Origin of the sequence: Nocardioides sp. CER19 (assembly GCF_029846275.1) — a bacterium.
GTDB lineage: Bacteria > Actinomycetota > Actinomycetes > Propionibacteriales > Nocardioidaceae > Nocardioides.
Window position 1 is genome coordinate 1,010,952 of sequence record NZ_JARVWS010000001.1, and the last position, 53,735, is coordinate 1,064,686.

At 69.9% G+C, this 53,735-nt stretch carries 67 protein-coding genes (2 of these 67 cut by a window edge); 54 read left to right on the forward strand and 13 right to left on the reverse strand.

Annotated elements, in window-relative coordinates; genetic code table 11:
• On the forward strand, positions 1–1,130 hold the 3' portion of the coding sequence (locus QDS12_RS04915; protein WP_279877350.1) for an FHA domain-containing protein. 55 nt of this gene lie to the left of the window's left edge; the window shows 1,130 of its 1,185 coding nt (coding positions 56–1,185); its start codon lies off the left edge, out of view; its stop codon occupies positions 1,128–1,130.
• A 23-nt stretch (positions 1,131–1,153) separates the two neighbouring features.
• Here the strand turns inward: QDS12_RS04915 and lepB are convergent, their stop codons facing one another.
• Positions 1,154–1,888 carry a signal peptidase I gene (lepB, locus tag QDS12_RS04920; RefSeq protein WP_279877351.1) on the reverse strand — a complete coding sequence of 245 codons (735 nt, stop codon included), beginning with the start codon at positions 1,886–1,888 and terminating at the stop codon, positions 1,154–1,156.
• 111 nt (positions 1,889–1,999) lie between these two features.
• Here lepB and QDS12_RS04925 point away from each other — a divergent pair, with 111 nt between their 5' ends.
• Entirely contained in the window at positions 2,000–2,650 is a 651-nt protein-coding gene (locus QDS12_RS04925) for an HAD family hydrolase (RefSeq protein ID WP_279877352.1), read from the forward strand.
• Positions 2,651–2,717: 67 nt separating this feature from the next.
• Positions 2,718–3,116, forward strand: a complete 399-nt coding sequence (locus QDS12_RS04930; protein ID WP_279877354.1) for a cold shock domain-containing protein — start codon at positions 2,718–2,720, stop codon at positions 3,114–3,116.
• 72 nt (positions 3,117–3,188) lie between these two features.
• Here QDS12_RS04930 and QDS12_RS04935 read toward each other — a convergent pair whose 3' ends face one another.
• Positions 3,189–4,595 carry an MFS transporter gene (locus QDS12_RS04935; RefSeq protein ID WP_279877356.1) on the reverse strand — a complete coding sequence of 469 codons (1,407 nt, stop codon included), beginning with the start codon at positions 4,593–4,595 and terminating at the stop codon, positions 3,189–3,191.
• Between the two features lie 59 nt (positions 4,596–4,654).
• Here QDS12_RS04935 and QDS12_RS04940 point away from each other — a divergent pair, with 59 nt between their 5' ends.
• A complete protein-coding gene (locus QDS12_RS04940) occupies positions 4,655–5,449 on the forward strand; it encodes a DUF3027 domain-containing protein (RefSeq protein WP_279877358.1) in 795 nt (264 codons plus the stop codon).
• A 4-nt stretch (positions 5,450–5,453) separates the two neighbouring features.
• Here QDS12_RS04940 and QDS12_RS04945 read toward each other — a convergent pair whose 3' ends face one another.
• The gene (locus QDS12_RS04945) at positions 5,454–5,726 is read right to left on the reverse strand and encodes a DUF2530 domain-containing protein (protein WP_279877361.1); all 273 of its coding nucleotides are present in this window, start codon (positions 5,724–5,726) and stop codon (positions 5,454–5,456) included.
• Between the two features lie 66 nt (positions 5,727–5,792).
• On the opposite strand from QDS12_RS04945, the gene QDS12_RS04950 reads away from it, so the two are divergent.
• The 11 genes from QDS12_RS04950 (at position 5,793) to trmB (ending at position 15,676) form a co-directional block, all read left to right on the forward strand.
• A complete protein-coding gene (locus QDS12_RS04950; RefSeq protein WP_279877363.1) occupies positions 5,793–6,326 on the forward strand; it encodes a PadR family transcriptional regulator in 534 nt (177 codons plus the stop codon).
• Positions 6,323–6,985 (forward strand): ABC transporter ATP-binding protein, encoded by a 663-nt coding sequence (locus QDS12_RS04955; RefSeq protein ID WP_279877365.1) that lies wholly within the window; start codon positions 6,323–6,325, stop codon positions 6,983–6,985. The genes QDS12_RS04950 and QDS12_RS04955 overlap by 4 nt, the downstream gene beginning before the upstream one ends.
• On the forward strand, positions 6,982–7,968 hold the full coding sequence (locus QDS12_RS04960; protein WP_279877366.1) for an FtsX-like permease family protein: 987 nt from the start codon (positions 6,982–6,984) through the stop codon (positions 7,966–7,968). Before QDS12_RS04955 ends, QDS12_RS04960 begins: the two co-directional genes overlap by 4 nt.
• 12 nt (positions 7,969–7,980) lie before the next feature.
• Positions 7,981–8,388 carry a hypothetical protein gene (locus QDS12_RS04965; RefSeq protein ID WP_279877368.1) on the forward strand — a complete coding sequence of 136 codons (408 nt, stop codon included), beginning with the start codon at positions 7,981–7,983 and terminating at the stop codon, positions 8,386–8,388.
• A gap of 50 nt (positions 8,389–8,438) precedes the next feature.
• Positions 8,439–8,882: a MarR family transcriptional regulator gene (locus QDS12_RS04970; RefSeq protein WP_279877370.1), complete on the forward strand. Its 444-nt coding sequence runs from the start codon at positions 8,439–8,441 to the stop codon at positions 8,880–8,882.
• The gene (locus tag QDS12_RS04975; RefSeq protein WP_279877371.1) at positions 8,879–10,183 is read left to right on the forward strand and encodes an MFS transporter; all 1,305 of its coding nucleotides are present in this window, start codon (positions 8,879–8,881) and stop codon (positions 10,181–10,183) included. The genes QDS12_RS04970 and QDS12_RS04975 overlap by 4 nt, the downstream gene beginning before the upstream one ends.
• Before the next feature lie 158 nt (positions 10,184–10,341).
• Entirely contained in the window at positions 10,342–10,713 is a 372-nt protein-coding gene (gene rpsL / locus QDS12_RS04980; RefSeq protein ID WP_028660598.1) for a 30S ribosomal protein S12, read from the forward strand.
• A 1-nt stretch (position 10,714) separates the two neighbouring features.
• Positions 10,715–11,185 carry a 30S ribosomal protein S7 gene (rpsG, locus tag QDS12_RS04985; RefSeq protein ID WP_279877372.1) on the forward strand — a complete coding sequence of 157 codons (471 nt, stop codon included), beginning with the start codon at positions 10,715–10,717 and terminating at the stop codon, positions 11,183–11,185.
• An 89-nt stretch (positions 11,186–11,274) separates the two neighbouring features.
• Positions 11,275–13,389, forward strand: a complete 2,115-nt coding sequence (fusA, locus tag QDS12_RS04990; protein WP_279877375.1) for an elongation factor G — start codon at positions 11,275–11,277, stop codon at positions 13,387–13,389.
• Positions 13,390–13,458: 69 nt separating this feature from the next.
• Positions 13,459–14,652, forward strand: a complete 1,194-nt coding sequence (tuf, locus tag QDS12_RS04995) for an elongation factor Tu (protein WP_279877377.1) — start codon at positions 13,459–13,461, stop codon at positions 14,650–14,652.
• 262 nt (positions 14,653–14,914) lie between these two features.
• Positions 14,915–15,676 carry a tRNA (guanosine(46)-N7)-methyltransferase TrmB gene (gene trmB / locus QDS12_RS05000; RefSeq protein ID WP_279877379.1) on the forward strand — a complete coding sequence of 254 codons (762 nt, stop codon included), beginning with the start codon at positions 14,915–14,917 and terminating at the stop codon, positions 15,674–15,676.
• Positions 15,677–15,766: 90 nt separating this feature from the next.
• Here the strand turns inward: trmB and QDS12_RS05005 are convergent, their stop codons facing one another.
• Together QDS12_RS05005 and QDS12_RS05010 are read right to left on the reverse strand one after the other, a co-directional pair.
• Positions 15,767–16,591, reverse strand: coding sequence for a family 16 glycosylhydrolase (locus QDS12_RS05005; protein WP_279877380.1), 825 nt, complete (start codon positions 16,589–16,591; stop codon positions 15,767–15,769).
• Positions 16,592–16,640: 49 nt separating this feature from the next.
• Positions 16,641–17,453, reverse strand: coding sequence for a family 16 glycosylhydrolase (locus QDS12_RS05010; RefSeq protein WP_279877381.1), 813 nt, complete (start codon positions 17,451–17,453; stop codon positions 16,641–16,643).
• A gap of 83 nt (positions 17,454–17,536) precedes the next feature.
• Between QDS12_RS05010 and QDS12_RS05015 the strand changes: the two genes are divergently transcribed.
• Positions 17,537–18,841, forward strand: a complete 1,305-nt coding sequence (locus tag QDS12_RS05015) for an MFS transporter (RefSeq protein WP_279877383.1) — start codon at positions 17,537–17,539, stop codon at positions 18,839–18,841.
• A gap of 94 nt (positions 18,842–18,935) precedes the next feature.
• Here the strand turns inward: QDS12_RS05015 and QDS12_RS05020 are convergent, their stop codons facing one another.
• Complete coding sequence (locus QDS12_RS05020) at positions 18,936–19,943, reverse strand: LacI family DNA-binding transcriptional regulator (RefSeq protein WP_279877385.1); 1,008 nt, start codon at positions 19,941–19,943, stop codon at positions 18,936–18,938.
• A 59-nt stretch (positions 19,944–20,002) separates the two neighbouring features.
• Between QDS12_RS05020 and QDS12_RS05025 the strand changes: the two genes are divergently transcribed.
• On the forward strand, positions 20,003–21,364 hold the full coding sequence (locus QDS12_RS05025) for a GH1 family beta-glucosidase (RefSeq protein ID WP_279877387.1): 1,362 nt from the start codon (positions 20,003–20,005) through the stop codon (positions 21,362–21,364).
• A 104-nt stretch (positions 21,365–21,468) separates the two neighbouring features.
• On the opposite strand, the gene QDS12_RS05030 is transcribed toward QDS12_RS05025, so the two are convergent.
• The 3 genes from QDS12_RS05030 to QDS12_RS05040 all read right to left on the reverse strand — a co-directional run bounded on the left by QDS12_RS05030 (position 21,469) and on the right by QDS12_RS05040 (position 24,886).
• Positions 21,469–22,413 carry a carbohydrate ABC transporter permease gene (locus tag QDS12_RS05030; protein WP_279877390.1) on the reverse strand — a complete coding sequence of 315 codons (945 nt, stop codon included), beginning with the start codon at positions 22,411–22,413 and terminating at the stop codon, positions 21,469–21,471.
• Entirely contained in the window at positions 22,410–23,366 is a 957-nt protein-coding gene (locus QDS12_RS05035; protein WP_279877392.1) for a sugar ABC transporter permease, read from the reverse strand. The genes QDS12_RS05030 and QDS12_RS05035 overlap by 4 nt, the downstream gene beginning before the upstream one ends.
• Positions 23,367–23,494: 128 nt before the next feature.
• Positions 23,495–24,886, reverse strand: coding sequence for an ABC transporter substrate-binding protein (locus QDS12_RS05040; protein ID WP_279877393.1), 1,392 nt, complete (start codon positions 24,884–24,886; stop codon positions 23,495–23,497).
• A gap of 569 nt (positions 24,887–25,455) precedes the next feature.
• Between QDS12_RS05040 and rpsJ the strand changes: the two genes are divergently transcribed.
• From rpsJ to rplQ, 33 genes are all read left to right on the forward strand, one after another.
• Entirely contained in the window at positions 25,456–25,764 is a 309-nt protein-coding gene (rpsJ, locus tag QDS12_RS05045) for a 30S ribosomal protein S10 (protein ID WP_008360994.1), read from the forward strand.
• A gap of 10 nt (positions 25,765–25,774) precedes the next feature.
• Positions 25,775–26,431, forward strand: a complete 657-nt coding sequence (gene rplC, locus QDS12_RS05050) for a 50S ribosomal protein L3 (protein ID WP_279877395.1) — start codon at positions 25,775–25,777, stop codon at positions 26,429–26,431.
• 2 nt (positions 26,432–26,433) lie between these two features.
• A complete protein-coding gene (gene rplD, locus QDS12_RS05055) occupies positions 26,434–27,054 on the forward strand; it encodes a 50S ribosomal protein L4 (RefSeq protein ID WP_279877396.1) in 621 nt (206 codons plus the stop codon).
• Positions 27,051–27,356: a 50S ribosomal protein L23 gene (rplW, locus tag QDS12_RS05060; RefSeq protein ID WP_192679452.1), complete on the forward strand. Its 306-nt coding sequence runs from the start codon at positions 27,051–27,053 to the stop codon at positions 27,354–27,356. Before rplD ends, rplW begins: the two co-directional genes overlap by 4 nt.
• A 27-nt stretch (positions 27,357–27,383) precedes the next feature.
• Positions 27,384–28,220 (forward strand): 50S ribosomal protein L2, encoded by an 837-nt coding sequence (gene rplB, locus QDS12_RS05065; RefSeq protein ID WP_279877402.1) that lies wholly within the window; start codon positions 27,384–27,386, stop codon positions 28,218–28,220.
• Between the two features lie 17 nt (positions 28,221–28,237).
• A complete protein-coding gene (gene rpsS, locus QDS12_RS05070) occupies positions 28,238–28,519 on the forward strand; it encodes a 30S ribosomal protein S19 (RefSeq protein WP_192679450.1) in 282 nt (93 codons plus the stop codon).
• Between the two features lie 44 nt (positions 28,520–28,563).
• On the forward strand, positions 28,564–28,995 hold the full coding sequence (gene rplV, locus QDS12_RS05075; protein ID WP_279877405.1) for a 50S ribosomal protein L22: 432 nt from the start codon (positions 28,564–28,566) through the stop codon (positions 28,993–28,995).
• A complete protein-coding gene (gene rpsC / locus QDS12_RS05080; RefSeq protein WP_279877407.1) occupies positions 28,995–29,825 on the forward strand; it encodes a 30S ribosomal protein S3 in 831 nt (276 codons plus the stop codon). Before rplV ends, rpsC begins: the two co-directional genes overlap by 1 nt.
• Before the next feature lie 3 nt (positions 29,826–29,828).
• Positions 29,829–30,248, forward strand: coding sequence for a 50S ribosomal protein L16 (gene rplP / locus QDS12_RS05085; RefSeq protein ID WP_279877409.1), 420 nt, complete (start codon positions 29,829–29,831; stop codon positions 30,246–30,248).
• Positions 30,248–30,490, forward strand: a complete 243-nt coding sequence (gene rpmC / locus QDS12_RS05090; RefSeq protein WP_279877410.1) for a 50S ribosomal protein L29 — start codon at positions 30,248–30,250, stop codon at positions 30,488–30,490. The genes rplP and rpmC overlap by 1 nt, the downstream gene beginning before the upstream one ends.
• 2 nt (positions 30,491–30,492) lie before the next feature.
• Entirely contained in the window at positions 30,493–30,777 is a 285-nt protein-coding gene (rpsQ, locus tag QDS12_RS05095; RefSeq protein ID WP_279877411.1) for a 30S ribosomal protein S17, read from the forward strand.
• A 200-nt stretch (positions 30,778–30,977) separates the two neighbouring features.
• Complete coding sequence (gene rplN / locus QDS12_RS05100) at positions 30,978–31,346, forward strand: 50S ribosomal protein L14 (RefSeq protein ID WP_279877412.1); 369 nt, start codon at positions 30,978–30,980, stop codon at positions 31,344–31,346.
• Positions 31,346–31,708, forward strand: a complete 363-nt coding sequence (gene rplX / locus QDS12_RS05105) for a 50S ribosomal protein L24 (protein WP_279877413.1) — start codon at positions 31,346–31,348, stop codon at positions 31,706–31,708. The genes rplN and rplX overlap by 1 nt, the downstream gene beginning before the upstream one ends.
• A 1-nt stretch (position 31,709) precedes the next feature.
• Positions 31,710–32,276 (forward strand): 50S ribosomal protein L5, encoded by a 567-nt coding sequence (rplE, locus tag QDS12_RS05110; RefSeq protein ID WP_279877414.1) that lies wholly within the window; start codon positions 31,710–31,712, stop codon positions 32,274–32,276.
• A 1-nt stretch (position 32,277) separates the two neighbouring features.
• The gene (locus QDS12_RS05115; protein WP_008361020.1) at positions 32,278–32,463 is read left to right on the forward strand and encodes a type Z 30S ribosomal protein S14; all 186 of its coding nucleotides are present in this window, start codon (positions 32,278–32,280) and stop codon (positions 32,461–32,463) included.
• A gap of 84 nt (positions 32,464–32,547) precedes the next feature.
• Positions 32,548–32,967, forward strand: a complete 420-nt coding sequence (rpsH, locus tag QDS12_RS05120; RefSeq protein WP_279877416.1) for a 30S ribosomal protein S8 — start codon at positions 32,548–32,550, stop codon at positions 32,965–32,967.
• Positions 32,968–32,987: 20 nt separating this feature from the next.
• A complete protein-coding gene (rplF, locus tag QDS12_RS05125) occupies positions 32,988–33,527 on the forward strand; it encodes a 50S ribosomal protein L6 (protein WP_279877419.1) in 540 nt (179 codons plus the stop codon).
• A gap of 2 nt (positions 33,528–33,529) precedes the next feature.
• Complete coding sequence (rplR, locus tag QDS12_RS05130; RefSeq protein ID WP_279878466.1) at positions 33,530–33,913, forward strand: 50S ribosomal protein L18; 384 nt, start codon at positions 33,530–33,532, stop codon at positions 33,911–33,913.
• A 35-nt stretch (positions 33,914–33,948) separates the two neighbouring features.
• The gene (gene rpsE / locus QDS12_RS05135; protein WP_279877420.1) at positions 33,949–34,569 is read left to right on the forward strand and encodes a 30S ribosomal protein S5; all 621 of its coding nucleotides are present in this window, start codon (positions 33,949–33,951) and stop codon (positions 34,567–34,569) included.
• Positions 34,569–34,751: a 50S ribosomal protein L30 gene (gene rpmD / locus QDS12_RS05140; RefSeq protein ID WP_091125777.1), complete on the forward strand. Its 183-nt coding sequence runs from the start codon at positions 34,569–34,571 to the stop codon at positions 34,749–34,751. Before rpsE ends, rpmD begins: the two co-directional genes overlap by 1 nt.
• A gap of 1 nt (position 34,752) precedes the next feature.
• Positions 34,753–35,193: a 50S ribosomal protein L15 gene (rplO, locus tag QDS12_RS05145; protein WP_279877423.1), complete on the forward strand. Its 441-nt coding sequence runs from the start codon at positions 34,753–34,755 to the stop codon at positions 35,191–35,193.
• A 158-nt stretch (positions 35,194–35,351) separates the two neighbouring features.
• Positions 35,352–36,653, forward strand: a complete 1,302-nt coding sequence (secY, locus tag QDS12_RS05150) for a preprotein translocase subunit SecY (protein WP_279877425.1) — start codon at positions 35,352–35,354, stop codon at positions 36,651–36,653.
• Entirely contained in the window at positions 36,650–37,225 is a 576-nt protein-coding gene (locus tag QDS12_RS05155) for an adenylate kinase (RefSeq protein ID WP_279877427.1), read from the forward strand. The genes secY and QDS12_RS05155 overlap by 4 nt, the downstream gene beginning before the upstream one ends.
• 12 nt (positions 37,226–37,237) lie before the next feature.
• Positions 37,238–38,056, forward strand: coding sequence for a type I methionyl aminopeptidase (map, locus tag QDS12_RS05160; protein WP_279877429.1), 819 nt, complete (start codon positions 37,238–37,240; stop codon positions 38,054–38,056).
• A complete protein-coding gene (locus tag QDS12_RS05165; protein WP_279877432.1) occupies positions 38,053–39,921 on the forward strand; it encodes a hypothetical protein in 1,869 nt (622 codons plus the stop codon). Before map ends, QDS12_RS05165 begins: the two co-directional genes overlap by 4 nt.
• 46 nt (positions 39,922–39,967) lie before the next feature.
• Positions 39,968–41,008: an LLM class flavin-dependent oxidoreductase gene (locus tag QDS12_RS05170; protein WP_279877435.1), complete on the forward strand. Its 1,041-nt coding sequence runs from the start codon at positions 39,968–39,970 to the stop codon at positions 41,006–41,008.
• 222 nt (positions 41,009–41,230) lie between these two features.
• On the forward strand, positions 41,231–41,452 hold the full coding sequence (gene infA / locus QDS12_RS05175; protein ID WP_011757309.1) for a translation initiation factor IF-1: 222 nt from the start codon (positions 41,231–41,233) through the stop codon (positions 41,450–41,452).
• Between the two features lie 29 nt (positions 41,453–41,481).
• Positions 41,482–41,595, forward strand: coding sequence for a 50S ribosomal protein L36 (gene rpmJ, locus QDS12_RS05180; RefSeq protein WP_004008316.1), 114 nt, complete (start codon positions 41,482–41,484; stop codon positions 41,593–41,595).
• Positions 41,596–41,735: 140 nt separating this feature from the next.
• Positions 41,736–42,113 (forward strand): 30S ribosomal protein S13, encoded by a 378-nt coding sequence (rpsM, locus tag QDS12_RS05185; RefSeq protein WP_279877453.1) that lies wholly within the window; start codon positions 41,736–41,738, stop codon positions 42,111–42,113.
• Positions 42,114–42,216: 103 nt separating this feature from the next.
• A complete protein-coding gene (gene rpsK, locus QDS12_RS05190) occupies positions 42,217–42,624 on the forward strand; it encodes a 30S ribosomal protein S11 (RefSeq protein ID WP_091125760.1) in 408 nt (135 codons plus the stop codon).
• A gap of 35 nt (positions 42,625–42,659) precedes the next feature.
• Entirely contained in the window at positions 42,660–43,268 is a 609-nt protein-coding gene (gene rpsD / locus QDS12_RS05195; protein ID WP_279877456.1) for a 30S ribosomal protein S4, read from the forward strand.
• Positions 43,269–43,384: 116 nt separating this feature from the next.
• Positions 43,385–44,401, forward strand: a complete 1,017-nt coding sequence (locus QDS12_RS05200) for a DNA-directed RNA polymerase subunit alpha (RefSeq protein WP_192679432.1) — start codon at positions 43,385–43,387, stop codon at positions 44,399–44,401.
• Between the two features lie 129 nt (positions 44,402–44,530).
• The gene (rplQ, locus tag QDS12_RS05205; RefSeq protein WP_279877457.1) at positions 44,531–45,115 is read left to right on the forward strand and encodes a 50S ribosomal protein L17; all 585 of its coding nucleotides are present in this window, start codon (positions 44,531–44,533) and stop codon (positions 45,113–45,115) included.
• Positions 45,116–45,183: 68 nt separating this feature from the next.
• On the opposite strand, the gene QDS12_RS05210 is transcribed toward rplQ, so the two are convergent.
• Positions 45,184–45,915 (reverse strand): DUF72 domain-containing protein, encoded by a 732-nt coding sequence (locus tag QDS12_RS05210; protein ID WP_279877459.1) that lies wholly within the window; start codon positions 45,913–45,915, stop codon positions 45,184–45,186.
• 170 nt (positions 45,916–46,085) lie between these two features.
• Here QDS12_RS05210 and truA point away from each other — a divergent pair, with 170 nt between their 5' ends.
• Positions 46,086–46,931, forward strand: a complete 846-nt coding sequence (gene truA / locus QDS12_RS05215) for a tRNA pseudouridine(38-40) synthase TruA (RefSeq protein WP_279877460.1) — start codon at positions 46,086–46,088, stop codon at positions 46,929–46,931.
• Positions 46,924–47,550: a methyltransferase gene (locus QDS12_RS05220; RefSeq protein ID WP_279877461.1), complete on the forward strand. Its 627-nt coding sequence runs from the start codon at positions 46,924–46,926 to the stop codon at positions 47,548–47,550. Before truA ends, QDS12_RS05220 begins: the two co-directional genes overlap by 8 nt.
• Here the strand turns inward: QDS12_RS05220 and QDS12_RS05225 are convergent.
• Positions 47,540–48,826, reverse strand: coding sequence for a cytochrome P450 (locus QDS12_RS05225; RefSeq protein ID WP_279877462.1), 1,287 nt, complete (start codon positions 48,824–48,826; stop codon positions 47,540–47,542). The two genes, QDS12_RS05220 and QDS12_RS05225, sit on opposite strands and share 11 nt — an antisense overlap.
• 71 nt (positions 48,827–48,897) lie before the next feature.
• A complete protein-coding gene (locus QDS12_RS05230) occupies positions 48,898–49,863 on the reverse strand; it encodes an alpha/beta hydrolase (RefSeq protein WP_279877463.1) in 966 nt (321 codons plus the stop codon).
• Positions 49,864–49,957: 94 nt separating this feature from the next.
• Here QDS12_RS05230 and QDS12_RS05235 point away from each other — a divergent pair, with 94 nt between their 5' ends.
• Together QDS12_RS05235 and QDS12_RS05240 are read left to right on the forward strand one after the other, a co-directional pair.
• The gene (locus QDS12_RS05235; protein ID WP_279877464.1) at positions 49,958–51,634 is read left to right on the forward strand and encodes an ATP-binding cassette domain-containing protein; all 1,677 of its coding nucleotides are present in this window, start codon (positions 49,958–49,960) and stop codon (positions 51,632–51,634) included.
• Positions 51,634–52,623 (forward strand): GNAT family N-acetyltransferase, encoded by a 990-nt coding sequence (locus tag QDS12_RS05240; protein ID WP_279877466.1) that lies wholly within the window; start codon positions 51,634–51,636, stop codon positions 52,621–52,623. The genes QDS12_RS05235 and QDS12_RS05240 overlap by 1 nt, the downstream gene beginning before the upstream one ends.
• 75 nt (positions 52,624–52,698) lie before the next feature.
• Here the strand turns inward: QDS12_RS05240 and QDS12_RS05245 are convergent, their stop codons facing one another.
• Positions 52,699–53,735: the 3' portion of a trypsin-like peptidase domain-containing protein gene (locus tag QDS12_RS05245; protein ID WP_279877467.1), read on the reverse strand. It continues 355 nt past the right edge of the window; only the last 1,037 of its 1,392 coding nucleotides appear in the window; its start codon lies off the right edge, out of view — the gene reads right to left on this strand; its stop codon occupies positions 52,699–52,701.

The following is a 53,735-nucleotide window of genomic DNA, read 5'->3' on the forward strand; positions in this document are numbered from 1 at the left end:
AGCACGCCACCGTGCTGCTGCCCGGCACCGAGAAGGCGCGCGCCGGCGCGCTCTGGGTGCTGGTTGACGACGGGGCCGGTTTCGACGCGGTCCTCGACGCCTTGGTGGCCGACGGATTGTCGTCGCTGCCGGGCTTCCTGCTGCTCGGGACCGACGGCGAGACGACCAGGGTCGTCATCCGTGGCGACGCCGAGGCGACGTTCGAGGCCGCCGAGGGCACGGTGCACGTCGCCGGCTCCGGCGGCTCGATGTGGGTCGAGCGGGTGCTCCACGAGGTCAGCCACCTCTCGGTGACGCTCCCGGACGAGGTCCCGGACGGTCCGGAGCTGACCGTCACCGCCGGTCTCGTCCGCCTCGCCTCGCTCGAGTCGCCCAGTCACGCCGCCGCTCCGGCGCCGCGGCCCCCCGCACCGCCGGTCCCCTCGGCACCGCCGGCCCCGCCAGCCCCCAGGCTCGAGCTGGTCCCGGATCCGCTCACCGACGACCTGGACCTGCCCCCGCACCACGACGAGGCGCCGACCGACGAGAACGTGCTCGGCGAGCCGCCGGCGTGGACGCCGCCGACGGCGGTGCCCCCGCCGCCGCCGCCCATCGTGCCGGTGATGCCGCCGCCTCCGCCGCCGACCATCCCCCCGCCGCCCCCGCCGCCCGCGCCGCCGGCGCCGCCGGCCTGGGCCGACGAGCTCACGGAGCAGATCCCGGCGACCCCGCCCGCGCCGGAGTTCGAGTCCGAGCCGGAGCCGGAACCTGAGGACGAGCCGTCCTGGGAGCGTCCGGGCGCGGTGGCGCACCTGTCGTTCTCCAGCGGTGCCGAGATCGACGTGGAGCGCCTGGTCGTCATCGGCCGGGCGCCCGACGCCGGGCGGTTCCCGGCCCACGAGGAGCCGATGCTCGTGACGGTGCCGAGTCCCCACTCGGAGATCTCCTCGACCCACGTCGAGGTGCGCCCCGGCACGGGCGACGACCACGGCACGGCCGTCGTCACCGACCTCGGCTCGACCAACGGCACGCTGCTCGTGCAGCCGGGTCAGCGGCCGGAGGAGCTGCGGGCCGGCGTACCCGTCGTCCTGCAGATCGGCGCCATGATCGACCTCGGCGACGGACTCACGATCCGGGTCACCGAGGCCTGAGCGCCAGCCCCGGGTGCGGGGGGTCAGTCCTTCTTCGCCGGCTCCGCGATGTCGTCGAAGACAGCGGGCCGGTGGATGATCCGCGCGTGGCCGAGCGGCCACACCAGGGCGACGACCTTGCCGACCACGAGGTCGGTCGAGACGTAGGCGTCGTTCTTGTCGCAGTCGGGGCCGTCATCGGCGGTGCACAGGTGGAACGAGCTGTCCGCCGACTCGTCCCGGTTGTCGCCCATCACGAAGAGCTTGCCCTTCGGGACGGTCGCCGACCAGCCGGAGCAGCCCGCCATCGGCCCGTCGCAGTCCTGCTGCGGGTCGATGAAGGAGTCCTCGGCGAGCGGCGTGCCGTTGACCGTGATCCGCCCCTCCTTGTCGCAGCAGACGACGGTGTCGCCGCCGACTCCGATCACCCGCTTCACGAGGTGACCGCCTGAGGGGTAGAGGCCGATCTTGGCGAGGGTCTTCGCGAAGACCCCGGACGGGCCGGCGTCCTCGTTCTCGTCGAGCCAGTCACCCGGGTCCTCGAAGACGATGATGTCGCCGCGCTGCGGGCCGCCGCGCCAGTACGACGGCTTCTCGACGAGGATCCGGTCGTTGACCTTCAGCCCCGGCTCCATCGAGCCGGACGGGATGTAGAACGCCTGGACGAAGAACGTCTTGACGATGACCGCGAGCCCGACCGCGACGACCAGGAGGATGACCGTCTCCCGGATGACCTTCCAGGAGCCGCTGGTCGCGCCGGTGCGCTCGTCAGTTGTCACAGCGGGACCCTAGAGGATGCGCCCAAGGCTGTCGCTGACCCGCGTCGTCGCCGGCGCGGGCGTCGTGCTCCTGATGTGGCTGCGCCGGAGGCGGCGTCTAGCATCGTCGCCGTGAACGAGTCGGGGCAGCTGGTGGTGGGGTTCGACCTCGACATGACCCTCATCGACACGGTGCCGGGCTTCCGTGACGTCCTCGTGGCGCTGGGCGACGAGCTCGGCGTCGAGTTCCCGGTCGAGGAGATGACCTCCAAGCTCGGGCCGCCGCTCGACATCCTGCTGGCGCCCTACCTGCCGGCGGACCAGATCGCGGCGGCCGGCGAGCGCTTCCGCTCGCTCTATCCCGACCACGCGATCACGAACGTGCCGGCGTTCGCCGGTGCGCACGACGCGCTCGCGGCGGTCCGCAAGCACGCGGGTCGGGTGGTGGTCGTGACCGGTAAGTACGCCGCCAACGCCCAGCTCCACGTCGACCACGTCGGCTTCGAGATCGACCACCTCGAGGGCTGGGTGTGGGGCGTCGGCAAGGCCGACGTACTCATGCGTGAGGGCGCCAGCATCTACGTCGGCGACCACGTCCACGACGTCGAGGGCGCCCTCGCGGCCGGTGTCGTCAGCGTCTCGGTCCTGACCGGCGGTTGCACCCGAGCCGAGCTCGAGGACGCGGGTACCCACGTCATCCTCGACGACCTCTCGCAGTTCCCGGCATGGCTCGACGGCCACCTCGCTGGAACGAGCGAGCGCCGCCCGCAGTCGCTCGGCTAGGCTCTGTCGACCCGGACGTGGTCGATCGCCGGGAGCAACGTCACGCGAGCAAGAAGAGGTCAGTCCGGTGCCCACTGGCAAGGTGAAGTGGTTCGACGCGGAGAAGGGTTTCGGCTTCCTGTCCCAGGAAGACGGTCCTGACGTCTACGTCCACGCCGACGCCCTCCCGGCCGGCGTTGCCAAGACGCTCAAGGCCGGAACCCGCGTCGAGTTCGGCATCGCCCAGGGCCGTCGCGGTGACCAGGCGCTCCAGGTGCACATCCTCGACAAGCAGCCCTCGGTGTCGCGCAACGTCGCGGCCGCCAAGCGGCGCAAGCCCGAGGAGATGACCCTCATCGTCGAGAACGTCATCAAGCTGCTCGAGGACATCCGCGAGGGCTACGAGCACGGGCGCCCGCCGAGCCGCGACCTCGCGAAGAAGGTCAGCCCCGCTCTGCGCGTGCTCGCGGACGAGTTCGAGCTCTGACCGCTCGCTGCATGCCCATCGAGGTATGCAGCCGAAGGTGCACTTCCCGCGCGGAGCTCCGCACGGGAGGTGTCAGCTCGTCTGCATACCTCGATGGGCATCCACGCCCCGCGGCCGCGACGCCAGCACGTAGAGCGCCCACGCGCTGAGTACGGCGCCCGCGACCCCGAGCCCCAAGTGCGCGTGGAGCGGCAGCGCGATGCCCACGAACCCGCCGACGACCCACGCCAGCTGCAGCGTGGTGTCCGACCGCGCGAACGCCGAGGCCTGGACCGAGCTCGGGATGTGCTCCTGGATCGAGGAGTCGAGCGAGAACTTCGCCAGCGCCTGACCCAGGCCCGTGACCAGGCCGAGGACCGCGAGCAGCGGCACCGAGTAGAGCAGGGCCGCCGCCAGGGCGACGAGCGCGTCGGCGACCATCACGGCGGAGACGGCGACCGCGGGCCGGATGCGTCTCACCAGCGAGGCGGCCACGACACCGAGGAAGTTGCCGACGCCGGCCGAGCCGGCGACGATCGCGAGCAGCACCGTCGACGACCAGCCCTCGATCGGGTGCTCCTGGAGCAGGAACGCCATGAACATCAGCAGGAAGCCGTAGAGCCACTTGGGCGCGCAGTTGGCCCGCAGTGCGTAGGACACGGTGGCGGGCATCCGCATGCGCAGCCCGCCCCCGGCGGTGTCGCCCTCCCCGCGGAAGCTGAGCCGGCCCTCGCCCGCGCTCGAGTCGACCTTCGACGGCAGCCGGATCGCCGCGATGGTGGCCACGACGAAGAGCAGGAAGGCGTAGCGCAGGTCCCAGTCCGGCCCGGCGAGCGAGGCCAGACCGGCCAGCGGCGCCGAGACCGCGACGCCGACGATGCCGGCCATCGAGACCCGCCCGTTGGCCTTGACGAGGGTGAAGTCGCGGGGGAGCAGCCGGGGTACGGCGGCCGCCCGTGTGACGCCGTAGGCCTTCGAGGCGACGAGGACGCCGAGCGCCGCCGGGAACATCACCGGCGACTGGTCGGGGAGCGCCCCGGCGAGCACCCAGCACAGGAACGCGCGGACGGCCATCGTCGCGCCGATCGCCCACCGGCGGCCGTAGGCGAACCTGTCCAGGAAGGGGCCGATCAGCGGCGCCACGATCGCGAACGGCAGCATCGTGAGGCCGAGGAAGAGCGCCACGCTCTCGCGGGAGGAGTGGCCGTCGCCGCTCGGTACCTGGAAGAACAGCGAGCCGGCGAGCGAGATCGCCACCGCGGCGTCGCCGGCGGTGTTGAACGCGTGCATCTCGAGGAGCCGGTTGAGACCCGAGTCGGCGGCCCCCTGGGCGTCGGCCGCCCGCCGGGCCTGCCGGAACAAGTAGCGGCCGAACCGGCCCACGCCGCGCGCCGACGCTCCGAGCCCGTGGGCGACGCTGCGGCCCGCCGAGCGACCCGGCTCCGCCTGCTCACCCGGGTCCGGGTGCCAGTGCTGGTCCTGGTCGTGCTGAGCCGTCACGGCTCCATCCTGCCCGTTCTCACCCCCCGAACTGACACCAGACCGCCAGATGCGTGAAGATGTCGCTCGTGAGCAGCCAGGTGAGCCAGACCGACGAGCCGACCGGGGTCGGCGCGGTCGATGCCGCGCGGACCGCCCTCATCGAGGAGGTCGGCAGCGCCGACGTCGGCGCACACCTCGGCCACGTCGTCGAGGGACCGGCCGGGGACGACGCCGTCGTCACCCACCTCTTCGCCTGCGAGCGGGCCGGGTACGTCGGCTGGCACTGGTCGGTCACGCTCGTCCAGCTCCCGGGTGAGACGCCGACGATCGACGAGCTCGTGCTCATCCCGGGCGACCGGGCGATCGTCGCGCCCGCCTGGGTCCCCTACCGCGACCGCATCCAGCCCGGCGACCTGTCGCCCGGCGACCTGCTGCCGGTCGCCGACGACGACCCGCGGCTCGTGCCGACGTACGCCTTCGGCGACGACCCGCTCGACGCCGACGCCAAGGCCCAGGTCCGCCAGGTCGCCCAGGAGCTCGGCCTCGGCCGGGTCCGCACGCTCTCGATCGAGGGCCTCGACGGCGCCGCGCAGCGTTGGTACGCCGGCCAGGCCGGCCCGGCGGCGCCCGTCGCCCAGTCGGCGCCGCACCACTGCTACTCCTGCGGCTTCCTCGTCCGGATCTCCGGCTCGCTCGGCGCCAGCTTCGGCGTGTGCGCCAACGGGGACGCCAACGACGACGGCCGCGTCGTCAGCATGGACCACGGCTGCGGTGCCCACTCCGAGGTACGCCTGGCGAAGAAGCACGAGCCCAAGCCGCTCCCGGAGCCGGTCGTCGACGAGCTGACGCTCGACCTGCTCGAGACCTTCTGAGCCGTCAGCGCCGTCCCTGGCGCAGCGCCCGGCGGCGGCAGATCTCGATGCCGATGAGCCCGAGGCCGAAGCCGGCCATGCAGGTCCAGAGCCACCACACGCGCCCGGCGTCGGCCAGCCGGTCGTAGAACGGGAGCAGGCCGACGAAGGCCACGGCCCACAGCGCCGTCCCCACGATGAGGGTCCGGACGCCGTCCACGTCGAGCGGCGCGACGTCGGCGATCAGGTAGGTCTTCTTGCCGATGCGGTGCGCGGCGGGCTCGTCGTACTCCTCCACGGGGCTCAACCTACCGGCACGGCCAACTACTCACTGAGTGTATTCATCGTGTGTATAGTCGCCGCCATGAGTGTCGCCCACGTCCTCCTGGGCGTGCTCGCCGACGGTCCGGCCCACGGCTACGACCTGAAGCGCGAGCACGACGCGCGCTTCCCCGGTGCCAAGGAGCTGCCGTACGGGCAGGTGTACGCCGCGCTCCAGCGGCTCGAGCGCGACGGGTTCGTCGAGGTGGCCGAGACGACCCGCGACGGCGGGCCCGAGCGCACGGTCTACGCGGTCACGGCCGAGGGCCGCGGCGAGCTGGCCGGCTGGCTGGAGCAGACCGAGCCGGCCGGCCCGTACGCCGCCGACGAGCTGGTCCGCAAGACCGTGACCGCCCTGCGGCTCGGCGCCGACGCGGCCGGTTTCCTCCGACGCCAGCGCAGCGTCCACCTCGCGCGGATGAAGGTCCTGCTCGCCGAGCTCGACGCGACGACCGACGCGGCCGGGCGGATCGCTGTCGACCACACGATCTCCCACCTCGACGCAGATCTGAGGTGGTTGGAAGCCGCGGCGGCGCGGATCGCCGACGGCAGGGCCGAGCGAAGGGCGGGGGCATGAGCGAGGTACTCATCGAGGCGCGGGGCGTGCGCAAGGCGTACGGCCGCACCGAGGCGCTGCGGGGCGTGAACGTCACCGTCGAGGCGGGGGAGACGGTGGCGATCACGGGGCCGTCGGGCAGCGGCAAGTCCTCGCTCCTGCTCACGCTGGCCGGCGTCCTGCGGCCCGAGGCCGGCGAGGTGCTCTATGACGGCACCCGCCTCGACGACCTCGACGAGCGCACCCGCACGCGGCTGCGGCGACGCCACTTCGGCGTCGTGCTGCAGTTCGGCCAGCTCGTTCCGGAGCTGACCGCCGTGCAGAACGTCGCGCTGCCGCTCCTCCTCGAGCGCCACGACCGGCGGGCGTCCGAGCGGATCGCGCTCGGCTGGCTCGAGCGCCTCGGCGCCGAGGCTCTCGCCGATGCGCTGCCGGGTGAGCTGTCCGGCGGCGAGGCGCAGCGGGTGGCCGCCGCCCGGGCGCTGGTGACCGGACCCCGGGTCGTCTTCGCGGACGAGCCGACCGGGGCGCTCGACACCGTTGGCGGCGAGCACCTGCTCGACGAGCTGATGGGTGCGGTGAAGGAGACCCAGGCGACGTTCCTCCTGGTCACTCATGACAACCGCGTGGCCGCCCGCGCCGACCGTGAGATCGTGCTCCGCGACGGAGCGGTGGAGTGATCCGGCTCGGGGTGCGCCTGGCGTTCTCGGGAGGCTGGGGTCGCCCGGCGCTGCTCGCGGCCTGCACGGCGGTCGTCTCCGGGCTGCTGCTGGTCGCCGTCGCTCTGCTGCGGGTCCGGGGCTACGCCCAGGAGCCGCTGTGGACGGTGGCGGCGGAGCCCGGCACGCGTGGCGGCATGGTGTTCGCGGTCGTCATGCTCGGGCTCCCGCCCCTGCTCCTGCTCTACCAGGCGGTCCGACTGGGGACCGCGCGGCGGGAGCGTCGGCTGGCCGCGCTCCGGCTCGCGGGCGCCACCCCCGGAGAGGTCCGGGCGGTCGGGGCGGTGGAGGTCGGCGTACCCGCCCTCCTCGGCAGCCTGCTCGGCATCGGCGTCTACCTGCTGCTGCGCCAGCTCCTCGGCACGGGTGAGCAGGCCGCCACGGGCTGGTTCGTCTATGCCGACCCCGGCGACACGGGGTCGGCGGACTTCCTCGCCTACTCCGGCACCGGACCCGGCCTGGTGCCGACCCTGACGATGCCGTTGTGGTGGCAGTACGTCGCCGTGGTCGGCGGCGTCACGATGCTCGGCGTGGCCGTCGGCCTGATGGCGGGTCGCGGCGTCCGCGTGACGCCGCTCGGGGTCGTCAGGCGGGCGCCGAAGGGCGCGCCGCGGCCGTGGGGTCTCCTGCTGGTCGTGGCCGGCCTCGCGGTCGGGGCCGGGCTGATCGGGATGAGCTCGGGCGGCTCGCAGGTCCTCGGCGTCACCTGCGTCGCGCTGCTCCTCCTGGGCGTGGTCAGCCTGTCGTCGTGGTCGGCCGCCCTCGTCGGCCGTCGGGTCGCGGCGCGGGCGTCTCGCGCGCACGTGCTGCTGGCCGCACGTCGGCTCGCGACCGACCCGCGGTCGTCCGCGAGAGCGGGCGCCGCGGTCGGCGGCATCGCGCTCGTGGCCGGTGGATCGGCCGGCTTCCTGGCTGACGTGCGCTACAGCAACGGCGGTGACTAAGACACCCAGGCCGTGTCGGCCGACCTCCTGGTCCTCGCCCTCCTCGCGGCCGCCCTCCTGGCGGTCGTCGGCTCGCTCGCCGTCCACGCGGTGGAGTCGCTCCTCGACGGGCGGCCATCGGTCGCCGCGCTCGGCGCGCTCGGAACGACGCGCGAGGTCCTGGTCCGGGCGCAGCGCTGGGAGGCGGGGCTCGTCACGCTGCCCGTCACGGTGGTGGGGGTGCTGGGCGGTGCGACGCTCTACTACGCGGCGCTCGACGGAGGCGGCGACGTGCCGAACGGCGGTCTGTGGCTGGCCCTCACGCTCGGCATGCTGGTCGGGACGGTCGCGCTGGTCTGCCTCGCCATCGTCGTGTCGACCTGGCTGACCCGCCCGTGGCTGCGGCGGGCGGCGTCGCCCCTGAACCTCCGCACGGAGTGACCTTCGCCCATCCGGAATAGTTAGCGCAACTAATGAGTTACGCTAACGACATGACGATGACCACCGTGAGCAGGACCGACGCCGGGCTGGCGTCCCAGCTCCGTGTCTCCGTGATGCGCCTGCGGCGCCGGCTGGTGGCGGAGCGCGACCCCGGCAACGACCTCAGCATCGGCCAGATGGCCGTGCTCGGGGCGCTCCACGCCAAGGGCGAGCTCACCGTCGGCGAGCTCGCCGCCCACGAGCGGGTGCAGCCGCCGAGCATGACCCGGACGGTCGGCTGCCTGGTCGACGGCGGGTACGTCGAGCGTCGCCCGAGCGACGCCGACCGCCGTCAGGTCATCGTCGCCATCACCGACAAGGGCCGCGGGACCGTCAAGGCCGACCGCGCCCGCCGTGACGAGTGGCTCGCGCAGCAGCTCGCCGGCCTCACCGCAGCCGAACGCGCCGTCCTCCGCGAGGCGGCCCCCATCCTGGAGAAGATCAGCAGCTCTTGAGCCCCACCTTCCGTGCACTGAGCAACCCCAACTACCGGCTGTACCTGGCCGGTAGCGTCGTCTCGAACACCGGCACGTGGATGATGCGCGTCGCCCAGGACTGGCTCGTGCTCAAGCCGCTCGGCGCCGGTGGTGCGGCCGTCGGCATCACGACGGGACTCCAGTTCCTGCCCGTCCTCCTGCTCACCCCGTACGCCGGGGTGGTGGCCGACCGCATGTCCAAGCGGCGGCTCCTCCAGGTCACCCAGGCGACGATGGGCGTCGTCTCGCTCCTCGGCGCCGTGGTCGCCATCACCGGCCACAGCCACCTCTGGTTCGTCTACCTGTGCGCGCTCGCTCTCGGCGTCGGCTCGGCGTTCGACGCGCCGGCCCGCCAGTCGTTCGTCAGCGAGATGGTCGGCCCCGAGCACCTCACCAACGCTGTCGGGCTCAACTCGGCCAGCTTCAACGCGGCCCGCATCCTCGGTCCGGCCCTCGCGGGCCTGATGATCGGCGCGTTCGGGTCGGGGCAGGAGGCCACCGGTTGGGTCTTCCTGGTCAACGCGGTCTCCTACCTGGCCGTCATCGCCCAGCTGGAGCGGATGAACCCCGCGCTCCTGCACACAGCCAAGCTGCGGGGCCGCGGACCGGGAGCCCTGCGCGAGGGCGTCGCCTACATGCGCAGCCAGCCGAAGATGCTCTTCGTCCTGGTGCTGGTGTTCTTCGCCGGCACGTTCGGCATGAACTTCCAGATCACCAGCGCCCTGATGGCCACCGAGGTGTTCGGCAAGGGCGCCGGCGAGTTCGGCATCCTCGGCTCGACGATCGCGGTCGGCTCGCTGGCAGGTGCCCTGATGGCGGCCCGCCGCACCCGGATCCGGATGCGGCTGCTCGTCGTCGCGGCCGTCGGCTTCAGCATCGCCGAGATCGTCGCGGGATCCCTGCCGTCGTACGTGCTCTTCGCGGTGTTCAGCCCCGCCATCGGGTTCTGCACGCTGACCCTGCTCAACTCCGCCAACGCGACGATGCAGCTCGAGTCCGACCCGCTGATGCGGGGCCGGGTGATGGCCCTCTACATGACCGTCGTCCAGGGCGGTACGCCGATCGGCGCCCCCGTCATCGGGTGGATCGGCGAGCAGTTCGGCGCCCGCTGGTCGCTGTGGCTGGGTGGCGGGCTGACGGCCCTCGGGGTGGTCCTGGCCGTCGCGGTCTTCGCCCGGCTCAACGGTGGCCTCGCCAGCGTTTTGACCCCCTATCGGGCGCCCGGTAACCTTTTTCCTCGTGTCTGGGACGACCAGGCCGTCGCGCGTGCCCGCGACTAGTCCACGGAAAGCCGAGGACGCTGGCACGCCCATGACGAGGGCGACACGCCCGACCTCGGGGGCGGCGGCTGGACGGTAGCACCAAACCGGATACCGCAACACCACCCTCCACGGCAGAGCGCTGTGGAGAGAGAGTCGAAAAGAAGGGGAACCACCCGGTGCCCACCATTCAGCAGCTGGTCCGCAAGGGCCGCCAGGACAAGGTGTCCAAGAACAAGACGCCTGCCCTGAAGGGGTCTCCGCAGCGCCGTGGCGTCTGCACCCGCGTCTACACCACCACGCCGAAGAAGCCGAACTCCGCCCTCCGCAAGGTCGCTCGTGTGCGCCTCAGCTCGGGCGTCGAGGTCACCGCTTACATCCCCGGCGTCGGCCACAACCTTCAGGAGCACTCCATCGTGCTCGTCCGCGGCGGTCGTGTGAAGGACCTGCCCGGTGTCCGTTACAAGATCATTCGCGGCACGCTCGACACCCAGGGTGTGAAGAACCGCAAGCAGGCCCGGAGCCGTTACGGCGCCAAGAAGGAGAAGTGAGATGCCTCGTAAGGGTCCCGCTCCCAAGCGTCCGATCGACGTCGACCCGGTCTACGGCTCGCAGCTGGTCACCCAGCTCGTGTCCAAGGTCCTGAAGGACGGCAAGAAGCAGGTCGCCCAGCGCATCGTCTACACCGCGCTCGAGGGCTGCCGCGAGAAGACCGGCACCGACCCCGTCCTCACGCTCAAGCGTGCGATGGACAACGTCAAGCCGGCCATCGAGGTCAAGTCCCGCCGAGTCGGTGGCGCGACCTACCAGGTTCCGGTCGAGGTCAAGGGCAACCGCGGCACCACGCTCGCGCTGCGCTGGCTCGTCGGCTACTCCGCGGAGCGTCGCGAGAAGACCATGGCCGAGCGCCTCCAGAACGAGATCCTCGACGCGAGCAACGGCCTGGGCGCCGCTGTGAAGAAGCGCGAGGACACCCACAAGATGGCCGAGTCCAACAAGGCCTTCGCGCACTACCGCTGGTGACCTGAAGGGCGGTACGCCGGCCGAGCGATCGGGCACGGCGTACCGCCCCACACCGCACCTACTCCAACTCCCTAAGGAACACGCAGACAGTGGCTGTCGACATCACCACGGACCTGAAGACCGTCCGCAACATCGGCATCATGGCGCACATCGATGCCGGTAAGACCACCACCACCGAGCGCATCCTGTTCTACACCGGCATCACCTACAAGATCGGTGAGGTCCACGAGGGCGCGGCCACGATGGACTGGATGGAGCAGGAGCAGGAGCGCGGCATCACCATCACGTCGGCCGCGACGACCTGCTGGTGGAAGAACCACCAGATCAACATCATCGACACCCCCGGCCACGTGGACTTCACGGTCGAGGTCGAGCGCGCGCTGCGCGTCCTCGACGGTGCCGTCGCCGTCTTCGACGGTGTCGCCGGCGTCGAGCCGCAGTCGCAGACGGTGTGGCGCCAGGCCAACAAGTACGCCGTCCCGCGGATGTGCTTCGTCAACAAGCTCGACCGCACGGGTGCCGACTTCTACCGCGTCGTCGACTCCATCGTCGAGCGCCTGAACTCCACCCCGCTGGTCCTGCAGATCCCGATCGGCGCGGAGTCCGACTTCATCGGCGTCGTCGACCTGGTCGAGATGCACGCCAAGGTGTGGCGCGGCGAGACCCAGATGGGTGAGGACTACGCGGTCGAGGAGATCCCGGCCGACCTCGCCGACAAGGCCGCCGAGTACCGCGAGAAGCTCGTCGAGACCCTCGCCGAGGCCGACGACGAGATCATGGAGACCTACCTCGAGGACGGCGACGTCTTCGACGTGCCCACCCTCAAGGCCGCCATCCGTCGCGCGACTCTCGCCGACAAGGTGAACCCGGTCCTGACCGGCACCGCCTTCAAGAACAAGGGCGTCCAGCCCCTGCTCGACGCGGTCATCGACTACCTGCCGTCGCCCGTCGACGTCGACGCCATCGTCGGCCACAAGCCGAACGACGAGACCGTCGAGATCACCCGCAAGCCCAGCGACGACGAGCCGTTCTCCGGCCTGGCCTTCAAGATCGCCTCCGACCCGCACCTGGGCAAGCTGATCTACGTCCGCGTCTACTCCGGGAAGCTGGAGGCCGGTGCGACCGTGGTCAACTCGGTCAACGGCAAGAAGGAGCGGATCGGCAAGGTCTACCAGATGCACGCCAACAAGCGTGAGGAGATCGCGTCGGTCGGCGCCGGCCAGATCGTCGCCGTCATGGGCCTGAAGGACACCAAGACGGGCCACACCCTGTCCGACCCCTCCAACCAGGTCGTGCTGGAGTCGATGACGTTCCCGGCCCCGGTGATCGAGGTCGCGATCGAGCCCAAGACCAAGAGCGACCAGGAGAAGCTCGGCGTCGCCATCCAGCGTCTCGCCGAGGAGGACCCGACCTTCGTCGTCAAGACCGACGAGGAGACCGGCCAGACCATCATCGCGGGCATGGGTGAGCTCCACCTGGAGATCCTCGTCGACCGCATGAAGCGCGAGTTCAAGGTCGAGGCCACCGTCGGCAAGCCGCAGGTCGCCTACCGCGAGACGATCCGTCAGAAGGTCGCGAACCACAGCTACACCCACAAGAAGCAGACCGGTGGTTCGGGTCAGTTCGCGAAGGTCGTCATCTCGATCGAGCCCAACATCGACGCCGAGACCGGCACCGGTGCGGGCTACGAGTTCGCGAACAACGTCACCGGTGGTCGCGTCCCGCGCGAGTACATCCCCTCGGTGGACCAGGGTGCCCAGGAGGCCATGGAGTTCGGTGTCCTCGCCGGCTACCCGATGGTCGACGTCAAGGTCTCGCTCGAGGACGGCGCCTACCACGACGTCGACTCGTCCGAGCTCGCGTTCAAGATCGCCGGCATCCAGGCCTTCAAGGAGGCCGCCCGCCAGGCCAAGCCGGTCCTGCTGGAGCCCGTGTTCGCCGTGGAGGTGACCACCCCGGAGAGCTTCCTGGGTACCGTCATCGGCGACATCAACTCCCGCCGGGGCCAGATCCGCGCGCAGGAGGAGCGGTTCGGCGACATCGCCGTCCAGGCCCTCGTGCCGCTGTCAGAGATGTTCGGGTACGTTGGCGACCTGAGGTCCAAGACCTCGGGCCAGGCTTCGTACTCGATGGAGTTCGACTCGTACGCCGAGGTTCCCACGAACATCGCCGACGAGATCATCAAGAAGGCTCGCGGCGAGTAATCGCCGTACGGCCCTCGGCATCACCCAACTCAGTACGAGTCACGTAACAACACACCAGGAGGAGCCCCAGTGGCTAAGGCGAAGTTCGAGCGGACCAAGCCGCACGTCAACATCGGTACGATCGGTCACATCGACCACGGCAAGACCACGCTGACCGCGGCGATCACGAAGGTCCTGCACGACAAGTACCCGGACCTGAACCCGTTCACCCCGTTCGACGAGATCGACAAGGCTCCCGAGGAGCGTCAGCGCGGTATCACCATCTCGATCGCGCACGTCGAGTACCAGACGGAGTCGCGTCACTACGCGCACGTCGACTGCCCGGGTCACGCGGACTACATCAAGAACATGATCACGGGTGCCGCCCAGATGGACGGCGCGATCCTCGTGGTGGCCGCCACCGACGGCCCGATGCCGCAGACCCGTGAGCACGTCCTGCTCGCCCGCCAGGTCGGCGTCCCCGCCCTGGTCGTCGCGCTCAACAAGTGCGACATGGTCGACGACGAGGAGCTCATCGAGCTCGTCGAGATGGAGGTGCGCGAGCTCCTCAACGAGTACGAGTTCCCGGGCGACGACATCCCGGTCGTGCGCGTTGCGGCCTTCCCGGCCCTCAACGGCGACGCCAAGTGGGGCGAGTCGGTCGCGGAGCTCATGCAGGCCGTCGACGACTACATCCCGACCCCGGAGCGCGACACCGACAAGCCGTTCCTGATGCCCGTTGAGGACGTCTTCACGATCACCGGTCGTGGCACCGTCATCACCGGTCGTATCGAGCGCGGCATCGTCAAGGTCGGCGAGGAGGTCGAGATCGTCGGCATCCGCGAGGGCTCGCAGAAGACCACCGTCACCGGTGTCGAGATGTTCCGCAAGCTGCTCGACGAGGGCCAGGCCGGTGAGAACGTCGGTCTGCTTCTTCGTGGCACCAAGCGCGAGGACGTCGAGCGCGGCATGGTCGTCATCAAGCCGGGCACCACGACCCCGCACACCAACTTCGAGGCCTCGGTCTACATCCTCTCGAAGGAGGAGGGCGGCCGTCACACGCCGTTCTTCAACAACTACCGTCCGCAGTTCTACTTCCGTACGACGGACGTGACCGGCGTCGTGACCCTCCCCGAGGGCACCGAGATGGTCATGCCGGGTGACAACACCGAGATGTCGGTCGAGCTCATCCAGCCCATCGCCATGGACGAGGGCCTGCGGTTCGCGATCCGTGAGGGTGGCCGTACCGTCGGCGCCGGCCGGGTCACCAAGATCACCAAGTGATCCCCGCGGGCTGAGCCCGCACCTGCTTCATCGGAACGCCCCGGGCTTCGGCCCGGGGCGTTCTGCGTTGCCAGCGATCGTCTCCGTCGGTCGAGTGCGAGCGCATCGAGCGTATCGAGACCCGCCGACCTGTTCGCTGGTCGAGTATCGAGACCCCCGCCGGCCTGTTCGGTCGTCGAGTATCGCGACCCCCGACCTGTTCGCTGGTCGAGTAGCGAGCGCCAGCGAGCGTATCGAGACCCCTGCCGAGAGAATGGAACCCATGTCCGACGACAAGCACGGCAAGCTCGCGCGGTCGCGCAACACCTCCCCGGAGAGCCGCCCGCACGTCAGGCTGACCGAGGACGGCCGGCCGCTGCGGGAGGTCCTGTCCTACGCCCGGCGCGGCAGCCGCTTCACGGCGAAGCAGTCCGGCGCCTGGGACCGGCTGGCCGGCGACTGGGTGTTCGGTGCCGACGCGGTCGAGGACCTGGACGGGCCGCTGGACCTCTCGGCGTGGTTCGGCCGGCAGGCGCCGCTCTACGTCGAGATCGGCTCCGGGGTCGGCGAGACCACCGCGTCGTACGCCGCGGCGCACCCGGACGTCAACGTGCTGGCCTTCGAGGTGTGGCTGCCGGGCGTCGCCGACACCCTGGCCCGGCTCGAGGCGGCCGGCGCGACCAACGCCCGGCTCTGCACCGTCGACGCCGCGTGGTCGCTGGGCGAGCTCTTCGCGCCCGGCTCGATCACCGAGCTGTGGACGCTGTTCCCCGACCCCTGGCACAAGAAGCGCCATCACAAGCGCCGCCTGATCAACCAGCCGTTCGTCGGCACCGCCGCGTCCCGGCTGGTCGAGGGCGGCGTCTGGCGGCTCGCGACCGACTGGGCCGACTACGCCGAGCACATCGCCGAGGTGATGGCGACCGAGCCGGCGCTGGCCGGCGGGCCGGTGGCGCGCTGGGAGGACCGGCCGCTGACGAAGTTCGAGCGCCGCGGCCTGGCGGAGGGGCGCGAGATCGCCGACTTCGCCTACCGGCGCCGTTGACCTGAGACGACCTGGGGGCCCGGAGACGACGAAGGTGGCGCGGGAGAACCCGCGCCACCTTCGTCGTCGAGAGGGTGCTGATCGAGGAGGTCAGCAGGCCTGCCGGTAGTGCTTGGCTGTCGTGGCCGGCGCCTTGATGGACTTCTTGCTCTTCTTCTTCATGGTCCAGTAGCGCGCCCAGTCGAGCTGGAGGCGGGTCTTGTTCATCCGGTGACCCGCCACGGGGACGAGCGCGGCCTGCATCGTGTACTTCTTGCCGGACAGGGCCGCGGGCCGCCGCTCGGTGCGGACCACGTGCGCGTCGATGAACCACGAGATGTGGTTCTTGGTGACCTCGACGGCGAACTCGTGCCACTCGTCGTGGCCCACCTTGCGCGACAGCGCCTCGCTCGCCGCGAACCGGCGGTTGGGCAGCGTCTTGATGTTGAAGTTCGCGGTGTGCGCCTTCGACGGGGAGTAGTCGAGGAAGTCGATGTCCTGGGCGCCGCAGTGCCGCTGCCGCTTGCTCTCCGGGACGAGGGACATGACGACGCGGTAGTCGGTGTTGCCCTTCGACTCGCGGTCGGTGCGCATGCGCACCTCCCAGCGGCCCTCGCGGTAGCCGACGCCGGTCCACACGGTGCGGACACCCGCGGACCGCCCCTTCGGGGCGACGAGCGTGAGCATGCCGTTCTGCTGGTAGAGCTTCCCGCGGCCGGCCCGGTGCCAGGTCTTCGGCGCCTTGCGGCCGCCGATGAACTCGTAGCGATGCTTGACCGGATACCAGCCATAGCTGGAGCCCGCGTGGATCAGCTCGAACTTCGTGCAACCGCTCGGGCGCCCACAGGAGGCCTCGGCGCTGGGGATGGCCGAGGTGAACAGGCCGAGGACGACCCCGAGAGCGGTCAGCGGAATGACCAGGTGCTTCGACAACATCCGGGCACCCTAACCCGATCGCCGCGAGCGATCGAGTCCGCGCGCACGATCAGCAGGCGCCGGCGTACGTGCTCGCGGTCGGTGCGGGCGCGTCGACCGGGAGCTTTCCGGGCTTGCGCAGGGTCCAGTAGCGGGCCCAGTCCAGCTGCACGCGCGTCGGCTGCATCGAGGCTCCCGGAGTCGACACGAGGCTGACCTGCATCCGCAGGGGGACCGCGAAGAGGGCCGCCGGCGTCGGCTGGGTCGCGACCACCCGGGCGTCGACGAACCAGGAGACGTGGTCGGGCGCGACCTCGACCGCGAACTCGTGCCACTGGTCGCCGCCGACGGTGCGTGCGGTCGTGGTCGAGGCGTCGAAGGCGAGGTCCGGGAGGGCGCGGACGGAGAACGCAGCCGACCTGGGAGACGTGGGGGAGTAGTCGAGCAGGGCGACCTGCTGCGCGCCACAGTGCTCGTCCTGAGGACGGGTCGGCACGAGTGCGACCCGCACCCTGTAGTCGGTGAGGTCGGTGCGGGCCGCCTGGAGCCGGTGGGTGCGCATCCGCACCTCCCAGCGGCCCTGCCTGCGGGGGTTGCCGGTCCAGACGGTGCTGATGTCGCCGCGCCGGCCCTGCAGGGTCAGCATGCCGTGCGTCGTGGTCAGAGTGCCGCGGCCGAGGTGCTGCCACTGCGCCGGGACACCGCCCTTGAACTCGAAGCGCTGCGCGACCGGGTACCAGCCGTAGGTCGACCCCGCGTGGATCAGCTCGAACGCCGTACATCCGGATGCGCGCCCGCAGGCACCGGGCGTGCCCGCGGTCGCAGGCGCGAGGGGCAGCAGCGCGGCCAGCAGGAGGCCCAGGACGATGAGGCGACGACGCACGCCCGCACAGTAGGCGGCTTTTCGCCGTCTCGCGGCAGAATCGCAGCGGAATCCGACCATTCGCCTGTGAGAGCGTTGCGCCCGTGAGCCGGTTGGAGACGTCCCCGCGACAGCGCGCGGGCCTGCACCGCGCCTGGCCGATCGCCGCGGTGACGATGGCGGCGCTCGTCGCGGCCGCCGGCTTCCGGTCCTCGACCGGTGCGCTCCTCGAGCCGCTCGAGCAGGACTTCGGCTGGTCCCGCGCGACGACATCGGGTGCCGTCTCGCTCAACCTGATCGTCTACGGGCTGACCGCTCCCTTCGCGGCGGCACTGATGGAGCGCTTCGGGGTACGTCGGGTGGTGGCCGCGTCGCTGACCCTGGTCGCCGTCGGGTCGGGGCTCACGCTCGTCATGACGCAGGCGTGGCAGCTGTGGGTGCTGTGGGGGTTCGCGGTCGGCATCGGGACCGGCGCGCTCGCCCTGGTCTTCGGCGCGATCGTCGCCAACCGGTGGTTCGTCGCGCATCGCGGTGTCGTCGTCGGCGTCTTCTCGGCCGCGTCGTCCACCGGGCAGCTGGTCTTCCTGCCGCTCATCGCGCACCTGGCCGACGGGCCGGGCTGGCGGTGGGCGGCCGGTCTGGTCGCGCTCTTCGCGCTGCTGCTCGCCCCGTTGGTCTGGCTGGTGATGCGGGACTCTCCGCGCGACATCGGTGTGACGCCCTACGGCGCCCCGGCCGACTGGACGCTCCCGCCGGCCCCGGCCCACCACGTCGGCGCGGCCCGACTCGCGCTGCTGACGCTGCGGTCGAGCGCGCGGTCCGGGACGTTCTGGGCGCTCTTCGTGAGCTTCTGGATCTGCGGCTGGTCGACCAACGGGCTGATCGGCACGCACTTCATCCCCGCCGCGCACGACCACGGCATGCCGGAGACGACGAGCGCCTCTCTCCTCGCCCTCATCGGCGTCTTCGACATCGCCGGCACGATCGCGAGCGGCTGGCTGACCGACCGCGTCGACCCGCGCAAGCTGCTGTTCTCCTACTACTTCCTGCGCGGACTGTCCCTGCTCTGGGTCGACATGCTGCTCGGGCCCTCGCTGCACCCGAGCCTGTTCCTGTTCGTGCTCTTCTACGGCCTCGACTGGGTCGCCACCGTGCCGCCCACGGTCGCCCTCTGCCGGCAGCACTTCGGCATCGAGCGCTCCGGCGTCGTCTTCGGCTGGGTCTTCGCCGCGCACATGGTCGGTGCCGGCGTGGCCGCCAGCTATGCCGGCTGGATCCGCCAGGCGACCGGCGAGTACCTCCTCGCCTGGATCACCGCCGGCGTCCTCTGCCTCGTCGCCGCCGGCCTGTGCCTCATGGTGCCGCGCCAGCCGCAGTCCAGGCCGGGCGGTGAGCTGTCGACCGTCTGAGGCGCTCGATCGGTCGACGGGTCATCGCTGGGTGGTGGCGCCGCCGGCGCCCACTGAACACTCGCGCCTCGTGGGGCTGCGGGAAGCCGCCGCCTCACCCCTCGTCGCGCGGCGAAGCGGTCGACGTCCGGACGATCAGCTCGACCGGGAGCACCTCCGAGTCGGGCGGTCGTACGCCGGTCAGCTCGGCGAGCACCCGCTCCGCACCGCGCCGCCCCTGCTCGCGCACCGGCTGGGCGACGGTGGTGAGGTCGAAGAACGCCGCCAGCTCGTGGTCGTCGATGCCCACGACCGAGAGGTCCTCGGGCACGCCGAGCCCGAGCTCGCGGGCGCCGCGGAGCACGCCGATGGCCATCTCGTCGGAGGCGGCGAAGATCGCCGTCGGCCGGTCGGACCGGGTGAGCAGCCGCAGGGCGGCGTCACGGCCACCGGTGACGCTGAAGTCGCCGACGTCCTCGAGGTCGCGGTAGTGCCGGATGCCCCGCTCGCGCAACACCGCGCGGTAGCCGGCCAGGCGGGCCGAGGGCGCGATGAAGTCCAGGGTGTCGAGCGAGCCGCCGACGTACCCGATCCGACGGTGGCCGAGGTCGACGAGGTGGCAGGTGGCCAGCCGGGCCGCCCGCTCGTCGTCGATGCTGACGCTGTAGAGGCCGTTCGCGACCGCGCCGACGATCGCGACCGGCCGGCCCAGCTCGGCCAGCCGGGACTGTTCGGGAAGCGAGGGACGGAGACCGAGCACCAGGACGGCGTCGACGCGCTTCGACAGCAGGTCGGTCTGGAACACCCGGTGACGCGCCGCCGGCTCGCCGGCCAGGTTGTAGAGGAGCAGGTCGTAGCCGGCTGCGCGCAGGACCTCCTCGGCCCCCTGGACCACCTCGCCGAAGAACCACCGGGCGACGTGCGGGACGATCACGGCGACCGTGTGGGTGTGACCGCTCGCCAGTCCGACAGCGCTGGGGGAGGGGACGTAGCCCAGCCGCTGGGCGGCCTCGGTGATCTTCGTGCGGTTCTCGTCGGAGACACCCCGCAGCCCGCGCAGCGCGCGCGAGACGGTCGCGGTCGACAGCGCGACCTCGCGGGCGACGTCCTTGATGCTTGTCATCGTGTTCCTTCGACGCGAGATCTTGGGAGCGCTCCCATTCTCCCATTAGAGTGACGCCCATGACACTGAACCTGCCCGACGGCCCGACCCTGGCATTCGGGGCCGCCACCGCGTCCTACCAGATCGAAGGGGCGACGACCGAGGACGGCCGGGGCGTCTCCATCTGGGACACCTTCGCCGCCACGCCAGGCGCGATCCGCGACGGCAAGGACGGCTCGATCGCGTGCGACTCCTACCACCGCTACGCCGAGGACGCCGCGCTCGTGGCCGATCTCGGCGTCGGCTGGTACCGCTTCTCGGTGGCGTGGCCGCGCATCATCCCGACCGGCACCGGGGCCGTCGAGCCGCGCGGCCTGGCCTACTACGACCGCCTCGTCGACTCGCTCCTCGAGCGCGGCGTGACGCCGACCGGGACGTTCTACCACTGGGACCTGCCGCAGGCCCTCGAGGACGCGGGCGGCTGGCTCCACCGCGACACCGCCTACGCGTTCGCCGACTACGCGATGGTCGTGCACGAGCGGCTCGGCGACCGCGTGAAGGTGTGGGCGACGCACAACGAGCCCTGGTGCGCGGCCTACCTCGGCTACGCCGCCGGCGTGCACGCCCCTGGCCGGCGCGAGGGCGGTGACGCGCACCGCGCGGCCCACCACCTCATGCTCGGCCACGGCCTCGCCGCCCAGGCGCTGCACGCAGCGGGCAGCCGCGACGTCGGCATCGTGCTCAACCTCGCGCCCATCTGGCCCGAGCCCGGTACGCCGGCCTCGGCGGCCGACGGCGTCGACGCGGTCCGCAACCGGGTCTGGCTCGACCCGCTCGTCGACGGCGCGTACGACGAGGGTCTGCTCCGCGTCGCACCCGAGCTGGCGAGCGCCGAGCTGGTGCGCGAGGGCGACCTCGACCTGGTCAAGGGCAGCGCCGACTGGCTCGGCGTCAACTACTACACGCCGGTGCGCCCCGGACCGGTCGTGGCGACCCCCGACGGCGAGGAGCGGCACCCCGAGACCGACGCCTACCCCGGCGTCGAGCCGGTCACCTTCCACGTTCAGGAGCCGCGCACCCACATCGGCTGGGAGGTCGAGCCGGCCGGGCTCGAGGAGCTCCTCGTCGACACCTTCAAGCGCACCGGCCTGCCGCTGATGGTGACCGAGAACGGCGCGGCGTACGCCGACGACCACGTCGTCGACGGCGTCGTGCAGGACGAGGACCGCCGTGCCTACCTCGAGAGCCACATCGCGGCGACCGAGAGTGCTCGCGAGGCAGGGGCCGACATCCGCGGCTACATCGTGTGGACGCTGCTCGACAACTTCGAGTGGGCCGAGGGCTACACCAAGAACTTCGGGATCGTGCGCGTGGACCCGGTGACCCAGGACCGCACGCCCAAGGCGTCGTACCGCTGGCTGCAGGAGCGGCTCAAGGGATGACGTCCCCCGGCTGACGCCGGTACCGACGACGCGGCCCCCGTCGCTCGCCACCAGCGAGCGACGGGGGCCGTCGTCGTCTCGAGCGGATCGGCCGGACGTGAGCCCTACCCCTTGACCGAGCCGGCCAGGAGGCCGCGGACGAAGAACCGCTGCAGGGCGATGAACACGATCAGCGGGATGACCATGGAGACGAACGCCCCGGCGGTCAGCAGCGGCCAGTCCTGGCCGCGGGTGCCGGTCATGTCCACGAGCGCCTTGGTGAGCGGGGGAGTGGACTGGCTGAAGATCATCGCGACCAGCAGGTCGTTCCACACCCACAGGAACTGCAGCACCGCGAACGCGGCGATCGCCGGCGTCATGAGCGGCAGCATGATCCGGGTGAAGATCTGCGGGTGGCCCGCGCCGTCCACCCGGGCCGACTCGACCAGCTCGCCCGGGATCTCCCGCATGAAGTTGTGGAGCAGGAAGATCGCCAGCGGTAGGGCGAACATCGAGTGCGACAACCACACCGAGTAGAGACCACCGGCCGGTGGGTTCTCGCCACCGTGGATCGGGATCAGGTTGAACGGCGGGTGGTTGTAGAGCTTCAGCAGCGGGATCAGCGTGACCTGGATCGGCACGATCTGGAGCGCGAAGACGAGGACGAAGAAGAAGTCCTTGCCGGGGAAGCGCATCCACGCGAAGGCGTACGCCGCCATCGTGGCCAGGAAGATCGGGATGATCACGGCCGGCAGCGTGATGACGATGGTGTTGATCAGGTTGGGCGTCAGGTTCGTGCTGCCCGACCCCGACAGCACCTGCCGGTAGTTGTCGAGCGTGAAGCTCGGGCTGGTGAAGACGTGCCACCATCCCGTCGTCTTCACGTCCGTCTCCGGACGGAACGACGAGATCAGCAGGCCGGCGGTGGGCACGGTCCACAGCACCGCGATGATCACCGCGGCCAGCGAGGCCCACGGGGAGGTCAGCGCCTGCTTGGCCGCCTTGGGGGCGGAGACGCGTGGCTCGTCCAGTGCCGCGGAGACGGCACCCTCGGGAACGATCGTGGTCATCGGGCCTCGGCCTTCCTGAGCTGGCGGATGTTGTAGACGACGACCGGGCTCACCAGCACGAAGATCAGTACGGCGATCACGGCCGCGGTGCCGTTCTGGCCCTGCGACTGACGGATGTAGAAGTCGTAGGCGAGCACGTTCGTGTGCCAGGCGCCGCCCGCACCGATGCTCTGCACGATGTCGAACGCCTTGAGCGTCGTGATCGTGATCGCGGTCAGGACGACGATGATCGTCGGGCGGATGCTCGGGATCGTGATGAAGCGGAACATCCGCATGCCGCCGACGCCGTCGAGGCGGGCCGCCTCCACGATGTCGGTCGGGATCGCCTTGATCGCCGCGGACAGCACGGTCATCGCGAAGCCGGTCTGGACCCAGACCAGGATCGCGATGAGGAAGAGGCTGTTCCACGGCGAGTGGTTGAGGTCCTGGTACCACGTGTGGTTGCTGCCGAAGCCGAGTGCACCGGCGACCGCGTTGAGGAGGCCGATCTGGGGTGCGTAGACGAACTTCCAGATGATCGACGCGCCGACGAGGGAGATCGCCATGGGCAGGAAGATGAGGGCCTTGGCGAGCCGCTCAAAGTTGGCGCGGTCGATGAGGACCGCGTAGACGAGCCCGATGAACGTCGCCGCGATCGGGGTGACCACGACCCAGAGGGCGGTGGTGATGAGCACCTTGATCTCGGCGTCGCTGCCGAAGATCGCGTGGTAGTTGTCGAGCCCGACCCACTGGTGGCCGAGGTTGTCGCGGAACGACGAGTAGATGGTGTTGATCGCCGGATAGAGAAGACCGACGACGATGAGGAGCAGCGCGGGCAGCAGGAAGGCCGCGGATTGGACGAGCTCACCACTCCTCGAACGGAGTCTCTGGGTGAGCAGCAGGATGATCGAGACGACCGCGAAGAACAGCGCGATCGCGATCACCATCTGCACGAGCTTTTCGCCGGTGGACATGGCCCTCCAGGTGCAACTGGCGACGGACGGTGGGACGGGGCGCGCGGCCGGGCCGTGCTGGCTGTGCAGCACGGCCCGACCTCTAGCGCGGGCGTCGCCGGCTCAGGTCCGGGCGACGCGGGTCGGCGTCAGGACGCCGGCCAGGAAGCCTCGATGTTGTCGAGGGTGTCCTTCGTGCTCTGGCCGGAGATCCAGTTGACCATCTCCTTCCAGAAGGTGCCCGAACCCACGGCGCCGGGCATGGCGTCGGAGGCGTCGAACCGGAAGACCGTGTTCGGGTCGGCCAGCGTCTTCGCGGAGAGCTGGTCGATCGGGCTGACCAGGTTGTTGACGTCCAGGCCCTTGTTGGCCGACAGCCAGCCGCCGCCCGGGGTGGCCTTGGCCTTCTCGTTGGCCCACACGTCGGTCGACAGGTAGGTCTGGAACGCCTGCGTCGCCGGCTTCTTGTTGAAGGAGGCGACGAACTCGCCGCCACCCTCGACCGGGGTGCCCTTCGACGGGTCGACGGTCGGCTCGTAGAACGCGAAGACCTGACCGTCGGGCGCGACGGTGGTGCCCTTCGGCCAGTTGGCGGCGTAGAAGCCGGCCATCTGCATCATCGCGCACTTGCCCTTGAGGATCGGCAGGCCCGCGTCGCCGAAGGCGGTGCCGTTGATCGACTTGACGTCGCCGAGACCGCCGTTGACGTACTTCGGGTTCTTCAGGATCTTGCCGACGGTGTCGAGCGCCGTGGCGACCTGCGGGTCGTTGAACGGGATGTCGTGGCTGATCCACTTGTCGTAGACGTCAGGACCGGCGGTGCGGAGCATGACCTCCTCGACCCAGTCCGTGCCCGGCCAGCCGGTGGCGTCGCCCGACTCGAAGCCGGCGCACCACGGGGTGATGCCGGACTTCTGGATCGTGTCCGTCAGCTTCATCATGTCGTCCCAGGTGGTCGGGACGGTCCAGTTGTGCTGCTTGAACATCGACGGCGAGTACCAGACGAACGACTTCATGTTCGCGCCGAGCGGGGCGGCGTAGAACTTGCCGTCGACGGTGCCGTAGGTCTTCCAGTCCTTGCTCCACCACTTGTCGACGTTGGTCTCGACGTCCTTCGGCGGCGTGGCGACCGTGCCGGTGTCGACGAGCTGCTTGAGCAGACCCGGCTGCGGCACGTACGCGATGTCGGGCAGGTCGTTGCCCTGCGCGCGGACGAGGACGTTCTTCTCGAAGTCCTTGTTGGCGTTGTACTTGACCTTCGCGCCCGTGCACTTCTCGAACAGCGCGTACGACGCGACCTGCGTGTCGCCCTCCGGAGGCGTGATCGAGGTGTAGACCTCGAGCGTCTTGCCGGTCAGGTCGCCGTACTGAGACAGCTGGTCGAGACCCGAGCACTCCGAGATCTTGGCGCCCGGCCAGGTGCCACTGGCCTTGTCGCTCCCGCCGCCATCGCTGCTCGCGCAGCCGGCCAGGATCACTCCGGCGCTGACGGCGGCCGCGGTAACGGCGGTCAGTCGGCGCGACTTGCGTGAACGAATCACGTCTTCTTCCTCTCCTCTTGAGAGCACGACGTCGGGCGAGTCCGACGCCGTTGTCCTCCTCCTCGGGTGATGCAAGCGCTTTCGTCCCTCACGGTCAAGCGGAGGCGATAACGGTTGCGTAACGCGCGTCACAATAGGTGGGAACGCTCCCACTGTCTATCCGGCGTCCCAGAAGAGAGACCGATCCGTGACCGTCCCGTCTCGATTTGGCCTAGCCCCGCACATCTGACAAGATTCTCTGGTTGCTCCGGCGGGTCGCCGGGGTGCGGCACATCTTGATTACTGAATCGCGTCTCCCGGACCTCGGTCCGGTCGTGTTCGGTGATCGGCGTGCGCCCGCATCGAACCCGGAGACCCGATCAGCTGGCAAACCGCCAGGTGCCACCGAAACAACTGAGCAGGCAAGGCCCCGCCGAAGGTGGGTCGTGCGCGAAGCGAAACATCGCGACACGCCCGACCGCGGGGGTCGGAGCCGGCCCAGGGTGGTGGAGCAAGGGCGGGACCGACTCAAACCCGAGGACGTCCCGGAACGCACGCGGCAACGCTGACCAGAAGGACGAGAGAGACAGATGGCGGGACAGAAGATCCGCATCAGGCTCAAGGCCTATGACCACGAGGTGATCGACACCTCGGCGCGCAAGATCGTGGACACGGTCACCCGCACGGGTGCCAAGGTCGCCGGCCCGGTGCCGCTGCCGACCGAGAAGAACGTGTACTGCGTCATCCGCTCGCCCCACAAGTACAAGGACTCCCGCGAGCACTTCGAGATGCGCACCCACAAGCGCCTCATCGACATCATCGACCCCACCCCGAAGACCGTCGACTCGCTGATGCGCCTGGACCTGCCGGCCGGTGTCGACATCGAGATCAAGCTCTGAGGTTGTTGAGATGACTTTCGAACGCAACGTGAAGGGCCTGCTGGGCACGAAGCTCGGCATGACCCAGGTCTGGGACGAGAACAACCGCGTCATCCCGGTGACCGTCGTCGCTGCTGCGACCAACGTCGTCACCCAGGTCCGCCAGCCCGAGACCGACGGCTACAACGCCATCCAGGTCGGGTTCGGCGAGATCGCCGGCCGCAAGGTCACCAAGCCGGTCGCCGGCCAGTTCGCCAAGGCGGGCACCACGCCCCGCAAGCACCTGGCCGAGATCCGCACCGCCGACGCGGCGACCTACACCGTGGGCCAGGAGCTCGCCGTCGACACCTTCGCCGCGGGCGAGGTCCTCGACGTGACGGGCACCAGCAAGGGCAAGGGCTTCGCCGGCACGATGAAGCGTCACGGCTTCGCCGGTGTGTCCGCCTCGCACGGTGCTCACCGCAACCACCGCAAGCCGGGCTCGATCGGCGCCTGCGCCACCCCCGGTCGCGTGTTCAAGGGTGTCCGCATGGCCGGCCACATGGGTACCGACACCGTCACCACCCAGAACCTGACCGTGCACGCAGTCGACGCGGAGAAGGGCCTCATCCTCCTCAAGGGCGCCGTCCCCGGCCCCAAGGGTGGTCTGCTCGTCCTTCGCTCCGCCGCGAAGAAGACGGAGAAGTGACCATGGCTCTCAAGACTGTCAAGGTCGACCTGCCCGCTGAGATCTTCGACGTTGTCGTCAACGTCCCGCTGATCCACCAGGTCGTCGTGGCCCAGCAGGCCGCTGCTCGTCAGGGCACGCACGCCACCAAGACCCGCGGCGAGGTCCGCGGCGGTGGCCGCAAGCCCTACAAGCAGAAGGGCACCGGCCGCGCCCGCCAGGGCTCGACCCGCGCGCCGCAGTTCGCCGGCGGTGGCGTCGTCCACGGCCCGCAGCCGCGTGACTACAGCCAGCGGACCCCCAAGAAGATGAAGGCCGCCGCCCTCCGCGGTGCCCTCTCCGACCGGGCCCAGAACGACCGCGTCCACGTCGTCGAGGGCTTCGGCCTGGGCGAGAAGCCGTCGACCAAGGACGCGCTGGCCGGTCTGCGCACGCTGACCGACCGCACGAAGTACCTCCTGGTCCTCGAGCGCACCGACGTCGTCACCTGGCTGTCGCTGCGCAACGCCCCTGAGGTGCACATCGTGGCCGTCGACCAGCTCAACACCTACGACGTGCTGGCCAGCGACGACGTGGTCTTCACCAAGGGCGCGTACGACGCCTTCGTCGGCGCCAAGACGAACGCCGAGGAGGCTGCCAAGTGAGCACCCTGCACAAGGACCACCGCGACATCCTGCTCGCGCCGGTCGTGTCCGAGAAGAGCTACGGCCTCCTCGACCAGAACAAGTACACGTTCCTGGTGCACCCCGACGCGAACAAGACCGAGATCAAGATCGCCGTTGAGAAGGTCTTCAACGTCAAGGTCACCTCGGTCAACACGATCAACCGGACTGGCAAGACGCGCCGTACCCGCAACGGGCTCGGCAAGCGCAAGGACACCAAGCGCGCCATCGTCAGCCTGGCCGACGGTCACCGCATCGACATCTTCGGAGGTCCGGTCTCCTGACCGGGCTGATTAAGGACTGAAGAAGACATGGCTATCCGCAAGTACAAGCCGACCACCCCGGGCCGTCGTGGCTCGTCCGTGGCTGACTTCGTCGAGATCACCCGGACCACGCCGGAGAAGTCGCTCACGCGTCCGCTGCCCAAGAAGGGCGGCCGCAACAACCAGGGCCGGATCACCACCCGGCACAAGGGTGGCGGCCACAAGCGCGCGTACCGCATCATCGACTTCAAGCGCTACGACAAGGACGGCGTGCCGGCCAAGGTCGCTCACATCGAGTACGACCCCAACCGCACCGCCCGGATCGCGCTGCTGCACTACGCCGACGGCGAGAAGCGCTACATCCTCGCGCCGAAGGACCTGTCGCAGGGCACCGTGGTCGAGTCCGGCCCGACCGCCGACATCAAGGTGGGCAACAACCTGCCGCTGCGCAACATCCCCGTCGGTACGACGATCCACGCCGTGGAGCTGCGTCCCGGTGGCGGTGCGAAGATCGCCCGCTCCGCCGGCATCAGCGCCCAGCTGGTCGCTCGTGAGGGCAGCCGCGCCACGCTGCGCATGCCGTCTGGCGAGATGCGCTTCGTCGACGTGCGCTGCCGCGCCACGGTCGGCGAGGTCGGCAACGCCGAGCAGTCGAACATCAACTGGGGCAAGGCCGGCCGCATGCGCTGGAAGGGCGTCCGCCCGACCGTCCGTGGTGTCGTCATGAACCCGGTCGACCACCCGCACGGTGGTGGTGAGGGCAAGACCTCCGGTGGTCGCCACCCCGTCTCGCCGTGGGGCAAGCCCGAGGGTCGGACGCGCAAGCGCAAGGCCTCGGACTCGCAGATCATCCGTCGCCGCAAGTCCGGCAAGAACAAGCGCTGACCAGGAGATAGAGACAGATGCCTCGCAGCCTGAAGAAGGGCCCCTTCGTCGACGACCACCTGCAGAAGAAGGTGGACGCCGAGAACGAGAAGGGCTCGCACAACGTCATCAAGACCTGGTCGCGCCGTTCGATGATCGTGCCGTCGATGATCGGTCACACGATCGCCGTCCACGACGGTCGCAAGCACGTCCCGGTCTTCGTGTCCGACTCCATGGTCGGCCACAAGCTGGGCGAGTTCGCCCCGACCCGCACGTACAAGGGTCACGTGAAGGAAGACCGGAAGGGTCGCCGCCGCTGAGGCGGGGGCTCCTCCGAACCTAGGAACTGGAGATAACGAGCATCATGAGCGTTACTGAGCGTCGGCGCGTGAGCGCCCGCCGCGAGTCGCTGCTCGGCGACCAGCCGGGTGCCTTCGCGAGTGCCCGCTACGTGCGGATCACGCCGCTGAAGGCGCGCCGGGTCGTCGACCTGGTCCGCGGCCTGCCCGTCGACGAGGCCCTGTCCCTGCTGGCGTTCGCGCCGCAGGCGGCCTCCGAGACCGTCTACAAGGTGCTGGAGAGCGCCGTCGCCAACGCGGAGACCACCGAGGGTCTCGACCGCGGCGACCTGGTCGTCTCCGTCGCCCAGGTGGACGAGGGTCCGACCATGAAGCGCTGGCGTCCGCGTGCCCAGGGCCGCGCGACCCGCATCAACAAGCGCACGAGCCACATCACGCTGGTCGTCCAGCCTGCCGGGCTGGTCAAGGGCGCTGCCAAGAAGGGTGGCAAGAAGTAATGGGTCAGAAGATCAACCCGAACGGCTTCCGCCTCGGCATCTCGACCGACCACAAGTCGCGTTGGTACGCCGACAAGCTGTACAAGTCGTACGTCGGCGAGGACGTCGCCATCCGCAAGCTGCTCAGCAAGGGCATGGAGCGGGCCGGCATCGCCAAGGTCGAGATCGAGCGCACGCGTGACCGCGTCCGTGTGGACATCCACACCGCGCGTCCCGGCATCGTCATCGGCCGCCGCGGCGCCGAGGCCGACCGCATCCGGACCGAGCTCGAGAAGCTCACCGGCAAGCAGGTCCAGCTGAACATCCTCGAGGTCAAGAACCCCGAGGTCGACGCCCAGCTCGTCGCTCAGGGTGTCGCCGAGCAGCTCAGCGGTCGCGTGCAGTTCCGTCGCGCGATGCGCAAGGCCATGCAGACCACGATGCGCTCGGGTGCCAAGGGCATCCGGATCCAGTGCTCCGGCCGCCTCAACGGCGCCGAGATGTCGCGCACCGAGTTCTACCGCGAGGGCCGCGTCCCGCTGCACACGCTGCGTGCCGACATCGACTACGGCTTCTACGAGGCCCGTACGACCTTCGGCCGGATCGGCGTGAAGGTCTGGATCTACAAGGGCGAGGTCGCCGGCACCCGTGCCGAGCGCCAGGCCCAGCAGGCCGCCCGCGCCGGTGTTCCCGGTCGCGGTGGTCGTCCGACCCGTGGTGGCGAGCGTCCGAGCCGTGGCTCGCGCGGCGAGCGCGGCAACCGTGGCGCCGAGGCGCCCGCGGCGACCGAGGCCCCGGCCGGTGGCGACACCGCGGTGGCCGCCACCCCCGCTGAGAGCCAGGAGGGCTGACCCATGCTGATGCCCCGTCGCGTCAAGCACCGCAAGCAGCACCACCCCAAGCGGACCGGTGCGGCCAAGGGCGGAACGAAGCTCGCCTTCGGCGACTTCGGCATCCAGGCGGTCGAGGGTCACTACGTGACCAACCGACAGATCGAGTCGGCTCGTATCGCCATGACCCGTCACATCAAGCGTGGCGGCAAGGTGTGGATCAACATCTACCCCGACCGCCCGCTGACCAAGAAGCCCGCCGAGACCCGCATGGGTTCCGGCAAGGGCTCGCCCGAGTGGTGGATCGCCAACGTCAAGCCCGGCCGCGTCATGTTCGAGCTCTCCGGTGTTCCGGAGGACGTGGCCCGCGAGGCGATGCGCCGCGCGATCCACAAGCTGCCCATGAAGTGCCGTTTCATCACCCGAGAGGCCGGTGAGTTCTGATGGCGACCAGCCTGACGGCCCACGAGCTCGACGAGCTCAACGACGTCGACCTCGAGGGGCGACTGCGCGAGGCCAAGGAGGAGCTGTTCAACCTCCGCTTCCAGGCGGCCACCGGCCAGCTGGAGAGCCACGGCCGCCTGCGCACGGTCAAGAAGGACATCGCCCGGATCTACACCGTGGTGCGCGAGCGCGAGCTCGGCATCCGCGTCGCGCCGGGCGCGAGCAACAACGAGGAGGCCTGACCATGGCTGCACAGTCTGAGGTGGAGACCTCCGCCGAGCGCAACCGTCGCAAGGTCCGCGAGGGCCTCGTCATCAGCGACAAGATGGACAAGACCATCGTCGTCGAGGTCGAGGACCGCGTGAAGCACCCGCTCTACGGCAAGGTCATGCGCCGCACGAGCAAGCTGAAGGCCCACGACGAGCAGAACACCGCCGGCATCGGCGACCGCGTCCTCCTCATGGAGACCCGGCCGCTGAGCGCCACGAAGCGGTGGCGTCTCGTCGAGGTCATCGAGAAGGCCAAGTGATCAGCGCCGTACGCCGGCTCCGGCCGACGTACGGCGTCTCATGGCTCGACCTTTTGGCAACGCAAGCGTCGCCAAATTGACCAAGGGTGCCAGGCCCAGCGACCATAGGTGGCTGGGCCTGTCGCCCGCAATCCACACAAGTTCGGCCAGGCTCACCCGCCTCTGATGCGGATGAGAACCAGCGCGACAAGGAGTATTTGATGATTCAGCAGGAGTCGCGACTCAAGGTCGCCGACAACACGGGTGCCAAGGAGATCCTCTGCATCCGCGTTCTCGGTGGCTCTGGGCGTCGCTACGCCGGCATCGGTGACGTCATCGTCGCCACCGTCAAGGACGCGATCCCCGGTGGCAACGTGAAGAAGGGTGACGTCGTCAAGGCCGTCGTCGTGCGCACGGTGAAGGAGCGTCGTCGTTCCGACGGCTCCTACATCCGCTTCGACGAGAACGCCGCCGTCATTCTCAAGAACGACGGCGAGCCGCGAGGCACCCGCATCTTCGGCCCCGTCGGCCGTGAGCTGCGCGAGAAGAAGTTCATGAAGATCATCTCGCTGGCTCCGGAGGTGCTGTGATGGCGAAGAGCTTCAACATCAAGAAGGGCGACACCGTCAAGGTCGTCGCCGGCAAGGACAAGGGCGCCGAGGGCAAGGTCATCCGCGTCCTGCGTGACGAGGACCGTGTGGTCGTCGAGGGCGTCAACCTGGTCAAGCGCCACACCAAGGTGCAGGACCAGGGCGGCCGCGCCGGCACCACCGGCGGCATCGTCACCACCGAGGCGCCGATCCACGTGTCCAACGTGATGCTGCTCGAGGACGGCAAGACCGTCCGCGTCGGCTTCCGCCGCGACACCGTGACCAAGCGTCGCCCCGACGGCTCGACCTACAGCGCCGAGCGCAGCGTCCGCATCTCGCGCAAGACCGGTAAGGAGATCTGAGATGACCGAGACCCAGGTCCCCACCCTCCCGCGCCTGAAGGCTCGCTACCGCGAGGAGATCGCTCCCGCGCTGCAGCAGCAGTTCGAGATCGCGAACGTCATGCAGATCCCCGGCCTGACCAAGATCGTGGTCAACATGGGTGTCGGCGAGGCCGCGCGCGACTCGAAGCTCATCGAGGGCGCCGTCCGCGACCTGACCGCGATCACCGGTCAGAAGCCGCTCGTCACGAAGGCCCGCAAGTCCATCGCGCAGTTCAAGCTGCGTGAGGGCATGCCGATCGGCGCGCACACCACGCTGCGCGGCGACCGCATGTGGGAGTTCCTCGACCGACTCCTGTCGCTCGCGCTGCCGCGCATCCGCGACTTCCGTGGTCTCAACGGCAACCAGTTCGACGGCCGTGGCAACTACACGTTCGGTCTCACCGAGCAGGTCATGTTCCACGAGATCGACCAGGACAGGATCGACCGGTCGCGAGGCATGGACATCACCATCGTGACCACCGCGACCAACGACGACCAGGGTCGGGCGCTGCTGAAGGCCCTCGGCTTCCCGTTCAAGGAGAACTGACATGGCGAAGACCGCTCTCAAGGTCAAGGCCGCTCGCAAGCCGAAGTACGCCGTCCGCGCCTACACCCGCTGCCAGCGCTGCGGCCGTCCGAAGGCCGTCTTCCGCAAGTTCGGCCTGTGCCGGATCTGCCTGCGGGAGATGGCTCACCGTGGCGAGCTCCCCGGCGTGACCAAGTCCAGCTGGTGACCTCGCAGGCCGTCCAGACCCTCAACCCGTAGCAGGTCGCTCCACCCGCGTGCGGAGCGAAACCACTTCGAGAAAGAACACATCATGACGATGACTGACCCGATCGCAGACATGCTCACGCGTCTGCGTAACGCCAACCAGGCGTACCACGACTCGGTCTCGATGCCTTACAGCAAGATCAAGGCTGGAGTCGCGGAGATCCTCAAGCAGGAGGGCTACATCACCTCCTTCGACGTGAAGGACAACGTCGACGCCAACGGCGAGCCCGCCGTCGGCAAGACGCTGACCATCACCCTCAAGTACGGCCGCACCCGCGAGCGTTCCATCGCCGGCGTGCGCCGCATCAGCAAGCCCGGTCTCCGGGTGTACGCCAAGCACACGGGTCTCCCGCGGGTGCTCGGTGGCCTCGGCATCGCGATCATCTCGACGAGCCAGGGCCTGTTGACCGACCGTCAGGCCAACCAGAAGGGCGTGGGTGGGGAAGTCCTCGCCTACGTCTGGTGATCAGGGAAGGAGAGAAGAACATGTCGCGTATTGGCAAGCTCCCCGTCCCCGTCCCGGGCGGCGTCGACGTCTCGATCGTCGGTCAGGAGGTCACCGTCAAGGGCCCGAAGGGCACCCTGTCGCACGTGGTCGCCCAGCCGATCACCGTCGAGAAGGGTGAGGGCGTCCTCGACGTCAAGCGCCCCGACGACGAGCGGGTGTCGAAGTCGCTCCACGGTCTGTCCCGCACGCTCATCAACAACATGGTGATCGGCGTGACCGAGGGCTACGAGAAGAAGCTCGAGATCGTCGGCGTCGGCTACCGCGTCCTGTCCAAGGGCCCGACGCAGCTCGAGTTCCAGCTCGGCTACAGCCACCCGATCATCTTCGACGCCCCCGAGGGCATCAGCTTCACCGTCGAGGGCCCGACCAAGTTCGGCGTCAACGGCATCGACAAGCAGCAGGTCGGCGAGGTCGCGGCCAACATCCGCAAGCTGCGCAAGCCGGAGCCCTACAAGGGCAAGGGTGTTCGCTACGCCGGCGAGAACGTCCGCCGCAAGGTCGGAAAGGCTGGTAAGTGACGATGGCCATCTCGCTGTCCAACAACAAGCACACTGCTGCCAAGGTCAAGGCGCGCCTCAAGCGTCAGGTTCGCGGTCGCAAGAAGCTCAACGGCACCGCCGAGCGTCCCCGTCTGGTCGTCACCAAGTCGTCCAAGCACATGGTCGCCCAGGTCGTCGACGACACCGTCGGCAAGACCCTGGTCTCGGCGTCCACCCTCGAGGCGGACCTGCGTGCGGACTCGGGTGCGAAGTCCGACAAGGCCAAGGCCGTCGGTCAGCTCGTCGCCGAGCGCGCCAAGGCTGCCGGCATCGAGGGCGTGGTCTTCGACCGTGCCGGCAACAAGTACACCGGCCGCATCGCGGCCCTGGCTGACGGCGCCCGCGAGGGCGGCCTGAAGTTCTGATCGCAACACACAGCTAGAGGAAGAGGATTAGTCTCATGAGCGGAGCCCAGCGCAGTTCGCGCGGTGGCGAGCGCCGTGGTCGCGACGACCGTCGCGGTCAGGCTGCTGAGAAGACCGCCTACATCGAGCGCGTCGTTGCGATCAACCGTGTCGCCAAGGTCGTGAAGGGTGGTCGTCGCTTCAGCTTCACCGCCCTCGTGATCGTCGGTGACGGTGACGGTCTCGTCGGCGTCGGCTACGGCAAGGCGAAGGAAGTTCCGGCGGCGATCGCCAAGGGTGTCGAGGAGGCGAAGAAGCACTTCTTCCGCGTCCCCCGCATCCAGGGCACGATCCCGCACCCGGTCCAGGGCGAGAAGGCCGCGGGCGTCGTGCTCCTGCGTCCGGCTGCTCCCGGTACCGGTGTCATCGCGGGCGGCCCGGTGCGTGCCGTCCTCGAGTGCGCCGGCATCCACGACGTGCTGAGCAAGTCGCTCGGCTCGTCCAACCAGATCAACATCGTCCACGCGACGGTCGAGGCGCTGCGTCAGCTCGAGCAGCCCGAGTCGGTGGCGGCCCGTCGTGGCCTCCCCGTCGAGGACGTCGCCCCGGCCGCTCTGCTGAAGGCGCGCGAGGAGGCCGCGGCTCCCGCGGTCGCTCCGGCGGAGGTGTCTGCCTGATGGCGCAGCTCAAGGTTCGTCAGAACAAGGGCCTCGTCGGCCTGAAGCAGAACCAGCGCGACACCCTGCGCTCGCTGGGGCTCAAGCGGATCGGCGACGTGGTCGTCAAGGAGGACCGCCCGGAGATCCGCGGCATGGTCCACACCGTCCGTCACCTCGTGACGGTCGAGGAGGTCGACTGACATGACGCTCAAGCTTCACAACCTCGCGCCCGCTCCGGGTGCCAAGAAGGCCAAGACCCGCGTCGGTCGTGGTGAGGGCTCGAAGGGTAAGACCGCCGGCCGCGGTACGAAGGGCACGAAGGCCCGTTACCAGGTCCCGGTCTCCTTCGAGGGTGGCCAGATGCCGATCCACATGCGGCTTCCGAAGCTCAAGGGCTTCAAGAACCCGTTCAAGGTCGAGTTCCAGGTCGTGAACCTGGACAAGATCAGCGAGCTGTTCCCCGAGGGTGGCACCGTCACCGTGGCCGACCTGGTCGCGAAGGGCGCCGTCCGCAAGGGCCAGCCCGTGAAGGTTCTCGGCAACGGCGACCTCACGGTCAAGGTCGACATCACCGCCGACAAGTTCTCCGCGTCCGCCAAGGCCGCGATCGAGAACGCCGGCGGCTCGACCACCGAGGCCTGAGGCCCGCACCTCCTGTGCAGATGCGCGGCCAGGGTCGCCCCGCGGCGACCCTGGCCGCTTTCTTCGTTCGTTGCCCCTGTTAGGCTTCGCGGGGCCACCACCGGCATCCGGTGCGCGGCCCAGCCCCCAGATGGTTGTGTGAGAAGAGGGATCCACTCGTGCTAGGCGCGTTCGCGAACGCATTCCGGACTCCGGACCTGCGTCGCAAGCTGCTGTTCGTCCTGATGATCATCGTGATCTTCCGGGCGGGCTCCCAGATCCCGGCCCCCGGCGTCAATGTCGCCAACGTCCAGGACTGCATCAACCTGACCAAGTCCGGTTCCGGTGCCGGGCTCTACAACCTGGTCAACCTCTTCTCCGGCGGTGCGCTGCTCCAGCTGACGATCTTCGCGCTGGGGATCATGCCCTACATCACCGCGAGCATCATCCTGCAGCTCCTGGTGGTGGTGATCCCACGGCTGGAGGCCCTCAAGAACGAGGGCCAGTCCGGCCAGACGAAGATCACGCAGTACACCCGCTACCTGACGCTCGGGCTCGCCCTGCTGCAGGCGACCGGCATCGTCGCACTGGCACGCTCGGGCAACCTGCTCCAGTGCAACCAGGACCTGCTCTACAGCAACAGCACCACCACCTTCCTGGTCATGGTCGTCACCATGACCGCCGGCACCGCCGTCATCATGTGGCTCGGTGAGCTCATCACCGAGCGCGGCATCGGCAACGGCATGTCGATCCTGATCTTCACCCAGGTCATCGCGACCTTCCCGGCGACCATGTGGGCCGTCCGGCAGCAGCACGGCTGGTACACCTTCGCCTTGGTGCTCGTGATCGGTCTCGCGCTGGTCGCCGCCGTCATCTTCATCGAGCAGGCGCAGCGCCGGATCCCCGTGCAGTACGCGCGCCGCATGGTCGGCCGCAAGATGTTCGGTGGCTCGTCGACGTACATCCCGCTCAAGGTGAACCAGGCCGGCGTCATCCCGGTCATCTTCGCGAGCTCGCTGCTCTACCTGCCGGCGATGGCCGCCCAGTTCAACCAGAACAGCAGCGCCAAGTGGGTCGACTGGATCAACACCTACTTCGTGCGCGGAGACCACCCCCTCTACATGGCGGCGTTCTTCCTGCTCATCGTCTTCTTCACCTACTTCTACGTCTCCATCACCTTCAACCCGAAGGAAGTGGCGGACAACATGAAGAAGTACGGCGGCTTCATCCCCGGGATCCGGGCGGGCAAGCCGACCGAGGACTACCTGTCCTACGTCCTCTCCCGCATCACGCTGCCCGGCTCGCTCTACCTCGGCCTGATCGCGCTGATCCCGCTGATCGCTCTCGCGCTGATCAACGCCAACAGCAACTTCCCGTTCGGCGGCACGTCGATCCTGATCATGGTCGGCGTCGCGCTCGACACCGTGAAGCAGATCGAGAGCCAGCTGCAGCAGCGCAACTACGAAGGATTCCTCCGTTGAGGCTGATCATCATGGGCCCGCCGGGAGCCGGCAAGGGCACCCAGGCGCGGTTCATCGCCGACCACTTCGGCATCCCCGCCATCTCCACCGGTGACATCTTCCGCGCCAACGTGTCCGAGGGGACGCCGCTGGGCGTGGAGGCGAAGCGCTACATGGACGCGGGCGAGTACGTGCCCGACGAGATCACCAACCGGATGGTCCGCAACCGGATCGACGAGCCCGATGCCGCGCACGGCTTCCTCCTCGACGGCTACCCGCGCACGGTGGCGCAGGTCGAGGAGCTCGACGGGATGATCAACTTCACCGGCCACCAGCTCGACGCGGTGCTCTGCCTGGTCGTCGACAAGGACGAGGTCGTCAAGCGGCTGCTGCAGCGCGCCCAGACCGAGGGTCGCGCCGACGACACCGAGGACGTCATCCGGCGCCGGCAGGAGGTCTACCTCGAGCAGACCTCCCCGCTGATCGAGGTCTACAAGGAGCGCGGCCTCCTGGTCGAGGTCGACGGCCTCGGCGACGTCGACGAGGTCACCAAGCGGATCTTCGACGCCCTGGACGTCGTTCCCGAGAGCTGAGCGGGAGCCTCGATGAGCTTGTTCGAGCGCGTCGAGATCAAGACGGCCGAGCAGATCGACGCCATGCGTCGAGCGGGGCTCGTCGTCGGCCGCACGCTCGAGCTGCTGCGTACGTCGGTCCGCGCCGGCGTGACCACCGCCGAGCTGGACGCGATCGCCGAGGACTGCATCCGCTCGTCCGGGGCGACGCCGTCCTTCCTGGGCTACCAGGGCTTCCCTGCCTCGATCTGCACGTCGGTCAACGACGAGGTCGTCCACGGGATCCCGGGCGACCGGGTACTCGCCGAGGGAGACCTGGTCTCCATCGACTGTGGCGCGATCGTCGACGGCTGGCACGGCGACTCCGCGATCACGGTCGCGATCGGGCCGGTCTCCGACGACCTCACGATGCTCATGGCCGTCACCGAGGAGGCGATGTGGCGTGGCATCGCCGCGGCGCGCCTCGGCGGTCGGGTCAGCGACATCTCCCACGCCGTCGAGCGGCACGTCAGGGGAGCGGGGCGCTACGGCATCCTCGAGGAGTACACCGGCCACGGCATCGGCTCCGAGATGCACCAGGCCCCCGACGTGCCCAACTACGGCCGGCGGGGCAGGGGCCCCAAGCTGGTCGAGGGCCTGGCCCTCGCCGTGGAGCCGATGATCACGCTCGGCACCAAGCAGACCGACGTACTCGACGACGACTGGACGGTCGTCACCACCGACGGCAGCTGGGCCGCCCACTTCGAGCACACCTTCACGCTCACGCCGCAGGGCGCCTGGGTGCTCACCGCCCTCGACGGTGGCCGGGCCAAGCTCACCGAGCTCGGCGTGCCCTACGGCGGTCGCGAGTGACCACGGTGGCGCCGGACGCCCGGCCCGTCACCATCGGCCTCGCGATCACCGCGCTCCATGTCATGCACATCGTGGAGTACTGCGAGGCCACTGGCGTCGAGCTCGACCACCTGCTCGCCCAGGACGCACCGGCCTCGCCGCGGACCATCCCGTGGATCCGTCGTACGTGCGACCTGCTCGGCACGGCCCAGCCGGTCGTCGGCCGGTTCGTGCTGACCAGCGAGGACAGCTCGGTCGCCGAGGACCACGAGATCGTCGAGCGGCTGCTGGCCGGCCAGGAGGACCGGCCGCTCCGGATCGTCTCCGGCGGCTTCCACCTGCCCTACCTGTGGTTCCTGGTCGAGAAGTACGCCGACCGGATCGAGAGCCTCGTGCTCGTCGACGAGGGCGTCGGCACGTTCAGCAGCCCCATCGGCGACCGCAACCTGGTCCCCGAGGTCCTCGGGCGGGTCGGGTCGTCCGACCTGCGCCGCGCGTTCGAGGCGTTCGCCGAGGTCCCGGCGGTCTTCTACAGCCACTACCCGCTGACCACGCAGCTGCGGCCCATCGACACCCTGGTGCCGGCCGACCCGGCGGTCCTGCCCCGCATGCTGCACGTGGACGGGCCACAGGTGTCGGACACGGTCTTCTTCGTCGGTTCGCCCCTCCACTTCCACCTCACCGACGCGCGCGTCGACGCGGAGCTCACCTCGCTGGCCGTCCACTTCACGCGCCGGCTGCACCCTGGGGCCGAGGTCGTCTACGTCCCGCACCGTGACGAGCAGGCCGAGAAGCTGCGTGCCCTCGAGACGCTGGTCGAGGTCAGGCCGCTGGACCACCCGATCGAGCTCGAGGGCCTGGCGTCCGGCGTGGTCCCGAAGCGGCTCGCGACCTTCTCCAGCACCGCGGCGATCTCCTGCGGCATGATCGACGGCGACCTGCGGGTCGACGTCTTCCCGGTGCCGGAGGAGCACCTGCGTGAGCCGTACGTCGAGTCCTACCGCGCCGTGCGAGCGCTGTTCGAGGAGCTGCTCCAGGAGCGGGTCGCCTTCCATGATGTCGAGCCCGCCTCGTGGTCGCTGGCCGCCGACGACGCGCTGCCCGTGGGCGACGTGACCGTCGTGCTCGGAAGCGACGGGGAGGCCGCCGGCCAGCCGACCGAGCTGGCGCTCGAGCAGGCGTCAGCCCTGGTGTCGTTCGCCCGGGGGATCGACCCGGCCTGCCGGGTGCTCTACGTGGCCGAGCACGGCGAGAGCGCCGCCAAGTGCGCCGAGCTCGGCGCCGCGGTGGAGGTCGAGCAGCGCGCGCTGCCCACCGAGCTGCTCCCGCACGAGTGGGGACTCCTGCCGCGGCACGTCGTGACGATGCGGGGCTCGGCCCTGGGCACGCTGGTCGACGGCCGGCGTGGACGTGTCACCGGGTGGGTGCTGCGGCCGGCGCCGACCGGGTACTACGAGGAGGAGGCCGCTCTCGAGGCGGCCCACGAGGCCTTCCGTGCCCGACCCGACGCCGACCTCCACTGGGAGGAGCTTCCCGCGAAGCCCGTGCCGGCCGAGGAGGCGCTCCTCACCACGCAGCGGCACTACACCCGCGACGTCCAGGCGCTCCGCGCCCGGCTCGCCGAGGTCGAGCAGGAGGCGGACCACGCCCGGACGGTCTCGGCGATGCGCCACGTCCAGATCCTGAAGGTCCAGCGCCAGCTGCAGGAGCGCGACCAGGAGTTCCTGGCCGTGCGCGAGCGGTTCAGGCTCGCGCGCGACAGGAACGAGAAGCTGCGCGCGACCCGCAAGCAGCTGCAGGGCAGGGTGCGCGCGCTGGAGGAAGAGCGGGCGCGGCGTCTCGACGCCCGCATCCGTCGGCTCCTCGGACGGCTGCGGCGGACGTGATCCTTCCCTCGCGCTGGAACAACCCGGCGTCGCGCAGGGTTCACCGATGGTGACCCCCGCGCTCTCCGTCCTCGACCTCGTCCCCGTCCGAAGCGACCAGACCAGTGCCGACGCGATCGCGGCCTCTGTCTCGCTGGCGAAGGCCGCCGACGAGCTCGGCTACACCCGCTTCTGGGTGGCCGAGCACCACAACATGCCGGCGGTCGCGGCGACCAACCCGCCCGTCCTCATCAGCCTGCTCGCCGGAGCCACCGACCGGATCCGGGTCGGCTCGGGCGGCGTGATGCTGCCCAACCACGCGCCGCTGGTCGTCGCGGAGCAGTTCGCCATCCTCGAGGCGGCGTTCCCCGGCCGGATCGACCTCGGCATCGGCCGCGCTCCCGGCACCGACCAGGTGACCGCCTGGGCGCTGCGCCACGGCGGCCCCGCCGACGCCGACGAGACCGTCAACCGCTTCCCCGAGTACGTCGACAACGTGCTCGCCATGATGGACGCCGGCGGCGTCTCCGTGTCGGTCGGCGGGCGACGCCACCCGTTGCACGCAACGCCGGCCGCGAGCGGCGTGCCGACGATCTGGCTGCTCGGCTCGTCGGACTACTCGGCGCGCCTGGCGGCCGAGAAGGGCCTGCCCTACGTGTTCGCCCACCACTTCTCCGGGTCCGGCACGAGGGAGGCGCTCGAGCTCTACCGCTCGACGTTCCAGCCCTCGCCGGAGCTGTCGGAGCCGCGCACGTTCCTCACGGTCAACGCGGTGGTCGCCGAGAGCGGCGACGAGGCCGACCGGCTGGCGCTGCCGCAGCTGCTCACCATGCTCTCGCTCCGGACCGGCCAGCCGCTGGCCGCCCAGCGGCTGGTCGAGGACGCCGAGCGCGTCCCGGTCGCCGAGGCCCACCACGGCCTGCTGCAGACCATGCGCGACCGGTGGGTGATCGGCGACCCGGCGTACGCCCGGAAGCGGATCGCCGACCTCGCTGCCGAGTTCGACGTCGACGAGGTGATGGTCAACCCGGTCGCCGGCGCCCACGCCGGCGTCGAGCCCGGAACTGCGCCCGCCCGCGAGCAGACCCTGCGCCTTCTTGTCGATTAGCGGATCGCTTCGGCAAGCGCCTAGACTGGCGTGTCGGCCCAACGTGGGTCTGTTGTGTCGCGCCTCGCGGCTGCCCGAGCACCATCCGGGAAGAGGCGCGTCGGACGGCTTCACGAGGTCCACTCACGTGCAGTGAGAGGTTCCCGGGCCACCCGGCACCCAGAGCGATCTCTGGTGCCGGCGCACGAAACGGTAGACGACACCCGAGCAGTTAGTGAGGACATGCCGAAGAAAGAAGGCGTGATCGAGATCGAGGGCACCGTTGTGGAGGCCCTGCCGAATGCCATGTTCCGCGTCGAGCTGAGCAACGGGCACAAGGTTCTCGCCCACATCAGCGGCAAGATGCGCCAGCACTACATCCGCATCCTCCCGGAGGACCGCGTGGTGGTGGAGCTCTCGCCGTACGACCTCACCCGGGGTCGGATCGTCTACCGGTACAAGTGACAGCCGACTAGCGAGAAAAGAGGCTGACCATGAAGGTCAACCCCAGCGTCAAGCCGATCTGTGACAAGTGCAAGGTGATCCGTCGCCACGGCCGCGTCATGGTCATCTGCGAGAACCCGCGCCACAAGCAGCGCCAGGGCTGAACGCAGCCACAACTTCATAACCACCTCGACGCACTACCCGCGGTCCGCCGCGGGGAACCACCTCCGGAGCAGAGGCCGGAGCTCAGGCGCCACCTGGGACGTACGTCGACTGACACCCCTGCTGAACCTAAGGAATTCCCATGGCACGACTCGTTGGTGTCGACCTTCCGCGCGAGAAGCGCGTGGAGATCGCTCTCACCTACATCTACGGCATCGGCCGTACCACCTCGCAGCAGCTCCTGGCCGCGACCGGTGTTGACCCCAACACCCGCGTCCACGCGCTCTCCGAGGACGAGCTGGTCAAGCTCGCGAAGGAGATCGAGACCCGCAACCTGACGATCGAGGGTGACCTTCGTCGTGAGGTGCAGGGCGACATCCGCCGCAAGATCGAGATCGGCAGCTACCAGGGTCGCCGTCACCGCATGGGCCTTCCGGTCCGCGGCCAGCGCACCAAGACCAACGCGCGCACCCGCAAGGGCCCGAAGCGCACCGTCGCCGGCAAGAAGAAGGCCAAGTGATCCCTGCGGGCTCTGCTCGCACGTCACAGCGCGCATCCGCGCGTTGACCCGGCCCTCCCACGCCACTCGATCTACACAGACCAGCCAACACAGGAGTTACTGAATGCCTCCCAAGAGCCGTCAGGCTGCGGCGAAGACCAAGGTCCGCCGCAAGGAGAAGAAGAACGTCGCCCAGGGCGAGGCTCACATCAAGAGCACGTTCAACAACACGATCGTCACGATCACCGACCCGACCGGTGCGGTGATCTCGTGGGCCAGCGCCGGCACCGTCGGCTTCAAGGGCTCGCGCAAGTCCACCCCGTTCGCCGCCCAGATGGCCGCCGAGGCCGCCGGTCGGCGCGCGATGGAGCACGGCATGAAGAAGATCGACGTCTTCGTGAAGGGCCCGGGCTCGGGCCGCGAGACCGCGATCCGTTCGCTGGGCGCCATCGGCCTCGAGGTCGGGACCATCCAGGACGTCACGCCGACCCCGCACAACGGCTGCCGCCCGCCCAAGCGCCGTCGCGTTTGATCCCGATCCGAGACTGAAAGAGAGACTGAGAGAACATGGCCCGCTACACCGGCCCCATGACCCGCAAGTCGCGCCGTCTCGGTGTCGACCTGGTCGGCGGAGACGCCGCCTTCGAGAAGCGCCCCTACGCCCCCGGTCAGCACGGCCGCGGTCGCATCAAGGAGTCCGAGTACCTCCTGCAGCTCCGTGAGAAGCAGAAGGCTCGCTTCAGCTACGGCGTCCTCGAGAAGCAGTTCGCCAACTACTACGCCGAGGCGCACCGTCGCCCCGGCAAGACCGGTGACAACCTGCTCCAGCTGCTCGAGTGCCGCCTGGACAACGTCGTCTACCGCGCCGGCTTCGCCCGGACCCGCCGTCACGCCCGCCAGCTGGTCGTCCACGGCCACTTCCTGGTGAACGGCAAGAAGGTCAACATCCCGTCCTACCAGGTCTCCGCGCACGACGTCATCGACGTCCGCGAGAAGTCGCTGGAGATGACCCCCTTCATCGTGGCTCGCGAGACCCACGGCGAGCGCGTCGTCCCCGCGTGGCTCGAGGCCATCCCGGGTCGCATGCGGATCTTCGTGCACCAGCTCCCCGTCCGGGCCCAGATCGACATCCCGGTCCAGGAGCAGCTCATCGTCGAGTACTACTCGAAGCTGTGATCCCCGGCCGGCACCCCTGACCAGCTAAGGAACGGGGTGCCGGTCGAACCACTTCCGTCACCACCCTGGAGTTCGGGCCTGTCATATAGCGGGTAGGCCCGGAAAGGAAAGAACCAGTGCTCATCGCACAGCGCCCCACCCTGTCGGAAGAGACCGTCGACGAGTTCCGCTCGCGGTTCGTCATCGAGCCCCTGGAGCCCGGCTTCGGCTACACGCTCGGGAACAGCCTCCGTCGTACGCTCCTGTCCTCGATCCCCGGTGCCGCGGTCACCAGCATCAAGATCGACGGCGTCCTCCACGAGTTCTCGACCATCGAGGGCGTCAAGGAGGACGTCACCGAGGTCATCCTCAACCTGAAGGGTCTGGTCGTCTCCTCGGAGCACGACGAGCCCGTCACCATGTACCTCCGCAAGTCGGGTGCCGGTGACGTCACCGCCGCCGACATCGCGCCGCCGGCCGGTGTCGAGGTGCACAACCCCGACCTGAAGATCGCGACCCTGTCCGACAAGGGCAAGATCGAGCTCGAGCTCGTCGTCGAGCGTGGCCGTGGCTACGTCTCCGCCGTCCAGAACAAGGGCGCCGACAACGAGATCGGCCGCATCCCGGTCGACTCGATCTACAGCCCCGTGCTGAAGGTCTCCTACAAGGTCGAGGCGACCCGTGTCGAGCAGCGCACCGACTTCGACAAGCTCGTCATCGACGTCGAGACCAAGCCGTCGATCAAGCCGCGCGACGCCATCGCGTCGGCCGGCAAGACGCTGGTCGAGCTCTTCGGCCTGGCCCGTGAGCTCAACGTCGAGGCCGAGGGCATCGACATCGGCCCGTCGCCCGTCGACGAGCAGCTCGCCGCCGACCTGGCCCTGCCGGTCGAGGACCTGCAGCTCACCGTCCGGTCCTACAACTGCCTCAAGCGCGAGGGCATCCACACCGTGGGTGAGCTCATCAGCCGCTCGGAGCAGGACCTGCTGGACATCCGCAACTTCGGCGCCAAGTCGATCGACGAGGTCAAGGCGAAGCTGCACGAGATGGGCCTGTCCCTCAAGGACAGCGCGCCGGGCTTCGACCCGTCGGCCGCCCTCGCCGCCTACGGCGACGATGACGACGACGCCTTCGTCGAGGACGAGCAGTACTGATCACTCGTTGATGGAGCCTGTCGAGATCACGATCTCGACAGGCTCGACCAGCGGTCACCAAAACCGGCCCGCACCCGGCGGGCCGTCTACCCCGGTACCTAGTACGGCCGGAGAGAAAGGAAGAGGCAGATGCCTACTCCCAAGAAGGGCGCCCGCCTCGGCGGCAGCCCCGCGCACCAGCGGCTGATCCTCTCGAACCTGGCCACCCAGCTGTTCGAGCACGGCCGGATCACCACCACCGAGGCCAAGGCGCGCACGCTGCGTCCCGTCGCGGAGAAGCTGATCACCAAGGCGAAGAAGGGCGACCTGCACAACCGTCGCGAGGTCCTCAAGACCATCCGCGACAAGGGCGTCGTCCACAAGCTCTTCACCGAGATCGCCGAGACGTTCACCGAGCGTCCGGGCGGCTACACCCGCATCACCAAGCTCGGGCCGCGCAAGGGCGACAACGCCCCCATGGCGGTCATCGAGCTGGTGACCGAGGCCTACCAGCCGAAGCCGGCCGGCAAGAAGGCCGACAAGAAGGCCGACAAGACGGCCGAGGCCGCTCCGGTCGTCGAGGAGGCTCCCGCCGAGGAGACCACCGAGGTGACCGAGGTCGAGGAGACCGAGGCCGCGGACACCGCCACCGAGGCTCCGGCCGAGGAGACCACCGAGGCTGCCGCCGAGGAGGCTCCCGCCGCCGAGGAGACCACCGAGGAAGAGCAGGCCTGAGGCCTGATCCTCTTCGACGAGGGCCCGTCACCGCGAGGTGGCGGGCCCTCGTTGCCTCTCGCGGTGACTCACCCCAGCAGCTCCAGCAGCTGGCGCGCGTTGGCCGGCGCATAGCCGGAGCCGTCGTTGTCGAAGTAGCCCCACACCTCGCGCCCCTCGTCCCGCCAGCCGGAGATCCGCTCGGCCCACGTCCGGAGCGCATCGGGGGAGTAGTTCCCCGCATACAGCGGCCGGTCGGTCGGGCCGTGCCAGCGGCAGTAGACGAACGGGGCGGTCGCCCGCAGGACGGTGTGCAGACCGGTGCCGTGGGTGACGACGTACGCCGCCCGGTGCTTCTCGAGCAGCGCGGCCACCGCGTCGTCGTCCCAGGACGGGTGGCGCAGCTCCATCGCCACCTTGAGGTCGCTCGGCATCCGGCCGAGGAAGGCGTCGAGCCGGTCGTCGTCGCGCTCGAAGTCTCCCGGCAGCTGGACGAGCACTGCCCCGGCCCGGTCGCCGAGCGCCCGCATCGCCGCCTCCAGCCGCTCCGCCCAAGCGCCGTCGGGGTCGTTGAGACGCCGACCGTGGCTGATCCAGCGCGAGGCCTTCACCGACATCCTGAAGCCGTCGGGCAGCGACCGTGACCAGCCCTGGAAGGGTCGCAGCCCCGGCCAGCGGTAGAACGACGCGTTGAGCTCGACGGTGTCGAACCGCTCCGCGTAGAAGTCCCGCCAGCGGGCGCGCCCGAGCCCGTCGGGGTAGAACCGCCCGGCCCAGTGGTCGTAGGTCCATCCCGAGGTGCCGATCCGCACGCCGTCCATGGGCCACTTGTACCCGAAGCGTGCCGGTGTGCTGCTGATGCTTCATCGAGGTATGCAGGCGAGCCGTCACCTCCCACGGGGAGCTCCGCACGGGAAGTGCACATTCGGCTGCATACCTCGACGAACAGCCGCCGCGGGCACGCACCCCGCCGAGTGGAAGGATGACCGCCGTGCGCATCCGGATCGACCTCGCCTACGACGGCACCGACTTCCACGGCTGGGCCGCCCAGCCGGGGCTGCGGACCGTCCAGGGCGAGCTCGAGACGGCGCTGGCGACCGCGTTCCGGCTGCCGGAGGACGAGCGGCTCCGGGTGACCTGCGCGGGCCGCACGGACACCGGCGTCCACGCCCGCGGGCAGGTCGTCCACGTGGACGTCGACGAGGGTGTGGTCGGGGCCAGCGCGGGTCGCTCCCCGCAGCCCCCGCTCGAGGCGCTGGTACGCCGCCTCAACGGCATGCTGCCGGCCGACGTACGCATCCACCGCGCCCGGGCGGCGGCGGCCGGGTTCGACGCCCGCTTCTCGGCGCTGTGGCGCCGCTACGCCTACCGGATCGCGGACACCCCGACGGCGTACGACCCGCTGCGTCGCCACCACGTGCTGCACTGGCCGCGTCCGCTCGATCTGTCGCTGATGAACGCCGCCGCCGCGGACCTGGTCGGCCTGCACGACTTCGCGGGGTTCTGCAAGGCGCGCGAGGGCGCGACGACCATCCGGACGATCCAGACGCTGGTGTGGGAGCGCGACGAGGCCGGGGTGGCCGTCGCCCGCGTGGTCGCCGACGCGTTCTGCCACGGCATGGTGCGCGCGCTCGTCGGCTGCCTGGTCGCGATCGGGGAGGGGCGCAAGGAGATCGGCTGGGCCACCGACGTGCTCGGCCAGCCGGTGCGGACCTCGGCCGTGCACGCCGCGTCGCCGCGCGGCCTCACCCTCGAGGAGGTCGGCTACCCGCCCGACGCCGAGCTCGAGGCGCGCGCCGTGCAGACCCGGGCCAAGCGGGAGGCCGTCGATGACTGACGAGCACGAGCACTACTTCACCGCCGACCCGTCGGTGCCCTTCGAGCGGATCCCGCTGACCGCCGACGTGTGGGGCCGCGAGCTGGAGCTGGTGAGCGGCACTGGCGTCTTCGCCCAGGGCCGCCTCGACATCGGCACCAGCGTGCTGTTCCGCGAGACCGAGCCGCCGGCGCCCGGCCGGATCCTCGACCTGGGCTGCGGGTACGGCGTCATCGGCCTGGCCATCGCCGACCACTGGGCACGGCAGGCGGGACCGGCGGAGGGCTTCGTCACCGGCGTCGACGTCAACGAGCGCGCCGTGCTGCTCGCCAACGAGAACGCCGCGTCCCTGGGGCTGACGAACTACCGCGCGACGACGCCGGCGGAGGCTCTGGCCCAGGGGACGCCCGAGTACGACGAGATCTGGAGCAACCCCCCGATCCGGATCGGCAAGCAGGCGCTGCACGAGCTGCTGCTCACCTGGCTGCCGCGACTGGCCCCCGGCGGCCGGGCCGTCATGGTCGTCGGCAAGAACCTCGGTGGCGACAGCCTGCAGCGGTGGCTGACCGAGCAGGGCTACCCGACGACCCGGTTCGCCAGCGCGAAGGGGTTCCGCGTCCTCGAGACGATCAGGGCCTGAGCCGGACCGGCAGCCTGTCGAGGCTGTAGACGATCGACAGGTCGCGGAAGCCGAGCTCGGAGATGTCGTCGCTGGCCATGGCAAGGTCCGGGAAGCGCGCGGAGAGCCCCGTGAGGGCGGCCCGCAGCTCCATCCGGGCCAGCTCGGCGCCGACGCAGCGGTGCAGGCCGTGGCCGAACGCCAGGTGCTGGGTGCCGGCGTTGCGCAGGTCGAACTGCTCGGGGTGGGGGACGGCCGCGGGGTCGCGATTCGCGCCGTTGAGCGACACGATCACGACGGCGCCCTTCTTCACGTGATGGCCGAACAGGTCGTGGTCCTCGCGGGCGAACCGCGGGAACGCGATCTGCACGGGGCAGAGGTAGCGCAGCAGCTCCTCGACGACCAGGTCGACCTGCCCCCGGTCACCGGAGCGCAGGGCCGTGTAGGCGCTCGGCTGCCGCAGCAGCACGTAGGTGCCCATCGAGAGCATCGACGCGGAGGTCTCGTAGCCGCCCAGGAAGACGCCGTCGACGAGCCCGCCCAGCTCCACGTCGTCGTACTCGTGGCCCTTGGTGCGGATGAGCTCGCCGATGAGCCCCTCGCCGGGGTCCGTGCGCTGCTGGCGCACGGTCTCGATGAGGAAGCGTCGGGTCTCGGTCGCGGCCCCGAACGACGCAGCGCCGCCCTTGCTCACGTCGAAGCGGGCGACCCCGAGCCCGTGGAACTCGTCGCGCACCTCCTCGGGCATGCCGAGCAGCTCGCAGATCACGCGGAACGGGATCTCAAAGCCGAAGCGCTGCACCAGGTCGACGACCGGGCCGCTCGCCTCCATCTCGTCGAGCGCGTCGGAGACGATCCGATCGATCATCTCGTCCAGCCGGCGGAGCCGGCGCATCGTGAACTCGGGGGTCAGCAGACCGCGCAGGCGGCTGTGGTCGGGCGGGTCGGTCATCCCGAGGCCGCCGATGCCCTCCGCGCCGGTGCGCGCGCCGAGCAGGTGCCGCATGTCGTTCGAGTACGACGTCGCGTCGGCGAGCACCTGCCGGGACTCGGCGTGCCCGGTGACGAGGAAGATGTCCAGCCCGAGCACGTTGCCCAGCAGCGTGACCGGGTCCTGGGCCCGCTGCTCGGCCAGCTGCGGCACGGGATCGACCGCGTGCCGGCGGAGCGGGTAGGTGAGGTGCTCGGGCACCTTCTTGAGCGTGGTGATGTCCGGCAGCGGTGACGCCTGCCGGCGCATGGCCAACCGGAGGACGCCGCGCCGGAGCGGAGCGGGCATCCACGACATCGAGGTCATGGGCAGCAGTTTGCTCGACCTGCCTGAGAAATGTGCATAGGGGTCCACCCTGAACGACCCCGTGTCCGGTCTCAGGCGTGCAGGACGGTGCGGAACAGGGCACAGGTCTCCTCGATGGCGGCCTGCGCGGCACGCGAGTAGCGGCCCATGTCGACGAAGCCGTGGATCAGGCCCGGGTAGGTCCGCAGCTCGACCGGGACACCCGCGCCCTCGAGCTGCCGCGCGTACGCCGCCCCGGCGTCGCGCAGCGGGTCGAACTGCCCCACCACGACCACGGCAGGCGCGACGCCGGTGACGTCCCCGCGCGCGGGCGAGAGCCGGGGGTCGGCGGGGTCGGCGTCGCCGAGGTACTGCTCGAGGAACCAGGCCATGGTCGGGGCGTCGAGGAAGTACCCCTCGGCGTTCTCGGTGCGGCTCGGGTGGTCGGTGAGCACGTCGGTCGCGGGGTAGATGAGCAGCTGGCCGGCGAGCGTCGTGCCCTCGTCGCGGAGCGTCTGCGCGACGACGGCAGCGAGGTTGCCCCCGGCGCTGTCACCGCCCACGGCGACGACAGGCGTCCCACCGAGCCCGGCGGACGGGTCGGCGGCCCGTTCGGCCACCCAGCGGGTGGCGGCCTCGGCGTCGTCGACGGCGGCGGGGAACCGGTGCTCCGGCGCCAGCCGGTAGTCGACGCTGACCACGACGGCGTCGCAGTCGCGGGCGAGCGTGCGGCAGGTGAGGTCGTGGGTGTCGAGGTCGCCGATCACCCAGCCGCCGCCGTGGAAGAACACCAGGGTCGGCAGGTCGCCGGCCCGGGGCCGGTAGACGCGGGCCGGGAGGTCGCCGGCCGGTCCCGGGATCGCGAGCTCGGACACCGTCGCCATCTCCGGCAGCAGGGCTGGGTCGCGCAGGTCGACGGCCAGCGTCCGGAACCCGGCCCGCGCGTCCGCGGGCGTCTCCTGCCACATCGGCGGGTGGCCGGCCTCGGCAAGGAAGCCCAGCAGCGCGGCGAGCTCCGGATCGAGGGCGGGGTCCAGGGCGGGCGTGGTGTCGGTCACGGCTGACAGTAAAGGGCGCCTGGACGGCGCGGACAAGGACGCGGGCGCGAAAACCCGGTGCCGGGTGAGGGCTCGCGGGGGAGGATGTCCCCTCGTGGGACATGTCGACGTCGCGAACGTGCGTTACGAGCTGCCGGACGGCCGGGTGCTCCTCGACGACGTCTCCTTCCGCGTGGGCGAGGGCGCCAAGGTCGCCCTGGTCGGCGCCAACGGCGCGGGCAAGACCACGCTGCTGCGGATCATCACCGGCGACGTCGTACCGACCGGGGGCGTCGTCACGAGGTCGGGCGGACTCGGCGTCATGCGGCAGAAGGTCGGCGAGGGCGCGACCACGGTGGGCGAGCTGTTGCTGAGCGTCGCCCCCGCCCGGATCCGGACGGCGTCCGCCGACGTCGACGCCTGCGAGCTCGCGCTGATGGACGACGACGACGAGCGCACGCAGCTGCGCTACGCCGAGGCGCTCGCCGAGTACGCCGACGCGGGCGGCTACGACCTCGAGGTCACCTGGGACGTCTGCACGATGGCGGCCCTCGCGCTGCCCTACGACCGGGCGCGGTACCGCTCGCTCGGCACGCTGTCGGGCGGCGAGCAGAAGCGCCTCGTCCTGGAGTACCTCCTGCGCGGCCCGGACGAGGTCCTCCTCCTCGACGAGCCCGACAACTTCCTCGACGTACCGGGCAAGATCTGGCTCGAGGAGCGGATCCGGGAGTCGCCCAAGACGATCCTCTACATCAGCCACGACCGCGAGCTCCTCGCGAACACCGCCACCCGCGTGGTCACCGTCGAGCTCGGCCACGCCGGCAACCTCGTGTGGACCCACCCCGGTGGCTTCGCGAGCTATCACGCGGCGCGCCGCGACCGGTTCGCCCGCTTCGAGGAGCTCCGCAGGCGCTGGGACGAGGAGCACGCCAAGCTCAAGGCGCTCGTCCTGATGTACAAGCAGAAGGCCGCCTACAACGACGGGTTGGCCAGCCAGTACAAGGCCGCGCAGACGCGGCTCCGGAAGTTCGAGGAGGCCGGGCCGCCGACCGAGCAGCCCCGCGAGCAGCAGGTCACCATGCGGCTGACCGGCGGCCGCACGGGCAAGCGGGCCGTGGTCTGCGAGGGGCTCGAGCTGACCGGTCTCATGAGGCCGTTCGACCTCGAGGTCTGGTACGGCGAGCGGGTGGCCGTCCTCGGCTCCAACGGCTCGGGCAAGTCCCACTTCCTCCGGTTGCTCGCCGCCGGCGGGAGCCGACCCGACAAGGAGCACGAGCCGGTGGGCGACGGCGACATCGCGCCCGTGCGGCACCGCGGCATGGCGAAGCTCGGCGCCCGGGTGCGCCCGGGCTGGTTCGTCCAGACCCACGAGCACCCCGAGCTGCTCGGGCGGACGTTGCTCGAGATCCTCCACCGCGGCGACGAGCACCGGGAGGGCATGGGCCGCGAGCAGGCGAGCCGCGTGCTCGACCGCTACGAGCTGTCGGCCAGCGCCGAGCAGCGCTTCGAGTCGCTGAGCGGCGGCCAGCAGGCGCGCTTCCAGATCCTGCTGCTCGAGCTCTCGGGCGCGACGCTGCTGCTGCTCGACGAGCCGACCGACAACCTCGACGTGCAGTCGGCCGAGGCTCTCGAGGACGGCCTCCGGTCGTTCGAGGGCACCGTCCTGGCGGTCACCCACGACCGTTGGTTCACCCGCGACTTCGACCGCTTCCTCGTCTACGGGGCCGACGGCACCGTCTATGAGGCACCCGAGCCGGTCTGGGACGAGGGCCGCGTGGAGCGGGTGCGCTGATGGGGATCGTCCGGGTCGAGCCCGACGCACAGCTCTTCGACGAGTGGTACGACGTCTACCGACTCGCCCACGTGCACGGCCGGGAGGCGACGGCCCTGCCGTTCTCGCGCCGCGAGATCCGCGCGATGCTGGGCGTGCCGCTGCCGCGGTCGGAGCAGCGCGTCTACGCGGTGCTCGACGACGGCGCCGTCGTCGGCGGCGGCTGGCTCTATCTGCACCTGGTCGACAACACCAACCGGGCCGAGCTCGAGGTGTGGACCTATCCCGAGCACGCACGACGCGGCCACGGCTCGCGGATGCTCGCGCACCTGGAGCAGGTGGCCGTCGCGGAGGGCCGCTCGGTCCTCGGCGCGGAGGTGCCGTGGGTCCTGGACAGCGAGGAGCCGGTCGGCTGCCGGTCGGCGTTCATGCTGGCGCACGGCTACGCGAACGTGCTCTCCGACGTCCAGCGCCGGTTGACGCTGCCGGTGGCCGACGACGCGCTCGCCGCGTTGATGCCGGAGGTCGACGGCTACACGCTGCGCACCTGGACCGGCTCGGTCCCTGAGGAGCTGGTGGCCGAGTGGGCCGACGTGGTCGCGAGTCTCGAGACCGAGGCGCCGATGGGCGACCTCGACTACGAGGAGGTCACGCCCGACGTCGAGGAGATCCGCGCGGAGGAGCGGCTGGCCCACGCGCAGGGCCGGGTGAGCGTCGCCGCGGTCGCGGTTCGGCCCGACGGCCGGCTGGCGGCGTACTCCCAGATCTACGTCGCCGCCGACGATCCGATCGCCTACCAGTGGGGGACGCTGGTCCGCCGTGAGGACCGCGGTCACCGTCTCGGCCTGGCGGTGAAGGTCGCGAACCTCCGCCTGCTGCAGGCGCGCTTCCCGCGGGTGACCAGCGTGTCGACCTACAACGCCGCGTCGAACGTCCACATGATCGCGGTCAACGAGGCTGTCGGCTTCGTGCCGACCGAGCGCCTGGGCGAGTTCCAGAAGCACCTGTGACGAGCGGGACCCCGCGGCCCGGGGGTCACGGGAAGCCGCGGGGTCACGCCCATCCAAGGAGGGGACAGAAAGCTTCTAGGACTTGGTCGAGCCCTCGTCGGAGTCGAGGGTGACGTGGACGGTGTGCGTCTTGCCGTCGCGGGTGTAGGTGACGGACACCTTGTCGCCGGGGCGGTAGGAGCGGACGGTCGCGACCAGGGAGTCGGAGCCCACGATCAGCTGGTCGTCGACCTTGGTGATGATGTCGCCGGCCTTGATGCCGGCCTTCTGGGCCGTCGAGCCGCTGCCGACCTCGCGGACCTCGGCGCCGTTGGTGGTGAACGGCGAGGTGCTGCCCTGGTCCGGCTGCTGCTGCTGTTGCTGCTGGCCGAACGGGTCGAACGGGCTGCCCTGGTCCGGCTGCTGCTGCTGGCTCTGCTGCGATGCGCCGACGTCCTGGACCGTGATGCCGAGGCGGGCGTGGGTCGGGGTCTCGCCCTTGATCATCTGCTCGATGACGGGCTTGACCTCGTCCATCGGGATCGCGAAGCCGAGGCCGATGGAGCCGGCCTCGCCCGACGACGTGTCGGTGGTGCTCCGGATCGAGGCGTTGATGCCGACGACCTTGCCGCTCATGTCGACCAGCGGGCCACCGGAGTTGCCGGGGTTGATCGCCGCGTCGGTCTGGATGGCCGGGTAGACGGTCGCGTTGTTGGAGCTGTCGCTGCCGACGTTGACCGGACGGTTGAGCGCACTCACGATGCCCGAGGTCACGGTCGAGTCGAGGCCGAACGGCGAGCCGATCGCGACGACGCTCTGACCGACCGCGAGGTCGTTCGAGTTGCCGATCGACGCGGCCTTCAGGTTCGAGACGTTCTGCGCCTTGATGATCGCGGTGTCGGTGAGCGGGTCGGTGCCGACGATCTTCGCGTCGGCCGAGGTGCCGTCGTTGAAGTCGACCCGGATCTTGCCGCTCTGGCCGGCGACCTCGACCACGTGGTTGTTGGTCAGGATGGTGCCGTCGCTGGTGAGGATGATGCCGGAGCCCGAGCCGGACTCCTGGGAGCCGGCGACCTCGATCTTGACGACCGAGGGGAGCACCGACTGGGCCACCGCCTGCACGCTGCCCGAGG

What these genes read in the sequence shown, in the direction of transcription:
- rplQ (WP_279877457.1), top strand. Translation starts at nt 44,531, where the DNA reads ATGCCTACTCCCAAGAAGGGCGCCCGCCTCGGCGGCAGCCCCGCGCAC.
- rpmJ (WP_004008316.1), top strand. Translation starts at nt 41,482, where the DNA reads ATGAAGGTCAACCCCAGCGTCAAGCCGATCTGTGACAAGTGCAAGGTG.
- trmB (WP_279877379.1), top strand. Translation starts at nt 14,915, where the DNA reads ATGTCCGACGACAAGCACGGCAAGCTCGCGCGGTCGCGCAACACCTCC.
- QDS12_RS05020 (WP_279877385.1), bottom strand. Translation starts at nt 19,943, where the DNA reads ATGACAAGCATCAAGGACGTCGCCCGCGAGGTCGCGCTGTCGACCGCG.
- QDS12_RS05220 (WP_279877461.1), top strand. Translation starts at nt 46,924, where the DNA reads ATGACTGACGAGCACGAGCACTACTTCACCGCCGACCCGTCGGTGCCC.
- QDS12_RS05225 (WP_279877462.1), bottom strand. Translation starts at nt 48,826, where the DNA reads ATGACCTCGATGTCGTGGATGCCCGCTCCGCTCCGGCGCGGCGTCCTC.
- rplV (WP_279877405.1), top strand. Translation starts at nt 28,564, where the DNA reads ATGAGCGTTACTGAGCGTCGGCGCGTGAGCGCCCGCCGCGAGTCGCTG.
- QDS12_RS04940 (WP_279877358.1), top strand. Translation starts at nt 4,655, where the DNA reads ATGTCGCTCGTGAGCAGCCAGGTGAGCCAGACCGACGAGCCGACCGGG.
- rplE (WP_279877414.1), top strand. Translation starts at nt 31,710, where the DNA reads ATGACCGAGACCCAGGTCCCCACCCTCCCGCGCCTGAAGGCTCGCTAC.
- rpsK (WP_091125760.1), top strand. Translation starts at nt 42,217, where the DNA reads ATGCCTCCCAAGAGCCGTCAGGCTGCGGCGAAGACCAAGGTCCGCCGC.
- QDS12_RS05170 (WP_279877435.1), top strand. Translation starts at nt 39,968, where the DNA reads ATGGTGACCCCCGCGCTCTCCGTCCTCGACCTCGTCCCCGTCCGAAGC.
- rpsC (WP_279877407.1), top strand. Translation starts at nt 28,995, where the DNA reads ATGGGTCAGAAGATCAACCCGAACGGCTTCCGCCTCGGCATCTCGACC.
- QDS12_RS05025 (WP_279877387.1), top strand. Translation starts at nt 20,003, where the DNA reads ATGACACTGAACCTGCCCGACGGCCCGACCCTGGCATTCGGGGCCGCC.
- QDS12_RS05030 (WP_279877390.1), bottom strand. Translation starts at nt 22,413, where the DNA reads ATGACCACGATCGTTCCCGAGGGTGCCGTCTCCGCGGCACTGGACGAG.
- rpsM (WP_279877453.1), top strand. Translation starts at nt 41,736, where the DNA reads ATGGCACGACTCGTTGGTGTCGACCTTCCGCGCGAGAAGCGCGTGGAG.
- QDS12_RS04955 (WP_279877365.1), top strand. Translation starts at nt 6,323, where the DNA reads ATGAGCGAGGTACTCATCGAGGCGCGGGGCGTGCGCAAGGCGTACGGC.
- rplB (WP_279877402.1), top strand. Translation starts at nt 27,384, where the DNA reads ATGGCTATCCGCAAGTACAAGCCGACCACCCCGGGCCGTCGTGGCTCG.
- rplF (WP_279877419.1), top strand. Translation starts at nt 32,988, where the DNA reads ATGTCGCGTATTGGCAAGCTCCCCGTCCCCGTCCCGGGCGGCGTCGAC.
- rplR (WP_279878466.1), top strand. Translation starts at nt 33,530, where the DNA reads ATGGCCATCTCGCTGTCCAACAACAAGCACACTGCTGCCAAGGTCAAG.
- map (WP_279877429.1), top strand. Translation starts at nt 37,238, where the DNA reads ATGAGCTTGTTCGAGCGCGTCGAGATCAAGACGGCCGAGCAGATCGAC.
- QDS12_RS05115 (WP_008361020.1), top strand. Translation starts at nt 32,278, where the DNA reads ATGGCGAAGACCGCTCTCAAGGTCAAGGCCGCTCGCAAGCCGAAGTAC.
- QDS12_RS04950 (WP_279877363.1), top strand. Translation starts at nt 5,793, where the DNA reads ATGAGTGTCGCCCACGTCCTCCTGGGCGTGCTCGCCGACGGTCCGGCC.
- rplX (WP_279877413.1), top strand. Translation starts at nt 31,346, where the DNA reads ATGGCGAAGAGCTTCAACATCAAGAAGGGCGACACCGTCAAGGTCGTC.
- rpsE (WP_279877420.1), top strand. Translation starts at nt 33,949, where the DNA reads ATGAGCGGAGCCCAGCGCAGTTCGCGCGGTGGCGAGCGCCGTGGTCGC.
- rpsS (WP_192679450.1), top strand. Translation starts at nt 28,238, where the DNA reads ATGCCTCGCAGCCTGAAGAAGGGCCCCTTCGTCGACGACCACCTGCAG.
- QDS12_RS05210 (WP_279877459.1), bottom strand. Translation starts at nt 45,915, where the DNA reads ATGGACGGCGTGCGGATCGGCACCTCGGGATGGACCTACGACCACTGG.
- rpsH (WP_279877416.1), top strand. Translation starts at nt 32,548, where the DNA reads ATGACGATGACTGACCCGATCGCAGACATGCTCACGCGTCTGCGTAAC.
- rpsQ (WP_279877411.1), top strand. Translation starts at nt 30,493, where the DNA reads ATGGCTGCACAGTCTGAGGTGGAGACCTCCGCCGAGCGCAACCGTCGC.
- rplN (WP_279877412.1), top strand. Translation starts at nt 30,978, where the DNA reads ATGATTCAGCAGGAGTCGCGACTCAAGGTCGCCGACAACACGGGTGCC.
- rplD (WP_279877396.1), top strand. Translation starts at nt 26,434, where the DNA reads ATGGCTCTCAAGACTGTCAAGGTCGACCTGCCCGCTGAGATCTTCGAC.
- rplP (WP_279877409.1), top strand. Translation starts at nt 29,829, where the DNA reads ATGCTGATGCCCCGTCGCGTCAAGCACCGCAAGCAGCACCACCCCAAG.
- infA (WP_011757309.1), top strand. Translation starts at nt 41,231, where the DNA reads ATGCCGAAGAAAGAAGGCGTGATCGAGATCGAGGGCACCGTTGTGGAG.
- rpsG (WP_279877372.1), top strand. Translation starts at nt 10,715, where the DNA reads ATGCCTCGTAAGGGTCCCGCTCCCAAGCGTCCGATCGACGTCGACCCG.
- rpsJ (WP_008360994.1), top strand. Translation starts at nt 25,456, where the DNA reads ATGGCGGGACAGAAGATCCGCATCAGGCTCAAGGCCTATGACCACGAG.
- QDS12_RS05035 (WP_279877392.1), bottom strand. Translation starts at nt 23,366, where the DNA reads ATGTCCACCGGCGAAAAGCTCGTGCAGATGGTGATCGCGATCGCGCTG.
- QDS12_RS04970 (WP_279877370.1), top strand. Translation starts at nt 8,439, where the DNA reads ATGACGATGACCACCGTGAGCAGGACCGACGCCGGGCTGGCGTCCCAG.
- rplO (WP_279877423.1), top strand. Translation starts at nt 34,753, where the DNA reads ATGACGCTCAAGCTTCACAACCTCGCGCCCGCTCCGGGTGCCAAGAAG.
- QDS12_RS05005 (WP_279877380.1), bottom strand. Translation starts at nt 16,591, where the DNA reads ATGTTGTCGAAGCACCTGGTCATTCCGCTGACCGCTCTCGGGGTCGTC.
- rpmD (WP_091125777.1), top strand. Translation starts at nt 34,569, where the DNA reads ATGGCGCAGCTCAAGGTTCGTCAGAACAAGGGCCTCGTCGGCCTGAAG.
- rpsD (WP_279877456.1), top strand. Translation starts at nt 42,660, where the DNA reads ATGGCCCGCTACACCGGCCCCATGACCCGCAAGTCGCGCCGTCTCGGT.
- QDS12_RS05240 (WP_279877466.1), top strand. Translation starts at nt 51,634, where the DNA reads ATGGGGATCGTCCGGGTCGAGCCCGACGCACAGCTCTTCGACGAGTGG.
- rplC (WP_279877395.1), top strand. Translation starts at nt 25,775, where the DNA reads ATGACTTTCGAACGCAACGTGAAGGGCCTGCTGGGCACGAAGCTCGGC.
- rpmC (WP_279877410.1), top strand. Translation starts at nt 30,248, where the DNA reads ATGGCGACCAGCCTGACGGCCCACGAGCTCGACGAGCTCAACGACGTC.